This window comes from Pseudomonas sp. NPDC088444 (assembly GCF_044900175.1).
GTDB lineage: Bacteria > Pseudomonadota > Gammaproteobacteria > Pseudomonadales > Pseudomonadaceae > Aquipseudomonas.
Genome location: NZ_JBJDNK010000004.1, coordinates 283,320 through 339,966 on the forward strand (window position 1 = coordinate 283,320; position 56,647 = coordinate 339,966).

A 56,647-nucleotide genomic window follows, 5' to 3' on the forward strand; every position below is an offset into this window, starting at 1 on the left:
TCAATACGAACCCTATAAAGTGCTGATCATCGATGACTCCCGCGCACAGGCCACGCACACCGAGCGCTTGCTGAACAACGCCGGAATTGTCACGCGCACGCTGTTCGATCCGATCAAAACCATGTCCGAGCTGGCCGAATTCCAGCCGGACCTGATCATCCTCGACATGTACATGCCCGGCTGTACCGGCACCGAGCTGGCCAAAGTGATTCGCCATAACGACCGTTACGTCAGTGTGCCGATCATTTACCTGTCCGCCGAGGACGATCTCGACAAGCAACTGGATGCGATGAGTGAAGGCGGCGACGACTTCCTCACCAAGCCGATCAAACCACGACACTTGATCACGACCGTGCGCAACCGCGCCGCCCGCGCTCGTAACCTCAAGGCGCGAATGGTCCGCGACAGCCTGACCGGCCTGTATAACCACACACACATTCTGCAACTGCTCGAAGATTGCAGCTTCCGTGCGCGCCGCGAGAGCAAACCGCTGAGCTTTGCGATGCTCGACATCGACCACTTCAAGAAGGTGAACGACACCCACGGTCACCCGATGGGCGACCGCGTGATCAAGAGCCTGGCGCTGTTTCTCAAGCAGCGGTTACGCAAGACCGACTACATCGGCCGCTACGGTGGCGAAGAGTTCGCGGTGGTCATGCCTGACACCGACCTGAAGTCCGCCTATGGCGTACTCGACGAAATCCGTCGCCGCTTTGCCGAAATCCATTACCCGGCGCAGCCTGCGGATCTGTTCTGCACCTTCAGCGCCGGGGTTGTGGAGCTAGGCGAATACGACGATTCGTTGATGATGGCGTCTCATGCTGACGAAGCGTTGTATCGCGCGAAAAAGGCAGGGCGTAATCAGGTGTTTACGTTGCAAGATGATTTCGTGCAGTCCGGCAAGCATTACCCGGTGGACATCGTTTAGTCGCTGCGTCTCGCTTCGCGAGTTCCCCGCCATCCTTCTAGCAGTCCGGCTTGCCGACGGCAGCGATCTCGAGGACGCAACCCGTCGACAAGCCGGACTGCTACAGGGAGGTGTCCGGAACACACCTCCCACCTGCACATCGACAAAGATCCGTTATCATGCGCGCATCTTCGTGATGCGAGACCGCCATGCGCCGCCTGCTTTGTCTGATTTTGCTGACCCTTGCCCTCCCCGCCTTAGGCGCGAGCCTGCTGGACAGTCGGCCAGCGTCCGGCTTGGGAAGCCCTGCACTGGGTGGCTCGGCCATCGACAACAGCAAGGACTTTTTGCCGGTTCGTCAGGCCTTCCAACTGAACCTGATCGACACGACGCCCGAAGCGATCAAGCTGCAATTCGTCGCCACCGAGGGCTACTACCTCTACCGCCACCGCTTCCAGTTCCGCACCGAGCCCGCGGACATCGGCCTGGGCGCTGCGCAGTTGCCCGACGGCGAGAAAAAGCACGACGAATACTTCGGCGATGTTGAGGTGTATCACGGCATCCTCGACGTCAATCTGCCGCGCAAAGCCGGAGATAACCGACCGTTCACGCTGGTGGTCACGTATCAGGGCTGCGCCGACAAAGGTTTGTGCTACCCGCCAGAGACCGAACGGCTGAGCATCGGCGGTGCCGCACCTTCGCTCGATTACACGCCTGCGCTCAGCGAAAGCAAAGCACCGTTCAGTTGGAAACAGTTGGCATTGTTCTTTCTCGCGGGCATCGGTCTGACCTTCACGCCATGCGTCCTGCCCATGCTGCCAATCCTGTCGGGCGTGGTGCTGCGCGGACAGATTGGCGGTGTGCGCGGCTTCTCGCTGTCCCTCGCATACGTGCTGCCCATGGCGATCTGCTTTGCGATTCTCGGGGCGCTGATGGGGCTGTTCGGTGCGAGTCTCAATCTTCAGGCTCGGTTGCAATCGGCCTGGGTCCTGGTGCCGTTTTCACTGTTTTTCGTGGTGTTTGCCATCGCCATGTTCGGTGCTTTCGAACTGCGCCTGCCCCGCGCCCTGAATGACCGGCTGGATCGCATCGCCGGCAACACCCAAGGTGGCTCTTTGTGGGGCGCCGCAGTGCTGGGGGTGGTGTCGAGCCTGCTGGTTTCGCCCTGCGTTTCGGCCCCGTTGGCGGGTGCTCTTCTTTATATAAGCGCCAGTGGCGACGCTTGGGGCGGGGCGCTGAAACTGTTCGCGCTCGGTTTGGGCATGGGCACGCCGCTGGTACTGGTCGCCACGGGCGGCGCGGCATGGCTGCCGAAAAGCGGCCCGTGGCTGGTGACGGTTAAAAACGCCATTGGCGTTCTGCTGCTGGCACTGGCCATCGGGCTGCTCAGTCGAGTCATTCCAGGCCAGGCCACATTGCTGCTGATCGGCTTGCTGTGGGCCGGTGTGGCGGTGTTTCTCGGCGCGCTGGAGTTCACGGAAAAAACCACGCGGGGCCGTCTTGCTCAATTAGTCGGTCTGTTTTTACTGGTCTACGCTCTGTCCTGCTGGTACGGCGCGTTCAATGGGCAGACCGATCCACTTCGCCCACTCGGCCGCATATCGATGGCACCGGTTAGCGCGGAAACATCGTCTTACCAATGGCAGACAGTGAAACAGGTGAGCGAGCTGAAACAGATCCTCGCCGATTCGAAAAATAGCGAAAAACCCGTATTGGTGGACTGGTACGCCGACTGGTGCATCAGTTGCAAGGTGATTGAGCATGAAGTCCTGCCCGACCCGAACATTGTTAGCCAGCTCAAGGGGTTTCGGCTGATTCGCTTCGACATGACCGAGAGCAGTGCCGATCAGCGCGCGCTGCTGGATCAGTACAAATTATTTGGCCCTCCTGCCTTGCTGTTTTTCGGAAAAGACGGGAACGAGCTGGAAAATGTGCGTGTCGTCGGCGAAATCGACGTGGAAGGGTTCTCTGAGCGCCTTTCTAGAGCAAATGACCAAATTTAGCCCTATAGTCACAAACTTTGCGCGAACATCGGACATCGTGCTGAACATTGTCGATATCTGGGTCGGTAACTGGACAGTCCATTGCGCTTTCCGGCATAGTCGCTGCGCATCAACGGCTCATACCTATGTATGAGCGTCGACAACGCCCACAACAAGGAACACACGATGGCGACTTTTCTGGTTCTGCACGGACCTAACCTGAACTTGCTGGGCAGCCGCGAACCGGGAATCTATGGCTCGATCACGTTGGCCGACATCAATCAGGATCTGGAAAAGCGCGCGCGCGAAGCCGGCCACCATCTGATGTACCTGCAAAGCAACGCCGAGTACGAATTGATCGATCGCATTCACGCGGCACGGGATGAAGGCGTGGACTTCATTCTGATCAATCCGGCTGCTTTTACTCACACAAGTGTCGCAATACGTGACGCGTTGCTGGGAGTGAGCATCCCATTCATCGAAGTGCACCTCTCGAACGTGCACAAACGAGAACCTTTCCGCCATCACTCCTACTTTTCAGATGTTGCTGTAGGCGTGATCTGCGGCCTTGGCGCCAGCGGTTACCGACTGGCCCTGGAGGCCGCCCTGGAACAACTGGCCACCCGTTCGAAGGCGTGAACGGCGACGTTTCGCACTGAGCCACACAGCCCGAACCGGCTACTGAATTACCCCTGACCGTCCCCTGGGAGTTGATTAATGGATATCCGTAAAGTCAAGAAACTGATCGAACTGCTGGAAGAATCTGGCATCGACGAGCTGGAGATCAAGGAAGGCGAGGAGTCCGTCCGTATCAGCCGCCACAGCAAGGCTCCAGCGCAGCAGTTCTACGCGCCTGCCCCGGCTGCCGCTCCGGTCGCAGCGCCTGCACCCGCCGCTGCTCCTGTTGCCGCTGCCGCCGACGCGCCAGCCGCCGCTCCAAAACTGAACGGCACCATTGCCCGCTCGCCAATGGTCGGCACCTTCTACCGCAAGGCTTCGCCAACCTCGCCAGCTTTCGTTGAAGTCGGCCAGACCGTGAAGAAAGGCGACACCCTGTGCATCGTCGAAGCGATGAAAATGATGAACCACATCGAAGCCGAAACCAGCGGCGTGATCGAGTCCATCCTCGTCGAAGACGGCCAGCCGGTTGAGTTTGACCAGCCGCTGTTCACCATCGTTTGAACCGCGGAGTGTCTGTGATGACGAATCCTGCGAAGTTGGAAAAAGTACTGATCGCCAACCGCGGTGAAATCGCCCTGCGGATCCTGCGTGCCTGCAAAGAGCTGGGCATCAAGACCGTCGCCGTGTACTCCAAGGCCGACAAGGAGCTGATGCACCTGGGTCTGGCGGACGAGTCCGTGTGCATCGGTCCGGCATCGGCTGCTCAATCCTACCTGCACATTCCGGCGATCATCGCGGCGGCCGAAGTCACCGGCGCCACGGCGATTCACCCCGGCTACGGCTTCCTCGCGGAAAACGCCGACTTCGCCGAGCAGGTCGAAAAATCCGGTTTTGCCTTCATCGGCCCGAACGCTGACGTGATTCGCCTGATGGGCGACAAGGTCTCGGCGAAGGACGCCATGATCAAGGCCGGTGTTCCGACCGTTCCCGGTTCCGACGGCCCGCTGCCGGAAGACGAAGAAGAAGCCCTGCGCATCGGCCGTCAGGTCGGTTACCCGGTGATCATCAAGGCCGCTGGCGGCGGCGGTGGTCGCGGTATGCGCGTGGTGCACAAGGAAGAAGACCTGATCGCCTCGGCCAAACTGACCCGCTCCGAAGCAGGCGCGGCGTTCGGCAACCCGATGGTCTATCTGGAGAAGTTCCTGACCAACCCACGCCACGTGGAAGTTCAGGTGCTGTCCGACGGGCAGGGTCATGCGATTCACCTGGGCGACCGCGACTGCTCGCTGCAACGCCGTCACCAGAAGGTGCTGGAAGAAGCACCGGCGCCAGGCATCGACGAAAAGGCCCGCGCTGAAGTGCTGGCCCGCTGCGTCAAGGCGTGCATCGACATCGGTTACCGCGGTGCCGGTACGTTCGAATTCCTGTACGAAAACGGCGCGTTCTATTTCATCGAAATGAACACCCGCGTTCAGGTCGAGCACCCGGTGTCCGAAATGGTCACCGGTATCGACATCGTCAAGGAGATGCTGAGCATCGCCGCGGGCAACAAGCTGTCGTACACCCAGGACGACGTGAAGATCCACGGCCACGCCCTGGAATGCCGGATCAACGCAGAAGATCCGCGCACCTTCATGCCGAGCCCTGGCACGGTCAAGCATTTCCACGCACCAGGCGGCAACGGCGTTCGCGTCGATTCGCACCTGTACAGCGGTTATGCGGTGCCGCCGAACTACGATTCCCTGATCGGCAAGCTGATCACCTGGGGCGCGACCCGCGACGAGGCCATGGCCCGCATGCGCAACGCCCTGGACGAAATCATCGTGGATGGCATCAAGACCAACATCCCGCTGCACCGTGATCTGACCCGCGATGAAGGCTTCTGCAAAGGCGGCGTCAACATTCACTACCTGGAACACAAACTGGCCGGTGAGAAACACTGATCCGCCAGTAAGTGTTACAAAACAACAGAGCCGCTTTCGAGCGGCTTTGTTGTTTCTGGCGCCTTACGCGCTTTTCTGTGGGAGATTCCATGCTGCCTGGTCAACAGCATTCGCCACCAAGGCAGCTCCCACAGAAATCGCGCCGAATCCGGATCTTGTGACCAACACCGAACCTTGTGGGAGCCGGCTTGCTGGCGAACGCGGTGGACCATTCAACATTGTGGCGTCGGACCTGACGCATTCACCAGCAAGCCGGCTCCCACAAAATCAAAACCCAATCCCGGCATCACCCTCTTTGTTGTTTCCCCCCGAACCCCGTAAACTTGCCGGTCTTTCGCGGCGTTGTGCCGCCTGTCATTTTTTCAATTCGAAGGTAATCCGCCATGCCTTGGCTGCAAGTCCGTCTCGCCATCAGCCCAGAACAAGCCGAAACCTACGAAGACGCGCTGCTTGAAGTCGGTGCCGTGTCCGTGACCTTCATGGACGCTGAAGACCAGCCGATCTTTGAACCGGAACTCAACACCACGCCGCTGTGGGCACACACCCACCTGCTGGCCCTGTTCGAAGCCGATACCGACGCCGAACTGGCGCTCGCGCACCTGAAATTGCTCACCGACGCCGAACTGCCCGAGCACACCCACGAAGTCATCGAAGATCAGGATTGGGAGCGCAGCTGGATGGACAACTTCCAGCCCATGCGTTTCGGCCAGCGTCTGTGGATCGTGCCAAGCTGGCACTCAGCGCCCGAGCCCGATGCCGTCAACTTGCTGCTGGACCCGGGCCTGGCCTTCGGCACCGGCACCCATCCGACCACCGCACTGTGCCTGGAATGGCTGGACGGTCAGGACCTGAGCGACGCCAACGTGCTGGATTTCGGCTGCGGGTCGGGCATCCTCGCCATCGCCGCATTGCTGTTGGGCGCGAAACATGCAGTGGGAACCGACATCGACGTGCAGGCCCTTGAGGCCTCTCGCGACAATGCCGGGCGCAACAACGTGCCTGCCGAGAAATTCCCGCTGTACCTGCCGGAAGACCTGCCCAAAGAGCCTGCCGACGTGCTGGTGGCAAATATTCTGGCCGGCCCTCTGGTTTCTCTGGCACCTCAGTTGGCCAGCCTGGTCAAACCCGGTGGACGCCTGGCGTTGTCCGGCATTCTGGCCGAACAAGGCGATGAAGTGGCAGCAGCCTACGCCGACGCATTCGACCTGGACCCGATCGCCAACCGCGACGGCTGGGTAAGAATCTCCGGACGTCGTCGCTGATACCCACTGACTGCAACCTTTTAGGCGCTCGTTAAGCCCGGATACCCGCATGACCGACAGTTTCGTCACCCAGTGCCCTCACTGCCAGACCAGTTTCCGCGTCAACCACGCCCAGTTGAGCGTGGCCCGAGGCATGGTGCGCTGCGGTTCCTGCCTGCAAGTGTTCAATGCCGCGAAACAACTGTTGGAAAAAAGCGCCCAGGCGCGGGCATCGACCACCACCCCACTCTCCGAGCCCGCTGCAGTCGAACCGCGCCCCGAGGTCATTGCACCGCAATCGGTCACCCTCGCCCAACCCGCACCTGTTCCTGTCAAACACGAAGACCGGACAGTCGACATGGACAGCCTCGACCTCGATGACCTCGACGTCGAACTCGCCCGCCTCGAACAACGGGAAATCCAGTTGCCGGAATCGTTCGGGCGCGCACGTCCGTCACGTGAGCACGATGAGGTCGAATCCTTCAGTGCTCGACGTGATGAACCGGATGTCGCCACTGACCCGTGGAATCAAGGCCTTAGCCATGATGATGTCAGCCATTTGCCGGAATTGCGGGCTGAAGTGATCGATGACCATAAAGACCACCATGAGCCTGACGCGCTGGACGAGCCGCTGACCGACAGCGATCTCGACCATGACGACGCACGCACCGAGCCTTCACTGTCGATGGCACCCGACGACCTGGACGACGAGCCTCGTCAGTCGGATCGAATCCACATCGACGAAGAGCCTCACGGCACACAGCCCTCCGAGCGTTTCTCGGCACTGGACGGCGACGACGAACGCTACGCCTCTCACGACAACGCCGAGGACGACGAGCCGCTCCCTAACGGCAAACGAGGACGTCATGAGCCGGGGCTACGCGATCAGGCCTTGCTCGACCTGATGGACGACCCCTTGCAACTGTCGTGGCAAAAACCCAAGCCACGCTGGGGGCGCCGCCTGCTTTGGCTGTTGCTCTCACTGATCGCACTGGGGGCGCTGGCAGGGCAATACGTGTGGTACCACTTCGACGAACTGGCACGTCAGGACCAATATCGCTCGTGGTTTCAGGACATCTGCCCCCAGGTCGGCTGCAAAGTGCCCTCCAGGGTCGACATCAAGCTGCTCAAGAGCAGCAACCTGGTGGTGCGCAGCCATCCCGAATTTCAGGGCGCGCTGGTCGTCGATGCGATCATCTATAACCGCGCCTCGTTCGCTCAACCGTTCCCGCTGCTGGAACTGCGCTTCGCCGATACCAATGGTCAGTTGATTGCCAGTCGTCGGTTCAAACCCGGCGAATACCTGAGCGGTGAGCTGGCCGGAAAGGACGAAATGCCGCCCCAGACGCCTATCCACATCGCTTTGGACATTCTTGACCCAGGTCCGAAGGCTGTGAATTACAGTTTGAGTTTTCGCTCGCCGGAGTAAACTTCTCCTCTGGCCGAGCGGATTTCACGCCGCCTGAGCGCTCTAAAATGCGGCACAGAGCCATCAGGATGCTGACGACAGTTTTATGACAATGCGAACGCCTTCCTAACCGTTCGCAATAAGAATGCAACTGTTCAGATTTTATCCAATTCAGCCTTTATCCGGTCATCGAGAGCGGGTATCATGCCCACCCTTTTTCATACTCTGGGTCCCGTCTGAATAGCTGCCAAAGCACTTTTCGGACCAGGCTTCGTGATACGGCCCCACAACAGGTCACCCTATGTCGGCGGTACGCATCGGCCCCTATACATTGCAGAACGGCTTGATCCTCGCCCCCATGGCGGGCGTCACCGACCAACCGTTCCGTCAGCTTTGCCGCCAACTTGGCGCGGGGCTGGTGGTCTCGGAAATGGTCACCAGTGACATGAGCCTGTGGAACAGCCGCAAGTCGCGGCTTCGCATGATTCATGAAGGCGATCCCGAGCCCCGCTCGGTCCAGATCGCTGGTGGTGATCCGCAGATGCTTGCGGATGCGGCACGCGCCAACGTCGAACTTGGCGCACAGATCATCGACATCAACATGGGCTGTCCTGCCAAGAAGGTCTGCAACAAGGCCGCGGGTTCCGCGTTGTTGAAAGATGAACAGTTGGTGACCGAAATCCTGCACGCGGTGGTCGCGGCAGTCGAGGTACCGGTCACCCTGAAGATTCGCACCGGCTGGGACCGGGCGAACAAGAATGGTCTGACGGTTGCCAGAATCGCCGAACAAGCAGGCATTCAGGCGTTGGCGGTACATGGACGCACCCGTGCGGATCTCTACACCGGCGAAGCCGAGTACGACACCATTGCCGCGATCAAGCAGGCGGTGTCGATTCCGGTGTTTGCCAATGGCGACATAGATTCACCGGAGAAAGCCCGGCACGTGCTGTACGCGACCGGTGCCGATGGACTGCTGATAGGCCGGGCCGCCCAAGGGCGCCCATGGATTTTTCGCGAGATAGAGCACTACCTGCGCACCGGGGAGAAACTCCCGGCGCTGGGGTTGAACGAAGTGGAACGCATTCTGCTAGAGCATCTGGCCGCGCTTCACACGTTCTATGGCGACGTGATGGGCGTGCGGATTGCCCGAAAACACGTCGGCTGGTATCTCGCAACCTTGCCGGGCGCCAGGGAGTTTCGCGCCCTTTTCAATCGTTTGGAAGATACGGAAGCACAGTGCGCCAACGTTCGGGACTTTTTTGCCGAACGCCAAAAAAGCCCGGAAGCAGGGAACGAACAAGAGGTGGCCGCATGACGATGATGACAGAGACTTTAGTGAGTGGAACAACACCCGTGAGCGACAACGTCAATTTGAAACAGCACCTCAACACGCCAAGCGAAGAGGGTCAGACCCTGCGCGGAAGCGTCGAAAAGGCGCTGCACAATTATTTCGCCCACCTGGAAGGTGCTGCCGTCACTGATGTCTACAACCTGGTGCTCTCGGAAGTCGAGGCGCCGTTGCTTGAGTGCGTGATGAACTACGTCAAGGGTAACCAGACCAAAGCCTCCGAGCTGCTGGGCCTGAACCGTGGCACCCTGCGCAAGAAACTCAAGCAGTACGATCTGCTGTAAGCATCCAAAACACAAAAAGCGACCTCATCCCCTGCGGTCGTTTTTTTTGCTGAATTGATAATGGAAGTTGAGATGACCGACCAGACTACCCGCCTGCCGATCCGCCGCGCCTTGATCAGCGTTTCCGACAAAACCGGAATCCTTGAATTCGCCCGTGAACTCGAAGCCCTGGGCGTCGAGATCCTGTCCACTGGCGGCACGTTCAAACTGCTCAAGGACAATGGCGTTGCAGCGGTCGAAGTCGCGGATTACACCGGCTTCGCAGAAATGATGGACGGCCGGGTCAAGACCCTGCACCCGAAAATCCACGGTGGCATTCTGGGCCGTCGCGGTACTGACGACGCCATCATGGCCGAGCATGGCATCAAGCCGATCGACCTGGTGGCCGTGAACCTGTACCCGTTCGAAGCCACCGTTTCCAAGCCAGGCTGCGACCTGCCGACCGCCATCGAAAACATCGACATCGGCGGCCCGACCATGGTCCGCTCTGCCGCGAAAAACCACAAAGACGTGGCCATCGTGGTCAATGCCAGCGACTACGGCCAAGTGCTGGAAAGCCTGAAAGCCGGTGGCCTGACCTACGCTCAGCGCTTCGACCTGATGCTCAAGGCGTTCGAACACACCGCCGCCTACGACGGCATGATCGCCAACTACCTGGGCAGCGTCGATCAGAGCGCCGAAACCCTGTCGACCGAAGGCCGCAGCGAATTTCCGCGCACCTTCAACACTCAGTTCATCAAAGCCCAGGAAATGCGCTACGGCGAGAACCCGCACCAGAGCGCGGCGTTCTACGTGGAAGCCAAACCGGCTGAAGTCGGTATCGCCACCGCGACCCAACTGCAAGGCAAAGAACTGTCGTACAACAACGTGGCCGACACCGACGCTGCGCTGGAATGCGTGAAGAGCTTCGTCAAACCGGCCTGCGTGATCGTCAAGCACGCCAACCCGTGCGGCGTTGCGGTCAGCCCGGAAGGCGGCATTCGTCAGGCCTACGAACTGGCTTACGCCACCGACAGCGAGTCGGCGTTCGGCGGCATCATCGCCTTCAACCGTGAACTGGACGCCGAGACCGCCAAAGCCATCGTCGAGCGTCAGTTCGTTGAAGTGATCATCGCCCCGAGCGTGAGCGCCGAAGCCCAGGCCATCGTCGCCAGCAAAGCCAACGTGCGCCTGCTGACCAGCGGCCAGTGGGCAGCTGACCGCGTCCCGGCCTGGGACTACAAGCGCGTCAATGGCGGCCTGCTGGTCCAGAGCCGTGACAACGGCATGATCAGCGCTGACGACCTGAAAGTCGTGACCAAACGCGCCCCGACCGAGCAGGAAGTCAACGACCTGATCTTCGCCTGGAAAGTGGCCAAATACGTCAAATCCAACGCCATCGTCTACGCCAAGAACCGCCAGACCATCGGCGTCGGCGCAGGCCAGATGAGCCGCGTGAACTCCGCACGTATCGCTGCCATTAAAGCCGAACACGCAGGCCTGCAGGTCGCCGGTTCCGTGATGGCATCGGATGCGTTCTTCCCGTTCCGCGACGGTCTGGACAACGCGGCCAAGGTTGGTATCACGGCTGTGATCCAGCCAGGCGGCTCGATGCGTGATGCGGAAGTGATTGCGGCGGCGGACGAAGCCGGTATCGCGATGGTGTTCACCGGCATGCGCCACTTCCGTCACTAACATGACAACGGCCGCACTGTAGCAGGCGTCTGCTGCGTTGGATGGGGCTCCGCTGATGCTCATTGTCAGGAGGCAACTCCGCTCAGCGAAGCCCCATCCGCCTTGCATACACCTACTCCATTGCGACCTCGTAATGCAGTTTTGAGAAGATCAAAAGCGTTACGAGCAACACCCACAGAATTAGCGTCATCGAGGTTTTGAAATGAACGTACTCATCATCGGCAGCGGTGGCCGCGAACACGCACTGGCCTGGAAGGTCGCGCAGGACGCCCGCGTGCAGAAGGTTTTCGTTGCACCAGGCAACGCCGGGACCGCCATCGAAGCCAAGTGCGAGAACGTCGCCATCGACGTGCTGGCCCTTGAGCAACTGGCGGATTTCGCCGAGAAGAACGTCTCCCTGACCATCGTCGGCCCGGAAGTCCCGCTGGTGGCCGGTGTCGTCGACCTGTTCCGCTCCCGTGGTCTGGACTGCTTCGGCCCAACCAAGGGCGCTGCGCAACTGGAAGGCTCGAAAGCGTTCACCAAGGATTTCCTGGCCCGTCACAAGATTCCGACAGCCGACTACCAGAACTTTACCGAGATCGAGCCTGCGCTGGCTTATCTGCGCGAAAAAGGCGCACCGATCGTGATCAAGGCCGACGGCCTGGCCGCTGGCAAGGGCGTGATCGTCGCGATGACGCTGACCGAGGCCGAAGAAGCCGTACGTGACATGCTCGCAGGCAACGCCTTCGGTGACGCCGGTTCTCGCGTTGTGATCGAAGAGTTCCTGGATGGCGAAGAAGCCAGCTTCATCGTCATGGTCGACGGCAAGAACGTATTGCCAATGGCCACCAGCCAGGACCACAAACGCGTTGGCGATGGCGACAGCGGCCCGAACACTGGCGGCATGGGTGCCTACTCCCCGGCGCCAGTGGTGACCGCTGACGTGCATCAGCGCGTCATGGACCAGGTGATCTGGCCGACCGTCCGAGGCATGGCCGAGGAAGGTAACGTTTACACCGGCTTCCTCTATGCTGGTCTCATGATCGACAAGGCCGGTAACCCGAAGGTCATCGAGTTCAACTGCCGCTTCGGCGACCCGGAAACCCAGCCGGTCATGCTGCGTCTGCAATCGAGCCTGGTCTTGCTGGTCGAGGCTGCTTTGGCGCAAGCTCTGGACAAAGTGGAAGCCCAGTGGGATCCGCGTCCAAGCCTGGGCATCGTGCTGGCCGCAGGCGGTTACCCTGGCGATTACGCCAAGGGCGCTGCAATCAAGGGTCTGGACGCTGCTGCGGCATTGCCGGGTAAAGTGTTTCATGCCGGTACTGCATTGAAGGATGGTCAGATCGTGACATCGGGTGGCCGTGTTCTGTGTGCCACCGCGCTGGGCGACAGCGTTGGTGACGCGCAGAAGCAGGCGTACGCACTGGCTGCAAAGATTGACTGGGAAGGCTGTTTCTACCGCAAGGACATTGGCTACCGCGCCATTGCCCGTGAACGCGGCGAACATCTGGAGTAAGTCTGGGAGTGGACGGTCGCTTGAAGTCAAGCGACCGTCCGATCATCCAGAGCCGCACCAGAGTAACTGGCTTCATTCACGAAGGGATTTCGCCGTGCGCTGGCTCAGGATTGCCACTTGTTCGATCATCGCCATGATGACCCTGCTCTGCATGCCCCCGACATTCGCGGAGGTCAGTGCAGGATGGTCGACCCTTGTCGACGATCAGGCCAATCTGCAGCTCAGCGACGTTCGCTCCCCTCACTACGACTCCCAGTTCAGCCCGGTCGAACTTGACCAGGTCCGCGCCATCAGCCGCGATTCCGCGCTCTGGCTGCATTATCGTCTTCCCCCGACCGATCACGAACAACTGGTGCGCATCTTCGCCCCGGACCTGGCCACCGTGGACATGTACGTCCTCAACGGCGAAACGCTGATCGATCATTCGCGCTCGGGCAATAAAGTCCCTCGGGCGCAGCAACCACTGCCTTCCGTCGACTTCCTGCTGCCAGTCCCGCAAAGCGGCACCCCGCTGGACCTCTACCTGCGCCTGAAATCCGAGCAGGAACTGCGACCGAACATTTCGCTGGAGTCCGCCGTTTCCAGTGCCGCCGATGAACGTCGCCCCTTGCTGCTGGGCCTGTTCTTTGGCTCGTTGATCATGCTGATCGTGCAGAACATCACCCGCTATGCCCAGTCCCGCTCGGTCAGCAGCCTGTGGCTCGCGGCCTGCGAGGCATTTCTGGGCCTCAGCGCGCTTTTGCTGCTGAACCTTCAAGCGTCGTGGCTGCCGAACTGGCACCTGGCTCAGACCCCGAGCGCTCACCTGGCGTTGCTGATGGCGGCGGCCACCGGCTTGATGTACACCCATTGCTTCTTCGTCCAGCGCGGCGCCGAAGTGCTCAACCGGCTGCTGATGAGCGCACTGTTGGTCGTCGGCTTCGGCGGCTTGCTGGTGCTGTTCGTCGACAACCTGCCACTGAACGTCATGACCTTCCTGCTGGTCGCGCTCACCACGCTGACCATCACGCTGGTGTCGATTTATCACCTGCAAAAAGGCTACACCCCGGCACGCCCATTCGTGATCGCGATGATAGCCTTCAACCTCGGCAATCTGGTGATCCTGCCTGCCATGCTGTGGCTGACCACCATCGCGGCACAGACCCTGATCATCGCTGTGATGGGCATGTTCTGCGTTTGCGGCCTGCTGATGAGCATCGCCTTGAGCGAGCGTCATCGCAGCATCACTGAAGACAACTTCAGCATCAGCCGCGAACTGGCCGCCAGCACCGCCGAAATCAACGCCAAGGCTGAATTTCTGGCCAAGATCAGCCACGAAATCCGCACCCCCATGAACGGTGTGCTGGGCATGACCGAATTGCTGCTGGGCACGCCTTTGTCAGTCAAACAGCGCGACTACGTGCAGACGATTCACAGCGCAGGTAATGAGCTGCTGACGCTGATCAACGAGATTCTCGACATCACCAAACTCGAATCCGGGCAAATCGAGCTGGACGATGTGCAATTCGACCTCAACGCGATGATCGAAGACTGCCTGAGTATTTTCCGGGCAAAGGCCGAGCAACAGCGTGTCGAACTGATCAGTTTCATTCAGCCGCAAGTGCCCAGGGTGATCAGCGGCGACCCGACCCGACTGCGCCAGACTCTGCTCAGCCTGCTGGAAAACGCCCTGAAAAAGACCGACGAAGGCGAAATCCTGTTGGTGGTCGCCCTCGACTCCCGTGGTGGCAAACCGCGTCTGCGCATCGCCGTTCAGGACAGCGGTACACCACTGACCGCCAAAGAGCGCGATGCCCTGCTCCACGCCGAACTGCACAGCAAGAACTTCCTCGCGGCCAGTAAAGTGGGTGGCCACCTGGGCCTGGTCATCGCGCGCCAGTTGATCCTGTTGATGAATGGCGAATTCGGCATTCAGAGCGGCAGCAATCAGGGCAGCACCCTGTGGCTCAGCCTTCCGCTGGATGCGGATCGGCTGGAACAGCCACCAGCCGATCTGGACAGCCCGCTGAAGGGGGCGCGGGTGCTGGTGGTGGACGATAACGACACCTGTCGCAAAGTGCTGGTTCAGCAATGCAGCGCGTGGGGTCTGAACGTCAGCGCCGTGCCATCGGGCAAGGAAGCGCTTGCCCTGCTGCGCACCAAGGCGCACCTGCGCGACTACTTCGATATTGTGCTGCTTGACCAGAACATGCCCGGCATGACCGGCATGCAACTGGCCGCCAAGATCAAGGAAGACCCAAGCCTCAACCACGACATTCTGCTGATCATGCTCACTGGCATCAGCAACGCCCCAAGTAAGGTCATCGCACGCAATGCCGGTGTCAAACGCATCCTCGCCAAACCGGTCGCAGGCTATACGCTGAAAACCACGCTGGCCGACGAGCTGAATCAGCGCAACAAAGGGCAGGCCTCTTATCTGCCTGCCCCGACGCCAATCACCGAAGTCGACGTGCCCAGCGATTTCCGGATTCTGGTGGCCGAGGACAACAGCATTTCGACCAAGGTCATCCGCGGCATGTTGGGCAAACTCAACCTGCAACCGGACACTGCCAGCAACGGCGAAGAAGCATTGCAGGCGATGAAAGCCCAGCGTTATGACCTAGTGCTGATGGACTGTGAAATGCCGATTCTCGACGGATTCTCGGCCACGCAGCAACTGCGCGCCTGGGAAGTCGGCAATCAGCGCACTCGCACCCCTGTGGTTGCCCTGACTGCGCACATCCTGGCTGAACACAAGGACCGCGCTCGACAGTCCGGTATGGACGGCCACATGTCCAAACCGGTCGAACTGTCGCAGTTGCGTGAACTGGTCGAATACTGGGTCGAGCAGCGGACGCGCGGCCTGGATAGCGACGAACCTGATGATCAGGATCGCTACCTGCAAAACTGACCCGCTCTGCGGTGCGGCGCCTGATAGACTTCCCGCGTCGAGTCTGCCGCTGCGAGTCCTCACCATGCTGCATGTGCTGTTCAGCGTTTATCTGAAGATGCTGGTGCTCTATAGCCCGTTCTTCGTCCTCTCCTGCTTCATCAGCCTGAGCCGAGGCTATTCACGCAAGGAACGCCGTCATCTGGCGTGGAAAGTGGCCTTCGCGACGCTGATCGCCAGCGTGCTGTTGTATCTGTTCGGACGAGTGATTTTCAGCGTGTTCGGCATCACCGCCGACGCCTTCAGAATCGGCGCGGGCAGCGTGCTGTTCATTTCGGCGCTGGGCATGGCGCAAGGCAAATCAGGCGTTCAGACCGACAATGTGCAGCAGGACGTAACCATCGTCCCGCTGACCATTCCCATCACCGTCGGCCCCGGCACCATCGGCGCCCTGTTGGTGATGGGCGTCAGCCAACCCCATTGGGACGACAAGCTGACCGCCATTGTCAGCATTGCGCTCGCCAGTTTCACCGTTGGCGTGGTGCTTTACCTGTCCAACAGCATCGAGCGGATTCTGGGCGAGCAAGGCTTGCAGATTGTTAGCCGCTTGATGGGGCTGTTCGTTTGTGCGCTGGCGGCTCAGATCATTTTCACCGGCATCAAGGGCTATCTGGTGCCGTGAAAAAGCCTGCGCGGCCAGCCCACGTCGTGGGTCAGACGGGGTATTTCTGCATGAACCGGTCGGCACGGGCGTCCAGTTGCTGCAGGATCTCCTCGCGGTATCGGGCGTAAATGGCGCGGTCGAAGCGGTACACTCCTCCGCTGATGCGCAGTAGCATTTCACGCTGAGTTACGCTCCAGAAATCGAAGTCTCGGGTGTCGACCTCCCCGGTTAGCCGAATGCAGCACGTCAGCAATGTAATGTCGCCGTTGGCGTCCAGCACGCAGGGTATCAACTGTATTCGCCCCAGCTCTCCGTTGCGATCACCACCGCTGAAAAAATCTTGCGCCACCCGGTTGGTCTTCAAGGAAGACCACGCTGCCTGCGCAAGCCTGGCCAGACGCCGGGATTTCACCGAATCGAAGATCGTATAGGTCACGGTTTCAAGCTCCGAAGCGTCGAAGATGACCTGCGGGGTGTGCTGTATCGGATTGATCAGCGTCCAGCCGCGCTGTTGCAATCGCGAGTGATACCGAAACAGCCAGTTCTGATATTCCGTCCTCGGATCAAAGTACCGACTCGCGAAGCCGTCAGCGTGAGCCAGGCAGCTCAGCACATCGTCACGATCAGAGCCGGCGGCGATTTCCTCGTGCAGCGCGATCACTGCGTTGCCGATAACCATGCCTGAGACCGCACTCATAGGCCCACCGTTGTCACCGGAAGCACCAAGCCGGGTTGTTTGGTCTTGAGGGCTTTGATGACCGGCGTTTTTAGCGGAGCGTATCGAATGCCGTCGAATTGAGTGATCACGCGTGAACACATGACGTTCCCGGTCAACTGATGGCGCGAGAAAACCTGATTGAACGGGTTGTCGGCCAGCGCCTCACGCGTCGCGAAGGCCAAAGAGAGCGCCACCCGTTTGCCTGTCGGCCCCACGAAGCCGAGCCGCATGACCACGGCGCAGAGGTCGCCGGACGAGGACGTGCGCAGCATGCCCTGTTTAAGCAGGCAAAACGCTTCGCCGTTGGCAGGCGCCGTGCAGAGCTGGGTAAACAACGAGCGAAGAGGGGCGCCTTGCCAATGCGCCAGTGAAGCGGGCAGTAAGGCGCCAATGGCTTCGGCCGGTGTCAGTGTCTCGGAGGTTGCCACGCGCTCCTGGGTGTTGGCCACATCGAGCCGCAGCCAGCCAAACTTGCTCGACGCGTTGAGCAGGATGTCTTGCCACTTGTTGAAGTCGTCAAACTTGCTGAATTGATGATCGGCAGCCAACTGCGTATACAACGTCGAGGCCATCATGTCGTCTCTCATCGCTTGATCGGGACACCCCCGCAACACCAGCAACTCAGAGCCATTGACACGCACCTCGAGCAATTCCTTCGCCATAGGTCAACTCCTGTAAAAAAGGGCCGCAGTACGCACTGCGGCCCTTGAAATCAATCGATCGGATACAGCTCTACCACTGCATCGGCAGACCTTTCCAGCGCATCGCGCACTTTCTGACGGCGACTTCGGGCATACAGGGACTGATTGAAGACGAAAACGTCCGAGTTACGCTGCACGTCCAGCGACACCGAGTTCCAGTTGAAGAACAGGACATTGCCAACGGTCAGGTCAGTCTTCAGTTCCACTGCGCCAACCGCGAGCACAATCACGCCATCGGCACTCTCTCGGCAGCCTCCGACCATGGCCCGACCGCCGCCCAGAGGCTTGGTGGAGTTGTAGTTGAACAGTTGTAGCGGCTCGTCTTTTTCGCTGAGTTTTTCGACCGCAGCACCTGCAATTTCCAGCAACTGAGGTGCTCCCACCGCACCGACACCGGCGGCATACAGCGACTTCGCCAGGATTTGCATGACGATCTGGTCCAACGTCAGTACACGTTCGCGACGGGAGTAACTGCTGTAGGCCGCGTCTTGCGACGTCCAATGCATGACGCGGGTCATGACCTCGCGAAAGACCTGATACCACTTGCCAGGCTCCTCGGTAGAGCTGTGACGCCGGTCTGCGGCAAGGGTGGCGTACGAGTAGCTGTCGAGTACATCGTCCTTCGCTTGCTGGCTCATGCCCTCCACGAAACCAATGATGCCCGCACCGGACACTGCGGCGCCTGCCGGGACGATGGCCTCGGACGCAGGCAGGTCGACCGAGCGAGCGTCGCGGATCGATTCCAGCGGCGGCACGTTCATCACATGCTGAATAAATGCATCGTTTTTCATTTCCAAATCCTTTTGGGGTAAATGTCCTCACTGGACGAGGAACACCTTAACGCACATCGGCAGGCACGTTTGGCGGTCATTCGGGGGCCGAGGCCGTTACGTTTGCTAATGAAAATAGGACGCGCCATTCAATCGCGGTTACGGCAGAGCAGAGCAAACGAGGCTTTGACCGGCACTCGGGACTTTGCCTACAACTCGAGGTAACGGTCGCGCGATGTTCAACGTGCCGAGGGGGATGTATCGCTTTGCGAGAGTGGACATTTCCGGAGTTTCTGAAGAACCTTCCTACCCGGACCGATGGAAACTCGGACAACGAGTTCCCAACGAGCCTACATGGCGATCACCGCGCGGGTTTGGCGCCATACCAGCGCGGGGTATACACCCACTGCCCTCCCTCCGCGCGAGGAAAGATCGTGGTCAGCGACGAACCAATCAGCACCATGGTGCGCATGTCCACCTGTTCTGGAGCCAGTTCGCCCAGGGTGATGACCTGCAAGGTCTGCCCCGGACGCCCGATATCCCGGCCCAGCGTGACCGGAGTTTCAGGTGTTCGATGCTGGCGGACGATTTTCAGCGCGCGCCCCAACTGCCAAGGACGAGAGCGAGAAATCGGGTTGTAGAACGCCAGCGCCAGATCGGCCTGGCAGGCCAGGTCCAGACGCTTTTCAATGATGTCCCAAGGCTTGAGATTGTCCGAAAGCGACATCACGCAGAAGTCATGACCCAGCGGAGCGCCCGCCTGCGCCGCTGTCGCCAGCGAAGCGGAAACCCCCGGCAGGATTTCAAGATCCACCGCATGCCACTGCGGATTGTCCGACTCGTGCAGCGCTTCGAGCACCGCAGCCGCCATGGCGAAGACGCCTGGATCGCCCGACGAAACGACGACGACCGAACGCCCTTGAGCGGCCAGTTCAAAAGCATGACGGGCACGCTGCATTTCTTCGCGGTTGTCAGTGCAGTGCAGCACTTGATCCGACCTGAAAGGCCCAGCCATGCGCACGTAGGTTTCATAACCCAGCACATCGTTGGCCCGCGCCAGTTCGGCTTTCACGGCAGGGATCATGAATTCGATAGCGCCCGGCCCTAGACCGATCACGGCCAGACGCCCGCGCCCTCGTCCTACCCGCTCGATATCCAGCGGCTGAGGCGCCACAGCGATGGCGATTCCCTCGACAGGCGTGATTGGGGGCAACGACTGCGGCAGGACCTGTTGCGCCATTTCGCTGGGTACAGCGTGCGTCGTGAAACGCACTGGCACGCCCAGCGCCTCAGCGGCGGCCTGCAGCGCAGGGCTGGCCATGTCGCGCTCACTGGCCAGCAAGCAGGCAAGCGCCTGTAGGGCGATGCGTGAATCATGCAGCGTGGCACGCACGACATCGGCCAGATTTTCCAGCGATGCATCCACTGCAACCAACACGTTGCGCGGGTAAATCAGCAACTCATTGGCAGAGGGTTCGCGTTCGGCGTAACCCACATGAATCGCCAGTTGCGCTTGATCGTCCTCAAGCAATTGCGCCTGAGCGAGCCAGGGCGCAGCCCCCTCGATACGTACAGGCTCGCCTGAAAGCAGATCGGATACGAAGCGCTTGCCCAGCTCCAGGTCGCCCAACGCATAACCGCTGGGCGGATTGAGCAGGCAGGTGCCAAAACGCAGCTCACCACTGGTCGTGATCGCCGCTGCGGTGTTCAAACCGGCAGCGATCTCTCGGGCCATGGTATTCACGCCACCCAGCCCCCCCAACAGCGGCACGACCGCGCTGCCGTCCTCAGCGACCGCGAGCACAGGCGGTTCGGCACCTTTTTCGAGCAGCACAGGTGCCAGCGTGCGAATGACGATACCCGCTGCACAAAGAGCAATGATCGGGGTGTCCTGTTGATAAAGCTGACGCAGTGTCGCGCCGAATTCGGAATAGCTGCGATCCGCCCCCTCAACACGCTCGGCCAGCCCATGAATCAGCGCATCCGGGTACAGGTGCTGAATTCGGCGAGCGGTACTCAGTGCGCCTTTGCCGAGGATAACGATGGCGGGCGTTTTGAAGTTCGAAGCGCCCATCAGCCTTGCCACCTTTCGCCTGGAACGATGATCAGAGAGAAGTACGGCGAAGACATCGGATCGACCTCCGCCAGCGGCACGATCTTCTGATTGGCCATGGTCGCCCGCTCGACGTACAGCGCGCGCTCGGCAAGGCCCGTTTCCACCAGCACCTGACGCACTTTCGGCAGGTTGCGCCCCAGCTTCATGATGACGGCCGCATCGGCATCCTCCAGCTTGCGCTTGAGTTCGTCCGCCGACAGCACACCCGACAGCACCGACAGGCTCTGATTGCGATACACCAGCGGCGCGCCCAGCACCGAGGCACCGCCCAACATCGAGCAAACGCCCGGCACCACTTCGGCCTCGTAACGTTCGGCGAGGCGGTCGTGCAGGTACATGTAGGAGCCGTAGAAGAACGGGTCCCCTTCGCAGATGACTGCCACATCGCGGCCTGCGTCCAGATGTGCCGCGACATCCAGGCTGGCGGTGTCATAGAAATCGCTGATGATCTGCTCGTAGGACATCGGCTCGGGCAGCACCTCGGTGGTGACCGGGTACACCAACGGCATCAGCGTTTGAGCATCTTGCAGGTGCGCCTCGATGATGCCGAAGGCGTTGCCCTTTTTGCCCTTGGCGACGAAATACGCCACCACAGGGGACTCGCGCAGCAGGCGCAAGGCTTTGACCGTAATCAGTTCGGGATCACCGGGACCGACACCAAGACCAATGAGACGACCGCGAACCTGCATCATTCGATCTCCGTGGCGAGAGCATTGACCGCTGCCGCAGCCATGGCACTGCCGCCACGACGGCCCTGCATGATCACGTACGGCACGCCACGGCTGTCAGCCGCGAGCATGTCCTTGGATTCAGCGGCGCCGACAAATCCCACCGGGAAGCCGAGAATCAGCGCAGGTTTGGGTGCACCCGCGTCGAGCATTTCCAAGAGATAGAACAACGCGGTCGGCGCATTGCCGATCACCACCACAGCGCCTTCCAGATGGGGTCGCCACAGCTCCAGCGCGGCCGCAGAGCGGGTGTTGCCCAACTCACGCGCGAGGTCCGGCACGCTTTCGTTTTTCAGGGTGCAAATAACCTGATTGTTGGCAGGCAAACGGGCGCGGGTCACGCCTTCAGCCACCATGTGCGCGTCACACAGGATCGGAGCCCCCTTGGCCAGCGCCTGACGCCCGGCAGTCCCGGCCCCCGGCGAGAAACGCAGCCCCTCGACCGCATCGACCATGCCGCAGGCGTGAATCACCCGTACAGCCAGTTTTTCCAGATCGGCAGGAATGGTGTCGAGCCGCGCTTCGGCGCGAATGATCGCGAAGGAGTTGCGATAGATTTCCTGGCCGTCGCGGATGTAATCAATCATCGGTGTTGCTCCGTGAGTCGGCGGTCAACAACGCACCGACTGCTTCAATAGTGAGGTCACGCTCACGCAACTCGCCGAAACCCGGCTGGTCTGCGCGGCGAAAATACAGGTCGTACTGGCCAGCGCTCACCGCCAGCAAGGTGATCGGCGCAGCGTGGGCGGCTGCGCAGGACCGATTACAGCCCGACAGGTGCACAGCTTGGGTTACACCCTGTTGTTGCAGGTACTCCGCCAGTTGCAGCGCGTCGGCCTTGGTGTCGGCCAGCCCTTTGCCACAGGCCGCCGAGCCGGTGCAGGCTATGATGTGCGATAGCGCCTGATCGGCATCGCACAACAGCCCGGCCGCTTGCAGACTGTCGAGGACGAGCGAGGCATTTTCACGGCTCACGTTGCGCAGCATCAGGCTTTGCCATGGCGTCATTACCAATGTGCCATCACCCCGCTCAACGGCAAGCCTCGCCGCGTTGCGCAACATGGACGGCGTCAAACGCCCCAAAGGCACGACACCGCCGATTGAAATCAGCGGGGGCTGACGTTGTGGATAAGTGCCGATGTGGGCGTTTGGCTTCGTCGGCTTGCGTCGTGAAGTGGTGATGGTTCGACCGATTCGCAGCGTGTGCGGCAGGCGCTGGACCAGGAGATCAAGCAGTGCTTCCAAAGGCAGGTTTTGCAGCAGATGACGCATGCGCGCCTGATCAGGCCGGGCGTGGTCAAGGAACAGCTCCAAGACCGCGACCATGAGATCGTGGCCTGCCTCCACCGGCACCGCCGCCAGTGGCGAATCAGTGCCAGGACATCCCGCCAGACCGAAACCCAGCCATGTCTGGCCCTCGATATCGAGGGCTGACAGCCATAGATCATGGGGATGATCGAGCATCGCCAAACCTTCACCGGCGTCCAGCGACAGGGCGAATTTGGGCGACAACTCATGGAAGCGAGGGTGGTTTTCCAGCGTGTCGAGCATCCGGGCCGCCAGCGGGCGAGCATCGAACAACTGCTGCGGATCGATGCCCGCTGTGGGGCTGAGCATCAGATTGCGCACGTCGTCGCTGGCCGGATTCCTCGGGCCTAGCCCTGCATCAAGCAGGGTCGCGATCAGGCCCTGATGATCCTGACCGATCCCTCGAATCTGCAGATTGCCGCGGTTGGTCGCCTCGATCACACCGCCCGCGAATTGCTCGGCCGCATCCGCGACTGCCAGCGCCTGCTGCGCCGTAATCACCCCGCCCGGCAGCTTGATCCGGCAAATCCCGCCATCCAGCGCCGGGACGATACGCAACAACCCCGGACAAGCCGAGGGACGTATGGGCGCAGCAGGGATTCGAGCGGACAGCGGCTCGGCCAAAGGGTCACCTGATGTGAGCGGAATGAAGGGGCAGAAGGCGGGTTCTGCGAGGCCGGTATTATGCCTGCTTTGGCCGGGGGCGGGAAAAGGCGGTTGGTCGGATGTGCTCGCAATGACTGCGCAAACACCCTGCTCGGTTTAACGCCTACCCCATACCGTGGCAGATATCCCACACCCTCGTCGGACTCAACCGGCGCCCCTTACTTCCTCTATCTGATCGATTGGCGCGGCCTTGAACCTTAAATTGCCGCTACGGCCGACACGCCCGTTTTTAATCCCACCTGAAACAAAAGGATTTTTATGGCTATTCCTGCATACCTCTGGCTCAAGGACGATGGCGGAGCAGAAATCAAAGGTTCAGTGGATATCAACCAAAGAGAAGGCAGCATTGAAATTCTGGGCTTCGGCCATGGCGTATTCCTGCCAACGGATTCCGCCACCGGAAAAGTCATGGGTAAGCGCAAGCACTCGGCACTCACCTTTGAGAAAGAGTTCGACATTTCCAGCCCCTATCTCTACAAGGCCGTTTCGACGGGCCAGACATTAAAATCGGCTGAGATCAAGTGGTACAACATCGACGATGCAGGGCAAGAAGTTGAGTACTTCAACATGCTGCTCGAAGGCGTAAAGGTCACCGCGGTTGCACCGATGATGCATGACTGTAAAAACCCAGTCACCGAGAAGCATAACCATCTTGAAGCTATTTCCCTGTGCTATGAAAAAATCACCTGGAAGCACTGCGACGGGAACATTATTTATTCTGATGCCTGGAATGAACGATGATCCGGTGTTTATTTCGGTTGAACGGCGAAGGGATGTCGACGCTGGTGTGTCCTGGGGTGGGATTTTTTCCTGCGTATTCGGGGCAGGCGGGGTCTACTCGGAATAATCCGGATGATATGGCTACCCCAAGTATCGGGCCGCTACCAACAGGTCGATATTACATAGTTAATAGACCCACTGGGAGGTTCTACTCAAAAATGCAGGATAAGGTCAAATCGCTCATCAGCGGCTCAGATCGCGATGTCTGGTTTGGGCTGTTCAAGGATGACGGAAGCATAGACGACAACACTTTCATTCAGGGTGTTCAGCGAGGAATGTTTCGTCTTCACCCTGCCGGTCATGAAGGAGTTTCCGAAGGCTGCATAACTCTACCCAGCCACTCTAATTACTCAATTTTGCGGGCCGCCTTGCTCAACATGCCTCGTTTTCAGGTAACCCCTACATTGACCGCTTACGGAGCTATCCAGGTATATTAATGAAAAACTCGACAATAGCTATTGGCTGGGCAGTCTCTTTCTTGATTTTTATTGCCATATCTTATGTAGTGGACTCATACACCTCTACTACATGGTTATGGGAAGCGCTTGGAGATACTCGAACCCGCCCTGGGGAAATCTCACGTTCCCTCGCTTTCGAAGCGGCCACTCTCGCCATATCGGCGAGCATAACCATCCTCCTTACACACCTATCATTATGCAAATTAAAGCGCAAACACCCTCAAAACTTCGACACCACACCAACACTAACAAAGTTAACAATCTCATGGTTAATCATACTTGCCGTATATGTCGTATTTCTGACAATGGCAACATTTCTAATTGACGAACTATGGCACCGAGAGGTAATACTCAACAAATACACCTTCTTAAGCATTGAAGCATGGAATCTCATCCGTGATTTATTGGCAATAACGCTACCGCTTCTTGCAACCACAGGCTTTCTCTATCTAGTCTTAAAGCTTACCACACACTTTACTTCCAGCAGGCGAGATAAAAAATGCCAAGCATAAATATCAAGCATTAAAACCATACAATTTTTTATCTCACCACGGTTCTCACGCTATCATGCCCACCTTATCCACAGGCCACCCAAACCGGCCTGTCGCAAGCATTGGGGTTGAGGGCAATACATGTCGCCGTGGCTGACAGTCGTGGGAATCGGTGAGGACGGCTTCAAGGGGCTGGGTCGCAATGCGCGGCATGCGCTGTTGCAGGCGCGTCAGGTGTTCGGCAGTTCGCGCCAACTGGATCTTTTGCCGCCGTGCATTCGCGCCGAACGTCGACAATGGCCGAGTCCGTTTTCCCTGCATTCGGTGCTTGAGCAACGCGGCGAACCCGTTTGTGTGATTGCCAGTGGCGACCCCATGCTGTTCGGCGTCGGGGTCAGCCTCTCGCGCCAAGTGCCGGTCGAACAGATGCGCGTCATTCCCGCGCCCTCCTCTTACTCGCTGGCCGCTGCGCGTCTGGGTTGGGCGTTGCAGGATGTGGTGACGCTGTCGGTGGTCGCGCGGCCCTTGGCAGCACTGAATGCACAGCTGCATCACGGCCTGCGGTTGTTGGTGCTGAGCAACGATGGCAGCAGTCCAGCGGCCATCGCTTCCTTGCTGCGCGAGCGTGGATTTGGGCCCAGCCATATGACCGTGCTGGAGCACCTCGGTGGCCCCTCCGAGCGTCGCGTGGATGGCGTTGCCAGCGAATGGTCGAATCCAGAAATTGCAGCCCTGAATCTGGTGGCCATCGACTGCCGCGCCGAGCCAGACACGTTGCGTCTGTCGCCCCTCGGCGGTCTGCCCGATGATGCGTTTCGCCACGACGGCCAACTGACCAAACGTGATGTACGCGCCATCACCCTCGCCCGCCTTGCCCCCGTGCCTGGCGAGTTACTGTGGGACGTCGGCGCCGGTTGCGGCTCAATCGGCATCGAATGGATGCGCGCCCATCCGACTTGTCGCGCGCTGGCCATCGAAGCCAACGAAGAGCGCCAACAAATGATCGAATTCAACCGCGATGCGCTGGGCGTGCCGGGCCTGCAACTGGTGCGCGGTCGAGCCCCCGATGCGCTGGAAGGGCTGGAGCAGCCCGATGCGATTTTCATTGGCGGCGGCGTGACGCGCAGTGGCGTGCTGGATCATTGCTGGGAGCAACTACGCCCGGGCGGCCGACTGGTGGCCAACGCCGTGACGCTGCAAAGTGAGGCCATGTTGGTGAACTGGCGCGAGCAGCACGGCGGCGAGCTGACGCGCATTCACATCGCGCACTCCAGACCTTTGGGCAAGTTCGACACGTGGCGTCAGGCCCTGCCCATCACCCTGCTCGAAGCGATCAAACCCTGATGCGCGAAGAAACCGCCGAGCAACCCGCCCCCCTGCGCAGCGGCCTGACCACAGGCAGTTGCGCCACCGCGACATCGCTTGCCGCCGCACGCCTGTTGTTGCGAGGCGAGGTGAACGATGCCATTCACATCACGCTACCCAAGGGCAAACAGGTGCAGATGCGGCTGGAGTTTTGTCGCTTGGTCGAAGGCGGTGCAGAGGCGGGAACGATCAAAGATGCTGGGGATGACCCGGACGTCACCCACGGCGCGCTGCTGTATTCACAGGTGGCTTTGATCGCCGAACCCGGCGTGCAGTTCGTTGCTGGAACGGGAGTGGGCACCGTCACCCGACCGGGACTGGTATTAGGCGTCGGTGAGCCTGCGATCAACCCCGTGCCACGACGCATGATGACCGAGCACCTTGCGCAACTGGCTGCCGAATGCGGCTACACGGGCGGCTTTGAAGTGAAAGTGTGCGTAGAGAACGGCAGCGAGTTGGCGCTCAAGACCATGAACCCGCGTCTGGGGATTCTCGGCGGGCTGTCGATTCTGGGGACCAGCGGCATCGTCCGGCCCTTCTCTTGCGCCGCGTACATTGCCTCGATTCATCAGGGCATCGATGTCGCGAAAACCAACGGTTACACCCACATCGCGGCCTGTACCGGCAATGCCAGCGAAGACACCATGCGCAGGGTCTACAACCTGCCCGACATCGCGTTGATCGAGATGGGGGATTTTGTCGGCGCCGTCCTCAAGCACCTGCGCAAAGTGCCTGTGGATAAACTCAGCCTGTGCGGTGGCTTCGGCAAGATCAGCAAACTCGCCGCCGGGCATATGGACCTGCACAGCCGCCACTCCAGTATCAATCTGGAACAGCTGGCGCAATGGGCCGCAGATGTCGGCGCCGATGCTGACCTGCAAGAAAAGATTCGCGGCGCCAACACCAGCCAGCAAGCTCTGGCGATGGCATCGGCAGTCGGTGTGGCGTTGGGCGATGCGGTCTGTCAGCACGCCCTGGATTTCGCCCGCAGCGTGGTGCCTGCTCAGGTGAAGGTCGAGGTCTTCGCCATTGACCGCCAAGGCGGAATCGTCGGCCACGCCGGAGCGTTCGAATGAAGCGGATTTTGTTGCTGGGCGGCGTTACCGAAGCGCTGGCCATCGCGCGCACACTTGGGCCTGAGCATATCTACAGCCTCGCGGGCGTGGGCCGGGTGCCGACTGATCTTCGTTGCCAGGTGCGGGTTGGCGGGTATGGCGGTGCGGAGGGGCTGGCGCAATTCGTGCGAGATGAAGGCATTGATCTGATCCTTGATGCGACTCACCCCTACGCCGCACAGATCAGCCAGAACGCCGCCACTGCCGCCAAACTCGCAGGCATCCCCTGCTGGGCCTTGCGTCGTCCTGCGTGGCAAGCCACCCCTGAAGACGATTGGCGCGAAGTGTCGGACTGGGCCGAACTCATCACCGCCTTGGCACCGTTCAAACGACCGCTGTTCACCTTGGGTCGCGAACCTTTGCAACACCTGCACGAAATCCCCGAACACCAGTTCTGGACGCTGCGCGCCCTCGACAGCTATCCCGGAAACGAACGATGTGAAGTCATCGGCGCCAGGGGGCCGTTTCAGCTTGAGGATGAACGGGCTTTGTTCGAACGCAAAAACATTGATGTGCTGATCAGCAAGAACAGCGGCAGTGGGGCGACTGAACCCAAGCTGGAGGTGGCTCGGGAGCGGGGGGTGCCGGTGTTGGTGTTGAAGCGGCCGGTGCTGGCGGGGGTGGATCGGGAGTTTTTCGCTATGAGAGACATTCTTGGTGCATTGCAGGATTCTTTCTCATAGCGCTGCCACATCAGGCTAAGTCGCCACCGCCCTGCAGAAAGTTCTGACCACATTGGCTTAGGCCGTCCGACTTCGGAAAAGTATCCTACGAGATACATTCTCCGTATGATTTTTCTCGAACGCTCCATTTCATTCTCAAGATGGCTGAAGTCCCTGAAAGACAAGACCGGACAACAACGAATCTTTGCGCGCCTTGACGCTGCCCAAGAAGGTCATTTTGGAGATTGCCAACCTGTTGGCGGCAGCGTTTTCGAGATGCGCATACACTATGGGCCGGGATATCGAATCTATTTCACCCGACGTGGCGACGTCACCTATCTACTGCTCATTGGCGGCGACAAGTCGACTCAGGCACGGGACATCGATCAGGCCAAGGAAATGGCGAAAAACCTCGGCAAGAGGACATAAGCATGAAAGTCAATGAAGAATTCAAACCCTACGACGTAGCTGAGTATCTGGAAACCCCTGAGGACATGGTGGGTTACCTGAACGCCTGCCTTGAAGAAGATCAGGGCGACGGCGTTCTCGTCAGCAAAGCGCTGGGAAATATCGCCCGCGCCTACGGCATGACCCAGATCGCTAACGAAACAGGGCTGGGAAGAGAAAGCCTATACAAAGCTCTAGGTGCCAACGGAAACCCGGAATTCGCGACGATAATGAAAGTGATCAAGGCGCTAGGCCTCAAGCTGCACGCCTCTACAGACTAATCAACTCTCGCCAGCCTACGTACTTGTGCCCTGTGAGGTGTAAATGGCCGCCACACGCTGCTGCAAAAAAACGATAAAAGAGAGAGCTCAAAAAGACCCTGAGTTTGTGCGGGGTTTGCTGAGCGAAGCGGCATTGTTATCTCAAAGCGGTGAATCCGAAGCTGCAAAAATCATCCTCCGGGACCTGTTCAACGCAAAGCGGACGAGCATCGACGAAATCACACCCGCAACATAACGCCGCACCAACACTTTTTACATCTCACGGCCATTCAGGCTAAATGGCCGACATGAAACCACAACAATCCTCCCTCATCAGTCACAAGCGGCGCCGGGCCTTCGCCTGGGTTGCCTGCTTTGCGCTGCTGTTCGGCATGCTGGCAATGCCCATGACGCCGACGATGCCGCGCACGCAGGGGGAGCAACTGGTGTGGGGAAGTTTTTGTACCGGCCAAGGCACGCAGTGGGTGGCGACGTCCATCGCGCCTGCCGATCAAGGCACGCCTGAGCGCAACGACCATGCGTTGATGCAACACTGCCCGTGCTGTTCCGGGGCGCTGTCGATGGTCGCCGTGCCATCGGGCAATCAGCTCGGTTTCCTGGTCTTCATTCAGCCCGTCCATCTACTGGACGCCGACCTGCTGTTCCACACACCACCACGGGTGCTGTGGCCCAATCTCAACCCCCGTGCCTCCCCACGGGTCTGATCGTTCGCTCACGCTGCACGCCGCGTATCTGAATGGATTGGAGACCCCCGTCGATGTTGAAAAAAGTTCTGTTGCTGGCAGCACTGCTGCTGCCTGCCTGCTATGTTGAAGCTCATGAGTATGCAAAAGGCCATCTAGCAATCGCCCACCCTTGGTCGATGGAGTTGCCGCCGAATGCGCCCACGGTTGCGGCGTATTTCGTGATCAGCAATGCAGGCCCTGATGCCGATCGCCTGACCGGTGTCGACAGCCCCATTGCAGGCACCGCTCAATTGCACGAGCACGTGAACAGAGACGGCCTGATGAAGATGCAGCAGGTGCAGACGGTGGACATTCCGGCTGGCGGCGCAGTGACGTTCGCGCCGATGGCTTACCACGTCATGCTGCTGGATCTGAAAGACCGCTCGAAGCTGACGGACGGCCAGATGTTCCCGCTGACCCTGCACTTCGAGAAAACCGGCGACGTGACGGTCCAGGTCATGGTGCAGAAGCAGGCACCGGACGCAGCCCCCGTACACGCTCATTGACTGGCCTCTGACCGTCGAAGCTGACCCCACGTGAAGCGCATGCCTGCGGTACACGCTCATTCTGCCAACGCACCTCGTACATCGTCGGGTGCGTGGCTGAGCCTGTTCGCCATGGTGATGATTTTCATCGGCCCGCTGGTTTCCCAGTCGATGCCGATGGAACATCACGCAGGCATGTCGATGTCTGCCCCTATGTCGAGCGAAATGGACATGTCCGCGCCCATGGACATGTCGGCAGCAGATCACAGCAACCACCACGCCGCATCGAACCAAGCGAGCAGCGACGCAGGCGGCATCGATCATGTGATCTGGGCCAAGTGCGGCTATTGCACCCTGCTGTTCAGTTGTCCCGCGCTGACGCAGACGCTAGCGGTCATTGCCCCCGTCCCGCCGAAGCCCGCAGACTTCTACAACGCAGCCCCGCAACAGGGCCACGCGCAACGCAACGTCTTCCCCAACGCCCGCAGTCGCGCTCCGCCGTTCGCTTCCGTCGCCTAATCCTTTAATAAAGATTCGTACCCGCTGATGACCCTTTCGTCGTCAGCGTGCTGCGCCGTGCTTACTTCCCTGACGGGAGCGTTTCATCATGTCCAAAACCAACGTGTCGTTCTACAACCTGGCGTGGCGCTGGCATTTCTATGCCGGGCTGTTCGTGGCGCCCTTCATGATCCTGTTGTCGCTGACCGGGATCGTTTACCTGTTCAAACCCCAGCTCGATTCGCTGATGTACCGCGATCTGCTGACCGTCAAACCCGCCCACCACCAGCTCAGCGCCGATGAACAACAGCAACGGGTGCTGGAGGCGTATCCGAAGGTCTTGATCAGCAAATACTTGCCGCCCGTGAATGCCGAGAGCAGCGCGCAATTCGTAGTGAAACAAGACGGGCGTGATGTGAACCTGTTCATCGATCCGTACAGCGGCAAAATCCTCGGCACCCAGGACGCCAAGAACAATTTGCAAGCCATGGCCCGCGCCCTGCACGGCGAGTTGATGATTGGCACCGTGGGCGACCGGCTGGTCGAACTGGCGGCGGGCTGGGGCATCGTGCTGGTGGTGTCAGGTCTTTATCTCTGGTGGCCACGGGGACGTTCCTCGGCAGGGGTGCTTTTTCCAAGAATCTCGGCGAAAGGCCGCGTGCTGTGGCGTGATCTGCATGCCGTGACCGGTTTCTGGGGCTCGGTGGCGCTGCTGTTCATGCTGCTCAGTGGCATGACCTGGACGGGCATGTGGGGCAAGGTCTACGCCGATGTCTGGAACACCTTTCCGGCGGCGATGTGGAATGACGTGCCCAAGTCCGACAAACAGGCCAGCGAACTGAACACGGCTGCCGTGCAAACCGTGCCTTGGGCGATGGAAAACACACCGATGCCGGTGTCGTCCGGCGATCACGCCGAACACATGAACCATGGCGCGATGTCCAGTGCGCCTGCCGCACCGACTGTCACGTTGCAGCGAGTGGTGGATATCGCCAGAGAGCGCAACATCGAACCTGGCTACAGCATCACGCAACCGAAAACGGCCGATGGCGTGTTCACGGTTTCAGTGTTTGCTGACGATCCGCGCGACGACGCGACGCTGCACGTCGATCAGTACAGCGGCAAGGTGCTGGCAGACGTGCGCTACACCGATTACAGCGCTGTGTCCAAGGCAACCGAGCTGGGCGTGATGCTGCATGAGGGCAAGATGTTCGGCTGGCTGAACCAGTTGATCATCCTGTTCATCTGCCTGATGGTGCTGCTCAGTTCAGTGAGCGGCATCGTGATCTGGTGGAAGCGTCGCCCACAAAATGGCTGGGGCGTTCCACCGCTGCGTCATGACCTTCCCCGCTGGAAAATCGCGACAGTTGTGATGCTGGCACTGGGCGTTGCCTTTCCGCTCGTCGGGATTTCCATGCTGGCAGTATGGTTGCTCGATCGGATAGCCCTTTCGCGCTTTGCCAAATCGGCGGCGACAGCTTAGATTGCGTCCTGCGGGGCCTGAAATCATTTTTGAGTGGTTTAGTGATGAATTCCTCCTCATTTCCGGTTTCAGGCCCCGTTCTTTCCTTTTTCTGAAAATACAGCTTTCCCGACGACACTCTTCCTTGTGGGAGCCGGCTTGCTGGCGAATGCGAGCTGCCTGCGACGAATGAGCTGACTGTCCCGCCGCTTTCGTCGGAACGCCGCCCGCACCAAGCCGGCTCCCACAGATGTCATGCATACGCCCTTTCATGTGAAAACCTGTCGGGCACGTCAGCTTTTCGCACCAGATCAGCGCGCAGCGCGCACCACTCAACCCACCCCACCCCATATTGGTGCACGCCCTCTTCGTAGCGCGACGCTTTCATTCGATTTTGCGACCCCTGCCGCCTTGGCCCAGCCTTTGCTAAAGCCTGAGTAGCCTCAACTTCTGCATCGCCAACCGCAGTCGTCTCAAAAAAATCAAAGAATGGAGCTAGCCAATGAAGCGTCGCAGTTTGATTAAAGCGTTCACCTTGTCCGCATCGATCGCCGCTATGGGTTTGACCTGGACCGTCCAGGCCGCCGAGACCATCAAGGTCGGCATTCTGCATTCTTTGTCCGGCACCATGGCCATCTCCGAGACCTCCCTCAAAGACATGGCGCTGATGACCATCGACGAAATCAACGCCAAGGGTGGCGTCAATGGCAAAAAGCTGGAAGCAGTGGTTGTCGACCCTGCCTCCAACTGGCCGCTGTTCGCCGAGAAGGCGCGCCAACTGCTGACCCAGGACAAGGTGTCTGTGGTGTTCGGCTGCTGGACGTCGGTATCGCGTAAATCGGTATTGCCAGTCTTCGAAGAGCTGAACGGCCTGCTGTTCTATCCCGTTCAGTATGAAGGCGAAGAGATGTCGCCGAACGTGTTCTACACAGGCGCGGCGCCTAACCAGCAGGCGATTCCTGCGGTCGAATACCTGATGAGCGAAGACGGCGGCGCGGCCAAGCGCTTCTTCCTGCTGGGCACCGACTACGTCTACCCGCGCACCACCAACAAGATTCTGCGCTCGTTCCTGCACTCCAAAGGCGTGAAGGACAGCGATATCGAAGAGGTGTACACCCCGTTCGGCCACAGCGACTACCAAACCATCGTGGCCAACATCAAGAAGTTCTCCGCTGGCGGCAAGACGGCTGTGATCTCCACCGTCAACGGCGACTCCAACGTGCCGTTCTACAAGGAACTGGGCAACCAGGGCCTGAAAGCCACCGACGTTCCGGTCGTGGCTTTCTCGGTGGGCGAAGAAGAACTGCGCGGCGTCGACACCAAGCCGCTGGTGGGCAACCTGGCCGCCTGGAACTACTTCGAGTCGGTGAAGAACCCGGTCAACACCAAGTTCGTCAATGACTGGAAAGCCTACGCCAAGGCGCACAACCTGCCGAACGCTGACAAGGCGGTGACCAACGACCCGATGGAAGCCACCTACGTGGGTATCCACATGTGGGCGCAGGCGGTCGAGAAAGCCAAGTCTACCGATGTGGATAAAGTCCGCGAGGCCATGGCCGGTCAGACCTTCGCTGCGCCGTCGGGCTTCACCCTGGAAATGGACAAGACCAACCACCACCTGCACAAGCCGGTGATGATCGGCGAGATCAAGGCCGACGGTCAGTTCAACGTGGTCTGGAAAACCAAGGAGCCGATCCGCGCCCAGCCGTGGAGTCCGTTCATTCCGGGCAACGACAAGAAGCCTGACTATGCGGTGAAGAGCAACTAAGCGAACACAGGCACACAGCCCCTGATGGTTCCCACGGTCCCCGTGGGAACCGCGCCTTGGACGCTCCGCGTGCGACACCGGATGACGCAGAGCGTCAGGGGATGCATTCCCACGCAGAGCATGGGAACGATCAGCAGGTTTCCTCGTATGGCGCGAGTCATGCGGGTGCTTCCAGGACCCCGATATGCCCAGATTGCTCTACCGCCTTTTTCTTGCCCTGAGCCTGTTGCTGCCCTTCGCAGCCCACGCCAGCGACGCCGGTGACTTTGTCGCGGCCGACTCTTCCGAACGCGCTGAATTGCTGGAAAACTGGGCAGCCAAGCCCGATCCGGCCCGCGTTCCCCTGCTCCTTGCGCTGCAAGATGGCCGAGTCGCTGCCGACAGCAGCAACCGCGCCTTCATCCAGAACAGCGACGACAGCTTCACCCCCGTCGATCCGAATGCCCCGGCATTGGCCGAAGCGCCCAATCCCGACGAACCGCAAACCATCAGCCTGAATAACCGCTTGCGCGGTCTGGTGGAAACCGCGCTGGCCAGTCATCGCCTGCTCGACCCTGATGCGAAATTGCGTCTGGCGGCGGCCCTGACCCTGCAAAAGAGCGCCCGACCCGCGCAGCTCCAATTGCTGATGCAACAAGTGGCCAGTGAAAAAGACGACACTGTTCACGCCGCTCTGAATCTGGCCCTCGCCAACCTGCAATTGGTGGACACCAGCCCGACCGTGCGTCTGGCAGCAGTGCGTTTGCTGGGCGAAACCGGCGACCCACTCGCCCGCACTCGTCTGGAGAACCTGCTCGAACCCAACGTCGAAACGGACGCGACCGTGCGTCTCGCCGCCGAAACCAGCCTGGCGCAAGTCAAACGCAAGCTGATGATTGGCGAAGTCATTGGCCAGGTGTTCAGTGGCATTTCCCTCGGCTCGATTCTGCTGCTCGCGGCACTGGGTCTGGCGATCACCTTCGGCTTGCTGGGCGTGATCAACATGGCCCATGGCGAGATGCTGATGCTCGGCGCCTACGCCACTTACGTCGTGCAGTTGATGTTTCAGCGCTACGCACCGGGCGCTATCGAGTTCTATCCGCTGGTGGCGCTGCCCGTGGCGTTCTTCGTCACGGCCTGCATCGGCATGGCGCTGGAGCGCACGGTGATTCGTCATCTGTATGGCCGCCCATTGGAAACCCTGCTCGCAACCTGGGGCATCAGCCTGATGCTGATTCAACTGATTCGTGTGGTGTTCGGTGCGCAGAACGTCGAAGTGGCCAACCCCGAATGGCTGTCCGGTGGCATTCAAGTGCTGCCGAATCTGGTGCTGCCGTACAACCGAATCATCATCATTGCCTTCGCCCTGTTCGTGGTCGTGCTGACCTGGCTGCTGCTGAACAAGACCCGTCTGGGCCTGAACGTGCGCGCCGTCACTCAGAACCGCAACATGGCCGCGTGCTGTGGGGTGCCGACCGGGCGCATCGACATGATGGCCTTCGGGCTGGGTTCGGGCATCGCGGGGCTGGGTGGCGTGGCGTTGAGTCAGATTGGCAACGTCGGCCCTGATCTGGGCCAGAGCTACATCATCGACTCCTTCCTCGTGGTGGTACTCGGCGGCGTCGGCCAACTGGCCGGTAGCGTGATGGCGGCCTTCGGGCTGGGCATCGCCAACAAGCTGCTTGAACCGCAAATCGGCGCAGTGCTGGGCAAGATTCTGATCCTGGCGCTGATCATTCTGTTTATCCAGAAACGTCCGCAAGGTCTGTTCGCACTCAAAGGACGGGTGATCGACTGATGAACCAGCCATTGATGGTTACCGCCGCGCAACGCGCTGGCACTAAAGTCACACTCACCGTGGGCGCGGTGATTCTCGCGATCCTGATTGCCCTGCCGCTGCTGTCGCTGTTGCCCGACGGCAACGGGCTGCAAGTGTCGGCTTACACGCTGACGCTGGTGGGCAAGATTCTCTGTTATGCCATTGTCGCCCTGGCGCTGGATCTGGTCTGGGGCTACGCGGGTCTGTTGTCACTGGGCCATGGACTGTTCTTCGCCCTGGGCGGTTATGCCATGGGCATGTACCTGATGCGCGAAGCGTCGGGGGATGGCCTACCTGCGTTCATGACCTTCCTGTCCTGGACCGAGCTGCCGTGGTATTGGGTCGGCACTCAGCACTTCCTCTGGGCCATGTGCCTGGTGGTGCTGGCGCCGGGCTTGCTGGCGCTGGTGTTCGGCTTCTTCGCCTTCCGTTCGCGGATCAAGGGCGTGTACTTCTCGATCATGACCCAGGCCCTGACCTTCGCCGGAATGCTGCTGTTCTTCCGCAACGAAACAGGCTTTGGCGGCAACAACGGCTTCACCAACTTCCGCAGCATTCTGGGCTTTGGCATCACGTCTCAGGGCACCCGCGCCGTGTTGTTTCTGCTGACGGTGGCATTGTTGGTGGGCAGTCTTTACGTGGGCTGGCGTCTGGCGCGCAGCAAGTTCGGTCGTGTACTGACCGCCGTGCGCGATGCTGAAAACCGCCTGATGTTCTGCGGCTATGACCCGCGCGGTTTCAAACTGTTTGTCTGGGTATTGAGCGCGGTGTTGTGCGGCCTCGCCGGGGCGCTGTACGTGCCTCAAGTGGGGATTATCAACCCCAGCGAAATGTCGCCGACCAACTCCATCGAAGCTGCGGTCTGGGTCGCTCTGGGCGGTCGCGGCACACTGATCGGGCCGCTGCTGGGCGCAGGCCTGGTCAACGGCATGAAGAGCTGGTTCACCGTGGCCTTCCCTGAATACTGGCTGTTCTTCCTTGGCGCGCTATTCATTGTGGTGACGCTGTACCTGCCCAAAGGCGTGATTGGCCTGATCAAAAAAAGGGGCGAGCAATGAAAAGCACACCCACTCCCGCGTTCGATCCAGTGCTGGACCCTAACAGCGACGCAGGCACCAGCCGCGACGCCATCGGCTTGGGCCAGGTCGCAGGCAAAGGCCTGAACACCCTGCACGGGACCATCCTCACCCTGGAAAACATCAGCGTCAGTTTCGACGGTTTCAAAGCGCTTAACGATCTGAATCTGTACATCGGTGTCGGTGAGCTGCGCTGCATCATCGGCCCCAACGGCGCGGGCAAGACCACTCTGATGGACGTGATCACCGGCAAGACCCGCCCCAGCCATGGCACGGCCTGGTTCGGCGAGACGCTGGACCTGACCAAGATGAGCGAAGTGCAAATCGCCCAGGCCGGGATCGGTCGCAAATTCCAGAAACCCACCGTGTTCGAAGCCTTGAGCGTGTTCGAGAATCTGGAGTTGGCGCAAAAAACCGACAAATCGGTGTGGGCCAGCTTGCGGGCCAGGCTCAATGGCGAACAGCGCGATCGCATCGACGAGGTGCTGGAAACCATTCGCCTGACCTCGTCGATGTCGCGCCCTGCAGGTTTGCTTTCACATGGTCAGAAGCAGTTTCTGGAGATCGGCATGTTACTGGTTCAGGACCCGCAATTGCTGCTGCTCGACGAGCCGGTAGCGGGCATGACCGACGCCGAAACCGAATTCACCGCCGAGCTGTTCAAGGGCCTGGCGGGCAAGCATTCGCTGATGGTGGTCGAGCATGATATGGGCTTCGTCGGCACCATCGCCGACCACGTGACGGTATTGCACCAGGGCAGTGTGCTGGCGGAAGGGTCGCTGGAAGAAGTGCAGGCGGATGAGCGGGTGATCGAAGTGTATTTGGGACGCTGATTCAGATTTTGATCGTTCCCACGCTCCGCGTGGGAATGCATCCGCCGACGCTCCGCGTCAGGCAGGGGACGCAGAGCGTCCATAGCGGCATTCCCACGCAGAGCGTGGGAACGATCACCGGGAGAGTTCGCACATGTTGCAAGTTGAAAAGCTTCACCAATACTACGGCGGCAGCCACATCCTGCGCGGCCTGTCCTTCGACGTGAAGATCGGCGAAGTCACCTGCCTGCTGGGTCGTAACGGCGTGGGCAAGACCACATTATTGAAAGTGCTGATGGGCCTGCTGCCCGCCAAAGAAGGCGTGGTGCAGTGGGAAGGCAAACCGATCACCGGTTTCAAGCCCCACCAACGCGTGCAGTCCGGGATCGCTTACGTGCCTCAAGGCCGTGAGATTTTCGGGCGCCTGACGGTGGAAGAAAACCTGTTGATGGGCCTGTCCCGTTTCCCCGGTTCCGAGGCCAAGGAAGTCCCCGCCTTCATCTACGAACTGTTTCCAGTGCTGCTGCAAATGAAGCATCGCCGAGGTGGCGACTTGTCCGGTGGTCAGCAGCAGCAATTGGCGATTGGCCGCGCATTGGCCAGCCGCCCTCGCCTGCTGATTCTCGATGAGCCGACCGAGGGCATTCAGCCATCGGTGATCAAGGAAATCGGCGCGGTGATCAAGAAGCTCGCGGCCCGTGGCGACATGGCGATTTTGCTGGTCGAGCAGTTCTACGACTTTGCCGCGGAGCTGGCCGATCAGTACATCGTCATGTCCCGTGGCGAAATCATTCAACAGGGCCGCGGCGAACACATGGAAGCCGAGGGCGTGCGTGGTCTGGTGACCATTTGACGCGCCGATCGGCTAAGGTAGACGCCTTCGAAAAACGATAACGACTCTATGAATCTTCCTGCCCCCACCGCCCTGTTCACGCCCAGCTGGCACGCCGAGCTGGACTTGGGCTATGGACGCTTCAACGACACCACGCGCCCGACCCAACGTCGCCACAAAGGCCCGTTGCGGGTGCAGAAACACCTGTACGCCGAAGGCCCTGAAGTCTGTCAGCACATCATCGTTCATCCACCGGGCGGGATCGCCGGGGGCGATCGCCTCGACATCAGCGCCAGCGTTGGTCCCGATGCCTGGGCGCAGTTGACCAGCCCGGGCGCCGCCAAGTGGTATCGCGCAGCGGGGCCTGCCTATCAACAGCTCGATTTGAAAGTGGCGGCTGGCGCTACGCTGGAATGGCTGCCGCAGGAAACGATAGTTTTCAGCGAGGCCAAGGCTGAACTGACCACGCGCATCGAGCTTGAAGGCAACGCACGGCTGCTCTATTGGGACGTTGTGGCGCTGGGGCGTCCAGCCAGTGGCGAGCGTTTCGATCAGGGGCATTTTCAGGCGCATCTGGACATTCGCCGCGACGGCAAGTTGCTGTGGCATGAACGCCAGCGCATCACGGGTAATGACGGTTTGCTGGATTCGCCGGTAGGGCTGAATGGCAAGCCGGTGTTCGCGACGCTGATCGTGACCGGGGAAATCGATGCCGAATTGATGGAGCGTTGCCGCGAACTGGCGGAGCATTCTCCCGTGCGTGGCGACTTGAGCCAATTGCCGGGGCTGATCGTTGCCCGCTGCCTGGCCGATGAAGCGCTGCATGCGCGGGCCTGGTTGACTGGATTGTGGAAGCTGCTGCGGCCTGCGTTATTAGGCAGAGAGGCGGTAGCGCCGAGGATTTGGAGTACATGATTTTTGGGGTGGCTGGACTGACGTCATCGTCGGCCCAATCAACAACGATTTAACAGGCAAACGCCCAACCGATTTGAAACGGAAAAACACATGGACCTGACTCCACGCGAAAAAGACAAGATGCTGATCTTCACCGCCGGACTGGTCGCCGAGCGGCGGCTGGCACGGGGTTTGAAGCTCAACTACCCGGAAGCCATGGCCTTCATTTCTGCTGCGTTGTTGGAAGGCGCACGGGACGGCCAGACGGTTGCCGAACTGATGCACTACGGCACCACCCTGCTGACCCGCGAACAAGTGATGGAAGGCATCCCGGAAATGATCCCGGAAATCCAGATCGAGGCCACCTTCCCGGATGGCACCAAGCTGGTCACCGTGCATCAACCGATTGCCTGAACACCCTTTGAGAACCAGTGAAAACGAACATGACCTATACGATTCGTGACGCACTCCTGACTGACATGCCTGCCGTGCTGGAGATTTACAACGACGCCGTCCTCAACACCACGGCGATCTGGAATGAACAACCCGTGGACCTGGCCAATCGTGAAGCCTGGTTCGCCGCGCGTCAGACCCAGGCCTACCCGATTCTGGTGGCCGTCGATGACGCCGACCAGGTGCTGGGCTATTCCTCGTTCGGCGACTGGCGCCCGTTCGAAGGTTTTCGCCACACCGTCGAGCATTCGGTGTACGTGCGCGCCGATCAACGCGGCAACGGCCTCGGTCCGTTGCTGATGAAAGTGCTGATCGAACGCGCAAAAGCCTGCGACAAACACATGATGGTGGCGGCCATCGAAAGCGGAAACGCCGCGTCGATTTATCTGCACGAGCGTCAGGGCTTCGTGACCACCGGGCAGATGCCGCAAGTGGGCACCAAGTTCGGCCGGTGGCTGGACCTGACCTTCATGCAACTGGACCTGTCACCCGGCGCCGACGCGCCGCCGTCCCAGGCCCCTGCCCGGTAAAAGACAAAACCCTGTGCCCTGATTTCTCTCGATGAAGGAAGCCGACTCATGAATGCTGCTCAGATACGACGTGTTACTGGCGAAAGCTTTGCGCACTACCGTCACGGGCTGGTGGCGCTGCTGATGGACGCCGTGCATCGCGGTGCATCGGTGGGGTTCATGGCGGATCTGAGCGCTGATCAGGCGTACAGCTGGTGGGAAAGCATCAAGGCCGAAGTCGAGCAGGGCAAAACACTGTTGTGGGTGGTGGTTCAGGAAGAGCAGGTGCTGGCCACCGTGCAGTTGGCGCTGTGTCAGAAAGCCAATGGCCTGAACCGCGCCGAAGTACAGAAACTGCTGGTGATGCACCACGCCCGTCGCCACGGGCTGGCCACGCAACTGATGCACGCAGTGGAACAGGCCGCCTATCAGCACCAGCGCGGCCTGTTGTACCTGGACACCCTTTCCGGCTCACCCGCCGAAGATTTCTATCGCTCTCTGGGTTATCAGCTGTGCGGCAAATTGCCGGATTACGCCTGCAACCCGGATGGCGAATATCACGCTACGGCCATTTACTACAAGTTACTGTCGAGGAAGAGCGCATGATTCCTGGTGAATACCAGATCCAGCCCGGCGAGATCGAACTCAATGTCGGGCGCCGGACGATCACACTGAGTGTCGCCAACAGCGGCGACCGTCCGATTCAGGTCGGCTCGCATTTCCATTTTTTCGAAACCAACGACGCCCTCACCTTCGACCGCGCCGCCAGCCGGGGTATGCGTTTGAACATCCCCGCCGGAACCGCCGTGCGGTTCGAACCAGGTCAGGCGCGGGAAGTTGAATTGGTCGATCTGGCGGGACATCGCCGAGTGTTCGGGTTTGCCGGGCGCGTGATGGGCGATCTGTAACCCGCTTTTGATCGTTCCCACGCTCCGCGTGGGAACGCCAGACTGGACGCTGTGCGTCCGTTTTGTGACGCACAGCGTCACGGGATGCATTCCCACGTGAAGCGTGGGAACGATCAACGATCATTGGATCTCAAGGCATGCGCATGAAAATTTCCAGACAAGCCTACGCCGACATGTTCGGCCCCACTGTCGGCGACCGCGTTCGTCTGGCCGACACTGACCTCTGGATCGAAGTCGAAAAGGACTACACGGTCTATGGCGAAGAAGTGAAGTTCGGTGGCGGCAAGGTCATCCGAGACGGCATGGGCCAAGGCCAGTTGCCTGCCGATGAAGTGGTCGACACGCTGATCACCAACGCCCTGATCATCGACCACTGGGGCATCGTCAAAGCCGATGTGGGCCTCAAGGACGGTCGCATCGCCGCCATCGGCAAAGCAGGCAACCCGGACATCCAGCCCGACGTGACCATCGCCATTGGCGCGGCCACCGAAATTATCGCGGGCGAGGGCATGATTCTCACGGCAGGCGGCGTCGACACCCACATTCACTTCATCTGCCCGCAACAGATCGAAGAAGCCCTCATGAGTGGCGTGACCACCATGATCGGCGGCGGCACCGGCCCTGCGACCGGCACCAACGCGACCACCGTCACTCCCGGCAAATGGCACATGATGCGCATGTTGCAGGCTGCTGAAGCCTTCCCGATGAACATCGGCTTCACCGGCAAAGGCAACGTCAGCGTGCCAGAGCCGCTGATCGAGCAGGTCAAAGCAGGCGCCATCGGCCTGAAACTGCACGAAGACTGGGGCACCACGCCTGCGGCTATCGACAATTGCCTGAGCGTAGCCGATCAGTACGACGTGCAGGTGGCGATCCACACCGACACGCTGAACGAATCCGGCTTCGTCGAAACCACCCTCGGCGCGTTCAAGAACCGCACCATTCACACCTATCACACCGAAGGTGCCGGTGGCGGTCATGCGCCGGACATCATCAAGGCCTGCGGCTTCCCGAATGTGCTGCCGAGTTCGACCAACCCCACCCGGCCTTTCACCCGCAACACCATCGACGAACACCTGGACATGCTGATGGTCTGCCATCACCTGGATCCGAGCATCGCCGAGGACGTGGCCTTCGCTGAAAGCCGCATCCGTCGCGAAACCATCGCCGCCGAAGACATCCTTCACGACCTGGGCGCATTCTCCATGCTCAGCTCCGACAGTCAGGCCATGGGCCGCGTGGGCGAAGTGATCATGCGCACTTGGCAGACCGCCGACAAAATGAAGCGTCAACGCGGCCCATTGCCGGGCGACGGCGAAGGCAACGACAACTTCCGCGCCAAACGCTACATCGCCAAATACACCATCAACCCGGCGATCACCCACGGCATCAGCCACGAAGTGGGCTCGGTCGAAGTGGGCAAATGGGCGGATCTGGTGCTGTGGCGCCCGGCGTTCTTCGGCGTCAAACCGACGCTGATTCTGAAAGGAGGCTCCATCGCCGCCAGCCTGATGGGCGACGCCAACGCCTCGATCCCGACGCCGCAACCGGTGCACTACCGCCCGATGTTCGCCAGCTACGGCAGCTCGCTGCACGCCAGCAGCCTGACCTTCATCAGCCAGGCGGCGTTCGACGCAGGCGTCCCGGAGCAGTTGGGGCTGAAGAAACAGATCGGCGTGGTCAAAGGCTGCCGCAGCGTGACCAAAGCCGACCTGATCCACAACGACTATCTGCCGAAAATCGACGTCGATCCGCAGACCTACCAGGTCAAGGCCGACGGCGTGTTGTTGTGGTGCGAGCCAGCGGAAGAACTGCCGATGGCGCAGCGGTATTTCCTCTTCTGACGCAATACTCTTGTAGGAGTGAGCTTGCTCGCGATTGTGCTCTGTCAGCCACCTCCGGTGTCACAGGTCAACCGCTATCGCGAGCAAGCTCACTCCTACAGAGGCTGCGGTACTCCTGATAAATCCCCTGTACTCCCCGCCACAACATGGCGCTAAGATGGCCCCACTTCCTCCCGAGCCATGCCAGCAAGGTCGTGCCCCCATGCGTCTATCCGACTTCATCGTTCAGCACGTTGATCGCATCGTCGACGAATGGGAAAAGTTCGCCGCGACGCTGACGCCCGCGGCTGATTCGATGAACAGGGTGGAGCTGCGGGACCACGCGAAGTCGATTTTGCTGGCCGCCGCGCGGGACATGAACACCGCGCAGACCAAGGCCGAACAGATCGCAAAATCCCAAGGCGAGGAAACCGGCAAGACACCTACTCTGGATCAGGCCGCAGCCAGTCATGGCGAGCTGCGTCACACGGTGGGGTTCGACCTGGTGCAGATGACCTCTGAATTTCGACACCTGCGGGCGACGGTGATCCGGTTCTGGGTCGAAAGCCTGACATCGCCGGAGATCACCTACTTTACGGACATGATTCGCTTCAATGAGGCCATTGATGAGGCGCTCGCTGAATCCACGGCGGCTTATGCCGAACGGGTGACCCGCTCGCGAGACATTTTTCTGGCCATCCTGGGTCACGACCTGCGCGCGCCGATTCAGGCCATCGGCATGTCGTCCGAAATCCTGCTGCGCAGAGCGGGCATGAGCGACGCCGATCTCGGCTACATCAAACGCATCAAGAGCAGCAGTCGGCATATGGCGACGATGGTCAGCGACCTGCTGGAGTTCGTTCGCAGCCGCTTGGGTGTGACGCTGCCCGTGGTACGCAAGCCGATGGAAATGACCCTGGCCTGCCGCGAAGCCATTGAAGCCGCCAGCGCCGGAAGTCCGGATTGCGACCCGGTGTTCATTACGACGGGCGATACCCAAGGCGAATGGGATCGTGCGCGCATCGATCAGATGTTGCAAAACCTGATCGGCAATGCCCTGCAACACGGGGCTGCGACGCACAAAATCAGCGTGACGCTAACAGGCGGTGATCAGTATGTCAGCCTTGCGGTGCACAACGACGGCGAACCCATCGCTCAGGAAGCCATTGGCAGCATCTTCGATCCGCTGGTGCGCTCGATCAACGAAGAGGCCGGCACCCACAATCCGTCCACCAGCCTCGGATTGGGGTTATTCATCGTCAAGGAAGTGGTCAACGCCCACGGCGGGAGTATTACGGTGACGTCGAATTTCGGGGATGGGACGACGTTCACCGTGGTGTTGCCGAAAAAAGGCTAAGCCGCGCTATTCACTGCCTGCGGGAGTCGGCTTGCCGATGAAGACGGCTCCCGCGAAGGTCTAGCGATCAAACGTACGTATCGTCGTCATCACCGCCGAAAAAGCCGCCATCATCGCTGCTGTAATCGGTGTCCGCGAATCCGCCGGAATCATTGCCCCAGTTATCGTTACTGGTGACGCGTTGCTGATCGTCCCCCCACCCGCCATTGCCAAAATCGTTGTTGCTGGCAGGCTGTGCAGGTTGCTCTTCGATGATTTCGACGATTTCCTGCGGTTGACTGTTGTGGTGGAACAGGCTGCTGATGCCTTCAGCCAGCATCACACCACCGGCCACACCGGCTGCGGTCTTCAGCGCGCCGCCGAGGAAACCACTGCCGAACGGCGCGGCAGGTGCCTGTTGTTGCGGCTGAGCCCAATTACCTTGTGAGCCGCCCTGCTGTGGTGGTGGGTTGTACGGCGGCGTGCTGGCCGGGCCGTCGCGCCAACCATTGCCACTCGGCGGAGGGCTGGACGGTCGGGAGAATGACGACGCTGGCTGTTGCGGCTGCGCATCACGCGAGCCGCCGCCAAAGATGCTCGACAGGAAACCACCGCTCTGTTGCGGCGCGGCCTGGGCTTTGGCGCGTTGCAGCTCGGCCTGCAACTGCTGAATCTGTTCGTCACGCTGACGGTTCTGGGCCTCCATCTGCTTGAGCGCGACGTCCTGCACCAGAATCGCCTGCGCCATGTAGTAAGGCGCAGCGGGCTGCCGGGTCAGGTGCTCCTTGATCAGCGCCTCGGCCTGGGCGTCTCGGGGGGCCGAATCGGTTTCTGCCTGCTTGAGTTTGCCAAACAAGCCATCGATCAGGGTTTGCTCTTCGGTATTCATGGCGACCTCGTTAGATTGCCGTAGGAATTCTGCGACTGACGAATGTGTCAGACACAAACAGTAATGGGGCGTTTCAAAAGCGTTTCAACAGGGTGTAGAAAAATTTAAGAATAGCCGTCACTGCCATTCGGTTGGCCCGCTCACAGCCTCTACGTTACAGTGTCCGCTTGCTTTGGCCTGTGATCCTTTCATGAACCCGCTGACCATTATTCAAGACTCGCTTTACTTTTTCCGGCGCCACTTCGCCAGTATTCTCACGCTGTGCCTCCCGCTGGTGATTCTTGAGGCATTGAGCAAACAACTGCTGGCCACCGCTGTCGGGCCGGACAGTTCCGCCAGTTGGCAGTTGTTGACCGGCCTGTTGTTCTACCCGCTCTATACCGGCGCGCTGATCCTGTTCCTCGACGCGAAAACCCGAGGTGATACCCCCGCCAAACGCGACTTGCTGGCCGCCACCCTGCGCCTGTGGCCGACCTTCGCGGTGCTCACCGCTCTGAGCACGTTGTTAATCATGGCAGGTCTGTCGTTGTTCATCGTTCCGGGCGTGTGGGTGATGATCAAGCTGGTGTTTTCCGAGTACTTGTTGGTGCTGCGCGGCTTGAGGCCACTGGATGCCATGCGCGAGAGTTTCAAGATGACCCGAGGTCATCTGGTGCGGATTCTCGTCTGCGTATTATTCGTCTACGTCCCACTGTCGGTGCTTGAAGGGCTGAGCCTCTACGTGCTGCCCGAACAGCAAAGTCCGATGCTGTCACTGACCGTCGACAGTATTTCCAGCTTCCTGCAACTGTTCATCAGCGTGGTGATGTTCCGTCTGTTCATGCTGATCGACGAGTCACCACGGCCGGTCTGAGGAGCGTCGATGCAACGTTTAGTGCGTCTTGGCGTTGCTGTCGCGCTGTTGATGGTTTTAATGGCGGGCCTTGTCTACGACATCACCTGGCACCCGGCCAGGCGCGAGCAAATGCCCGTCACCTGCAACGCCAGGGACGCCACGCCGCCAACCCTTGTCCCCGGACAGGCGCTGAAAGTCATGACCTGGAACATCCAGTACCTGGCAGGCAAGCGCTACGTGTTCTGGTACGACATGGCCGACGGCAGCGGCCCGGATGAACGTCCGACGCCAGAGGACGTCGCCTACAACCTCGATGAGGTGGCGCGAGTGATTCGCGACGAACAGCCGGACATCGTGCTGCTTCAGGAAGTCGACGATGGCGCCAAAAACACCGATTACACCAATCAACTGGCACTGTTGCAGGCGCGGATCACCGACCTTTACCCGTGCAGCACCGAAGCGTTTTATTGGAAATCGGATTTCGTCCCCAATCCGCACATCTACGGCAGTGTCGGCACCAAACTGGCCACACTCAGCCGCTATCGCATGGACAAGGCCGAACGCCTGCAACTGCCGTCGCCCAAAGGCAACCTGATCGGCCGCCAGTTCGAACCCAAACATGCGCTGTTGGTGAGTTACCTGCCCCTGCACGACGGCGGGCAATTGGCCGTGGTCAACACGCACCTGGGAGATGCTCGACCGGGCGACAACACCTTGCAGCGCCAAATGGCGGCCACGTCGGCCCAGCTGGATGCCTTTGAAAAAGCAGAAACGCTCTGGATCAGTGGCGGCGATTTCAATGTGCTGCCAAGCGGGCAATATCAGCGACTCCCGGCTGAACAGCAGGAACGCTACGCACCCGATAGCGCGATGCACGCGCTGTGGGACAAATACCCGATGATCCCCAGTAACGACGACACCAACGGTGAGGATCGTCGCAAGTGGTACACCCGCTTTCCCAACGACCCTCGCGTGAACGGCCCGGATCGCACACAGGATTACCTGTTCTACAGCCCGGCGCTGAAGCGGATTGATGCGCGAGTGAGGCAGGCGGATACGTTGCTGATTTCCGATCACTTGCCGGTGATTGGGCGGTTTCTGATTCCCGCATCAGCCCAGTAGATACTCTGTTGGCGGGTCAGCAGCGCCCGCCAGCAAGCCGGCTCCCACAAGAGTCGCGCCGAACCCAAATCTTGTGTTAGACGATGAACCTATGGGAGCCGCCTTGGTGACGGAAGCGGTGTGTCATTCAGTTTTGATGTGCCTGACCGGACGCATTCGCCTGCATTCACTTCCTCGGTTTGGCCCTCGCCGTCGGTTCTGCAATCAACGGGTCATCCGGCCAGTAATGCTTGGGGTAACGACCTTTCAAATCCTTCTTCACCTCGGCATAGGTGCTGCGCCAGAAGTTGGCCAGATCCTGCGTCACCTGCACGGGCCTGCGAGCCGGAGACAGCAGGTGTAATTTGACGATCTGCCGACCACCCGCAATACGCGGCGTATCGGACAGGCCGAACAACTCCTGCAAGCGCACCGCCAGAATCGGTGGATACTCGCTGTAATCCAGACGCACCGACGACCCGGACGGCACACTCAGATGATGAGGCGCCTGTTCGTCCAGACGTTGTGGCAATGGCCAAGGCAGCAAGTTGTGCAAGATTGACGACAAATCCAGGTTGCTGAAATGGCTCAGCCGGATGACTTTGCTCAGATAAGGCAGCAACCAATGCTCAAGGCTGACCAGAAGCGCGTCATTGCTGACATCCGGCCACTCGGTGCTGTCTTGTTTCTCCAGATCCAACTGGCGCAATAGCCCGACCCGCGCCTGCCACTGCCGCAACTCCGGCGTCCACGGCAACAGCTCAAGCCCTTTACGACGTACCAGCGCCAGCAGCGCATGCCCTCGGGCGGCTTCGTCCAGCCCGGTCAATGGCTCGCGGCTGATGATCAATTCCCCAGCCTTGCGCTGTCGCTCTGCGCGGAACACGCCTTCGCGTTCGTCCCAGTCCAGGTGATCGAACGTCACCACCTGTTCGGCGAGGATCGAGTCGAACAGAGCCGGATCGAACTCGGCGGCCAGATAAATGCGCTCTTCACGCTGGCCCTGGCGGCTGCCCAAGTCCGCAATCACCAGCCAAGGCTCTTTCATCAACGCATCCGGCTCGGCGAACAACGCGGCGCGGCCGTTGGCCAAGCGATATTCCGCACCGCCGGATTTGCGCTGTTGTGCAACGCGATCCGGGTACGCCAGCGCCAGCAACGCGCCGAGCCAGCGAGGATGATCGGGATCAGGGACCGGTTGGTTCGGCGTGCCCCTGAGATAGCCACGGTACTGCCGAGCGAGCTGCTTCGCACGCTGCACTCCACCTTGAGCCACTCGCCCAGCCCGTTCGGTGCCCGCCAACAACGTCAGGCGACTGTAAAGATCGGCTCCCGCCCCCCGCAAAATATCGCGCTCGCCCAGCAACGCCGCCACATCGCAAGCGAGCGCGCCAAGCCCCAGCTCCTGCCCGCGCAGCAGCAAATGGGCGATTCGGGGGTGAGCAGGCACTTCGGCCATGGCCTGCCCATGAGCCGTGAGTTTCCACTCTTCGCCGGGTGAACGACCCAACGCCCCCAGCCGACCGAGCAGATCCTGCGCCTGCGCATAAGCAGCAGCTGGAGGCGCATCGAGCCAGACCAGTTGCGCAGGCTCGACACCCCAACGCGCCAGTTGCAGAGCCAGCCCGGCAAGGTCCGCCTGCAGAATTTCCGCAGCACCGTACGCGGCCAGTTGCTCATGCTGTGCCTCGGACCACAGCCGATAACACACACCCGGCTCCAGACGCCCCGCCCGCCCCGCCCGCTGCGTGGCGCTGGCGCGTGAGATGCGCTGGGTGTCGAGCCGGGTCATGCCGCTGCCCGGATCGAAACGCGGCACCCGCGCCAACCCGGCATCGACCACCACACGCACGCCGTCGATGGTCAGACTGGTTTCGGCAATGTTGGTCGCCAGCACCACCTTGCGCTTGCCCGCTGGCGCGGGCTCGATGGCCGCGCGCTGAGCGTTCAGGTCCAGCTCGCCGTGCAGCGGGCAGAGCATCACATCGCTGCGCTCGCCCAAGGCATCGGCCAGTTGTTGATTGACCCGACGGATTTCCGCCTGCCCCGGCAGAAACACCAACAGACTGCCCGTTTCGTTACCCAGCGCATCGAGCACGGTTTGCACCACGCGCGGCTCGATGAACTCACCCGGCTGAAATGGTCGTCCCCACTGTATTGCGACCGGGAACATGCGCCCTTCGCTACTGATGACCGGTGCATCGTCAAGCAGGCTCGACAGACGCTCACCTTCCAGCGTTGCTGACATCAACAGGATTTTCAGGGGTTGATCGTCGCGAAACAGCGCTCGACCGTTAAGGCTCAACGCCAGTGCCAGATCCGCGTCCAGGCTGCGCTCATGGTATTCGTCGAAGATGAGCAGGCCGACACCTTCCAGCGACGGGTCTTCCTGCAACCGCCGGGTCAGGATGCCCTCCGTCACCACTTCGATACGGGTGGAGGGACCGACTTTGCTGTCCAGCCGAATCCGGTAACCCACCGTCTCGCCAACCTTCTCGCCCAACTCCGACGCCAGCCGCTCCGCAGCCGCCCGCGCGGCCAGGCGCCGAGGCTCCAGCATCAGAATCGTCTGCCCGGCGAGCCACGGCTCCTGCAACAACGCCAGCGGCACCCGCGTGGTCTTGCCCGCACCGGGCGGCGCTTCGAGCACCGCTTCATCACGTTCGACAAGCGCCTGGCGCAACGCAGGCAGGACGGCATCAATGGGCAGAGAAATCATGGAGGCTCCAAAACTGATGGCCGATTATACGGGGCCACAGCGCGCCTTTGTTTCTCTCAATGCAGAACCCTCTTACAGGTTGGATAGTCTTATTGATTAGGCATTTGCCTTGTATAGTTGCGACTTCCTCTGAGGAGATCTCCATGCGTATTCATTCCCGTTTGATTGGCGGTGCCCTGGTCGTCAGCCTGCTGGCTCAACTGACCGCGTGCGGCAGCATTTTCTACCCTGACCGTCGCGGTCAGATTCAAGGCAGCGGTCGTATGGACCCGGCAATCGTGGTTCTCGACGCCATCGGTTTGCTGTTCTACATCATCCCCGGCGTGATCGCCTTCGGCGTCGACTTTGCCACTGGTGCGATTTATCTGCCTGAAGGCAAGCAGGCGCAAATCGACCCTCAAACACTAAAGCCCGCCGTGCGCGCCGATGGTACGGTGGACAACGCCAAATTGCAGGCCATTCTTCAGACCGAGCTGGGCCGTAGCCTGCCGCTGGACGATCCGCGTCTGATTCAGCACAAGGGCAGCGTGGAGCAACTGGCCTCGCTGGGTCTGGTGCCGTCGGCCTGATGTTTTCGCCGTTTTGACGAAAGGAAGTGCCATGAGCAGCAGTCCTGAACATGCCCGGTTATTGCGTCTGGCGACGCGGGCTTCGCTGGTCGTCGCCAGCATCCTGGTTGTCACCAAAGCGGTGGCCTGGTGGGTCAGCGGTTCTGTCAGCCTGTTGGCAGGCCTGACGGACTCGCTGCTTGATGGGGCGGCGTCTTTCCTCAATTTGCTGGCGGTGCATTACGCGCTCCGCCCTGCCGATGACGACCACCGTTATGGCCACGGCAAGGCCGAAGCCTTGTCTGGCATGGCGCAATCGCTGTTCATCGCCGTCAGTGCATTTCTTATCGGTTTTCAGGCCATCGAGCGCATTCAGCATCCCGAACCCTTGAACGCGCCAGGTTTGGGCGTGTTAGTCATGTTGCTGTCGATTGCACTGACGGTGGCGCTGCTGACGCTGCAGAACAAGGTGGTGAAGGAAACAGGCTCGGCGGCCATCCGTGCAGACTCGCTGCACTATCGCTCTGACCTGCTGCTCAATCTCAGCATCATGGTGGCGCTGGGTCTTGCCTGGTTCGGCTATGGCCAACTGGACGCGTGGTTCGGCCTCGCCATCGCGTTTTACATCCTGTGGAGCGCGATTTCGATCGCGCGGGAGACGGTGTCGGTGCTGATGGACACGGAGCTTGATCCGCAAGTCAGCACCCGCATGCTGGAACTGGCGCAGAACGTCCCCGGCGTGCTCGGCGCTCATGATCTGCGCACGCGCGTTTCGGGCAACCACTGGTTTGTGCAACTGCATCTGGAATTGCCCGGCGCGCTGACCCTGTCGGTGGCGCATGACCTGTGCGTTCAGGTGGAACGGGCGATCATGGCCGAATACCCGAAGGCCGAAGTGCTGGTGCACGCCGACCCTCAGGAAGTGGTGAAGCAGGCGAATAGTCCGGTGTTGAACTGAACTTCAGACTCATGTGAGAGATTCTAGGTTGCATGGTCAACCGCCTTCGTCGGAACGCCGCCCGCACCAAGGCGGCTCCCACAAGGATCACGCCGAATCCAGATCTGATGTTCGACGCTAAATCTGTGGGAGCCGGCTTGCTGGCGAATACAGTGGGTCAGTGACTGATGAGTCGACTGACAGACCGCTTTCGCCAGCAAGCCGGCTCCCACAATCTTTCACCTTCACTGCTGAACGCTATACCCCCGACTCGCATAGCATCCCGCCATCGCCTGCCGGAACAGTCCAATGACCTCCGGAGCAGGCTGGTAGGTCGCCGCCGATGGATCGAAATTGCTCTGCTGCACCGCATACTGGTAGCAGTCGTAGCGGTCCTGGGCGATCTGTTGCTCGGACTGACCATTGGCCGGGTACGCCGTCACTTCATAGGGGCTGGCCTGCTGAACGGGCTGCTCAGGGCTGTACACCGGCTCCACGCCTTGCGGTGGTTCGGCTACGACGTATTCCTGCGTGCTTTGCTCATAGGTGTAATACGTGCCCGCCGCCAGGAAGAACAGCGCGCTGCCCAGCCAGACCTGTTGCGCGTAGTCCGGCAGATAACGCACCCGTACTCCGCGCGGCGGCGCAACGACGACGTAACGCGGCCCCTGTGGGCGATACCAGTAACCACCTGAATAGAAATAGTCGCTGCCGTGATACGGCACACGCGAATAGCCGCCCGGCATCCGGTCAATCTCATAGCCAGGGCGATAGCGTGGCCCTGAACCCCAGCCATCGCCATGACCACCCGGACGACCCGCCACAGGCGGGCGATTGTCGCCGCCGCGCCATGGATTATCGCGAGGCTGATCACGGTAGAAGCCCTGACGCGGTGGTTGTGTTTGAACGGCGGTGTCCGGGCGACTCTGAATCGGCAGGTTGCTCTGACGGTCCTGCAACTGACGCTGTTGCAGTTGTTGTTGCTGCTGGCGTTGTTGCTGCTGGAGCTGCTCCTGACGCTGCTGATTGCGTTCGAAGTCCTGCTGCTGACGTTGCTGATCGAAACGCTGCTGCTGTTGTTGCTGAATCTGGCGCTGCTGGTTGATCTGCTCCTGCTGGCGCTGTTGCTGGTACTGCTGTTGTTGTTGCTGACGTTGTTGCTGCTGTTGCTGCTGTTGTTCGCGTTGGCGATCCTCATTGAAGCTGCGTTGCTCGCGCTGGCGGTCTTCATTGAAGGTGCGTTGCTGATTCTGTTGTTGCTGACGCTGCTGCTCAAAGCCCCGCTGCTGTTGCTGGCGCTGCTCGTTACGCTGCTGCTGTTGCTGTTGATTGTTATCGTCGGCCAACACCTGAGCACTGATACTCAAGGCCAGAAGACTGACACCTGCCAAACGCCAGATGCGCGTGTTCATGCTTTCCTCACTGCGGCGCGGATACCTGATGATAGGACTGCATATTGGGTGCGCCGTTCGCCGCACTCTATCAGTGAGGGTCCTGATCCGCACTCTGTAGCAGCACGGCTTGCCGGTGGTGGCGATCTCGGGGACGCCACCGCTGGCAAGCGGAACGCCGCCCGACAGTGCCGCTACAGGAAACAGTCCTGCGCAGGCCTAAATCGCAGGCATAAAAAAAGAGGGCTCGTCAGCCCTCTCTTGGATACTTCGTCCTGGCTCGACGCTTTTGACGTCGGCTCACCTCACATCGTCTTCTGGACAGTGCGTAGCCCGGTGGCCTGGTCAACCCTGTCGGGTTGGAGGCCGCGGCTGGCCTGATTGGGCGGGCCGCGCTGGACGCTATGTCCGGGCAGTGATTCTGTTAAAAAGAATAGGCTTAGGACGCAGGCAGAGGATTGCGAATGTTGCTGACGAAAACACCACTTGCGCAATTTTTCCCTTCGGATGAATAATTCGGCGCAATTGATCGAATAAAGGAGCCAGTCGTGAGCAAGCTCGACAGATATGACCTGAGTATTTTGGCCGAACTGCAACGCGATGCTCGCATTTCCAACCAGGAACTGGCCGAGCGCATCGGGCTGTCGCCGTCCCCCTGCTCGCGACGGGTCAAGCAACTGGAAGACGATGGCTACATCGTGCGTCAGGTGGCCCTGCTGGACCGCAAGCTGCTGGGCCTGAGCCTGACCGCTTACGTGCTGATCGGTATGGATCGCCATACCCCGGACCGTTTCGAGAACTTCGAACAGCAGATCCGCAATCTGCCTCAAGTGCTTGAGTGCAGTCTGGTCACGGGCGTCGACGCCGATTACCAGTTGAAGGTCGTGGTGCCGGACATGGAGCACTACCAGAAATTCCTGCTCGGCCACCTGACCCGCATCGACGGCGTCACCAGCGTGCGCTCAAGCTTCGTGCTCAACCAGGTACTGGCCAGTACCGAATTGCCACTGGTTCATCTGCGCAGTTGATTGACCGGGCGCGTTCTATACTCGCAACCCCGCCTGACTGGAGATGATCATGGAACCCGAACTGTTCGAAGAATGGATGATGACCATTCTGGTGACCGTGCTGATCGGTTTCATGGGGTTCATCGTCTGGGACCTGGCAAAGAAATCCAAGGCCGGGCGCTTCGGCACGATCATTCTGTTCGGGGTGTTGGGCTTGGGTGTGTTGGCGTTTGTGATCAAGAGCGTGGTCATCGCCTATCTTGAGCAGCACAAATAGGTCAGCTCAACACGGCTTTTCTGTGGGAGCCGGCTTGCTGGCGAAAGCGGTGTGTCAGGCAACATTGATGTTCAGGGTCTGGCGCTTTCGCCAGCAAGCCGGCTCTCACAAATTAAAGCCTCGCAGGCACTTCCCGCCACTGCCCCTGATCCAGCCCCTCGATACTCCAGTCGCCAATCCGCACTCGCACCAGCCGCAACGTCGGCAAACCGACCGCTGCGGTCATCCGGCGCACCTGGCGGTTGCGGCCTTCCTTGATGATCAACTCCAGCCAACTCGTCGGCACGCTTTTACGAAAACGCACCGGAGGATTGCGTGGCCACAACTCCGGCTCATCCAGTTGGCGAGCCTGCGCAGGCAATGTCGGGCCATCATTCAACTCAACGCCATCGCGCAGCGTTTGCAATTGCTCCTCGGAAGGCTCGCCCTCGACCTGCACCCAATATGTCTTGGCCAACTTGTGTTTGGGATCGGCAATGCGCGCTTGCAACTGCCCGTCGTTGGTGAGCAGCAACAGGCCTTCGCTGTCCCGGTCCAGCCGACCTGCGGGATAAATCCCGGGGATCTCGATGAAGTCCTTGAGCGTCGCGCGCCCTTCTCCATCGCTGAACTGAGTCAGCACATCGAATGGTTTGTTGAACAGGATCAGCCGAGGCTCGGCGGGCGGGGCCTTGGCAACACGGCGAGGCGCGCCGGCAGTCTTCGACGCAGGTCGGCGGGAAACGGGAGGTTGATGACGGGGCATGACGACTCAAAACGCATAAACAGAAAGGGCCACTTTAGTGGCCCTTGCGCAAAATGCCTAACGAATCAACGGAACGGCGGCTCATCGAAGCTGCGCAGTTTGCGCGAGTGCAGCGAGTTGAGCTGGGTGCGCATCAGGTCAAGGGCAGCGATGCCGATCTTCAAATGCTGGGTCACCGCACGTTCGTAGAACGCGTTGGCCGACCCCGGCAGTTTGATTTCGCTGTGCAACGGCTTGTCCGACACGCAGAGCAGCGTCCCGTACGGCACCCGCAGACGATAGCCCTGCGCGGCGATGGTACCGCTTTCCATGTCCACGGCCACGGCACGGGACAAGTTGATCAATGGCCGCTCCTGCGCCCAGCGCAGTTCCCAGTTACGGTCGTCATAGGTCAACACGGTGCCGGTGCGCAGACGTTTTTTCAGGTCATCGCCACGCTCGCCCGTGACTTGCGCAGCCGACTCCTGCAAAGCCAGTTGCACTTCGGCCAGCGCGGGAATCGGGATGTTCGGCGGCAGCACGCGGTCAAGAATTCCGTCACGGCGCATGTAGGCGTGGGCGAGCACATAGTCGCCAATGGTCTGCGACTGACGCAGGCCGCCGCAGTGACCAATCATCAGCCAGCAATGCGGACGCAGCACCGCCAGGTGGTCGGTGATGTTCTTGGCGTTGGACGGGCCGACGCCAATGTTGACCAACGTCACGCCATGGCCATCTTCAGCGATCAAATGGTAGGCCGGCATCTGATAGCGGTGCCAGACCACGCTGGACACGATGGCCTGTGCTTCGCCGTGGTCCATGCTCTTGTCGACGACGACGTTGCCCGGCAACACCATCTTCACGAAGCGGGGGTCGTCACGCAGTTTTTCCAGACCATGGACGATGAACTGGTCGACGTAGCGGTGGTAGTTGGTCAGCAAAATCCACGGCTGCACATGGCGCCAGTCGCTGCCGGTGTAATGCACCAGGCGACGCAGCGAGAAATCCACACGCGCGGCATCGAACAGTGCCAACGGCAGCGGGTCGGTGTTGGCCCAATCGTACAGGCCGTCGGCAATGCCATCGGTTGCAGCGGACAGATCGGTGCTCGGGAAGACTCGGGCCAGTGTCGCGGCCGTCACGCCAGTGCCTGCCAGTTCGTCGCCCTGTTCAACCACATACGGATATGGAATGTTCTGCTCGCTGACGCCCACTTCGACCGTGACGGTGAAGTCGTTCATCAGCGGTGTGAGCTGTTCGATCAGGTATTTGCGAAAGGCTGCCGGATGGGTGACGGTGACGCTGTAAGTGCCCGGCAGTTGAACCTTGGCGTAGGCGCGAGTGGTCAGCGGCACTTCACCCTGGCAGTGATAGGTCAGACGTAATTCGGGGTAGCGGAACAGCAGGCGCTCGGCGGCGTCGGGTTCGATGCGGTCTTTCAGATAACGCTTGAGCGCCTGACTCAAGGCGGTGGTCGCACGACCGTGCAATTCGGCAAGCCGGTCCACGGCTTGTTCGGCGGTTTTTACGACGATAAAAGCTTCAGTCACGATGCGCATCCTTCTGATCTTGCAAGGCTCCATCTTGCCTGCAACAGCGGGCGAAGGCACGAACTGATGCGACCAGCACCGCATATCCTTGTAGGTGCGTGCGTTAATCAGACAAATGTGGTGAAGATCTGGCCACCAACGCCTCGACGTCCACCCCACGCGGCAGCGCACCATACACCCGCCCCGGCTGTTCGATGCGCCCGGCGATGAATCCGTCACTGACCACCGAATTCCCCGCCTCCAGC

At 60.1% G+C, this 56,647-nt stretch carries 56 protein-coding genes (2 of these 56 only partly in view); 43 read left to right on the forward strand and 13 right to left on the reverse strand.

Annotated elements, in window-relative coordinates; translation table 11 throughout:
* From ACI2KB_RS10395 to ACI2KB_RS10455, 13 genes are all read left to right on the forward strand, one after another.
* Nucleotides 1–928, forward strand: partial view of a diguanylate cyclase gene (locus ACI2KB_RS10395; protein WP_404634080.1) — the 3' portion only. It extends 731 nt beyond the left edge of the window; 928 of the gene's 1,659 nt are visible here — the last part of the coding sequence; the start codon falls outside the window, past its left edge; its stop codon occupies nt 926–928.
* A gap of 188 nt (nt 929–1,116) precedes the next feature.
* Entirely contained in the window at nt 1,117–2,910 is a 1,794-nt protein-coding gene (locus ACI2KB_RS10400; RefSeq protein WP_404634082.1) for a protein-disulfide reductase DsbD, read from the forward strand.
* 165 nt (nt 2,911–3,075) lie between these two features.
* A complete protein-coding gene (gene aroQ, locus ACI2KB_RS10405) occupies nt 3,076–3,528 on the forward strand; it encodes a type II 3-dehydroquinate dehydratase (RefSeq protein ID WP_404634084.1) in 453 nt (150 codons plus the stop codon).
* 78 nt (nt 3,529–3,606) lie between these two features.
* Nucleotides 3,607–4,071: an acetyl-CoA carboxylase biotin carboxyl carrier protein gene (accB, locus tag ACI2KB_RS10410; RefSeq protein ID WP_404634086.1), complete on the forward strand. Its 465-nt coding sequence runs from the start codon at nt 3,607–3,609 to the stop codon at nt 4,069–4,071.
* A 17-nt stretch (nt 4,072–4,088) separates the two neighbouring features.
* Complete coding sequence (accC, locus tag ACI2KB_RS10415; RefSeq protein ID WP_404634088.1) at nt 4,089–5,453, forward strand: acetyl-CoA carboxylase biotin carboxylase subunit; 1,365 nt, start codon at nt 4,089–4,091, stop codon at nt 5,451–5,453.
* 383 nt (nt 5,454–5,836) lie between these two features.
* On the forward strand, nt 5,837–6,715 hold the full coding sequence (prmA, locus tag ACI2KB_RS10420) for a 50S ribosomal protein L11 methyltransferase (RefSeq protein ID WP_404634090.1): 879 nt from the start codon (nt 5,837–5,839) through the stop codon (nt 6,713–6,715).
* A 49-nt stretch (nt 6,716–6,764) separates the two neighbouring features.
* Nucleotides 6,765–8,123, forward strand: a complete 1,359-nt coding sequence (locus ACI2KB_RS10425) for a DUF3426 domain-containing protein (RefSeq protein WP_404634092.1) — start codon at nt 6,765–6,767, stop codon at nt 8,121–8,123.
* 280 nt (nt 8,124–8,403) lie between these two features.
* The gene (dusB, locus tag ACI2KB_RS10430) at nt 8,404–9,417 is read left to right on the forward strand and encodes a tRNA dihydrouridine synthase DusB (protein WP_404634094.1); all 1,014 of its coding nucleotides are present in this window, start codon (nt 8,404–8,406) and stop codon (nt 9,415–9,417) included.
* Nucleotides 9,414–9,734, forward strand: a complete 321-nt coding sequence (gene fis, locus ACI2KB_RS10435; protein WP_007907419.1) for a DNA-binding transcriptional regulator Fis — start codon at nt 9,414–9,416, stop codon at nt 9,732–9,734. Before dusB ends, fis begins: the two co-directional genes overlap by 4 nt.
* A gap of 72 nt (nt 9,735–9,806) precedes the next feature.
* Nucleotides 9,807–11,408, forward strand: a complete 1,602-nt coding sequence (gene purH, locus ACI2KB_RS10440; protein WP_404634096.1) for a bifunctional phosphoribosylaminoimidazolecarboxamide formyltransferase/IMP cyclohydrolase — start codon at nt 9,807–9,809, stop codon at nt 11,406–11,408.
* Between the two features lie 202 nt (nt 11,409–11,610).
* Nucleotides 11,611–12,906: a phosphoribosylamine--glycine ligase gene (purD, locus tag ACI2KB_RS10445; protein ID WP_404634098.1), complete on the forward strand. Its 1,296-nt coding sequence runs from the start codon at nt 11,611–11,613 to the stop codon at nt 12,904–12,906.
* A gap of 94 nt (nt 12,907–13,000) precedes the next feature.
* The gene (locus ACI2KB_RS10450) at nt 13,001–15,796 is read left to right on the forward strand and encodes a response regulator (protein WP_404634100.1); all 2,796 of its coding nucleotides are present in this window, start codon (nt 13,001–13,003) and stop codon (nt 15,794–15,796) included.
* 67 nt (nt 15,797–15,863) lie between these two features.
* Entirely contained in the window at nt 15,864–16,457 is a 594-nt protein-coding gene (locus tag ACI2KB_RS10455) for a MarC family protein (RefSeq protein ID WP_404634363.1), read from the forward strand.
* A 31-nt stretch (nt 16,458–16,488) separates the two neighbouring features.
* Here the strand turns inward: ACI2KB_RS10455 and ACI2KB_RS10460 are convergent, their stop codons facing one another.
* The 7 genes from ACI2KB_RS10460 to cobG all read right to left on the reverse strand — a co-directional run bounded on the left by ACI2KB_RS10460 (nt 16,489) and on the right by cobG (nt 23,404).
* Complete coding sequence (locus ACI2KB_RS10460) at nt 16,489–17,136, reverse strand: hypothetical protein (RefSeq protein ID WP_404634102.1); 648 nt, start codon at nt 17,134–17,136, stop codon at nt 16,489–16,491.
* Nucleotides 17,133–17,819: a hypothetical protein gene (locus tag ACI2KB_RS10465; RefSeq protein WP_404634104.1), complete on the reverse strand. Its 687-nt coding sequence runs from the start codon at nt 17,817–17,819 to the stop codon at nt 17,133–17,135. Before ACI2KB_RS10465 ends, ACI2KB_RS10460 begins: the two co-directional genes overlap by 4 nt.
* A gap of 50 nt (nt 17,820–17,869) precedes the next feature.
* Nucleotides 17,870–18,649 (reverse strand): hypothetical protein, encoded by a 780-nt coding sequence (locus tag ACI2KB_RS10470; RefSeq protein ID WP_404634106.1) that lies wholly within the window; start codon nt 18,647–18,649, stop codon nt 17,870–17,872.
* Between the two features lie 340 nt (nt 18,650–18,989).
* Nucleotides 18,990–20,702, reverse strand: coding sequence for a precorrin-3B C(17)-methyltransferase (gene cobJ / locus ACI2KB_RS10475; protein ID WP_404634108.1), 1,713 nt, complete (start codon nt 20,700–20,702; stop codon nt 18,990–18,992).
* Nucleotides 20,702–21,436: a precorrin-2 C(20)-methyltransferase gene (locus tag ACI2KB_RS10480; protein WP_404634110.1), complete on the reverse strand. Its 735-nt coding sequence runs from the start codon at nt 21,434–21,436 to the stop codon at nt 20,702–20,704. Before ACI2KB_RS10480 ends, cobJ begins: the two co-directional genes overlap by 1 nt.
* Complete coding sequence (locus ACI2KB_RS10485) at nt 21,433–22,059, reverse strand: precorrin-8X methylmutase (RefSeq protein ID WP_404634112.1); 627 nt, start codon at nt 22,057–22,059, stop codon at nt 21,433–21,435. The genes ACI2KB_RS10480 and ACI2KB_RS10485 overlap by 4 nt, the downstream gene beginning before the upstream one ends.
* Nucleotides 22,052–23,404: a precorrin-3B synthase gene (cobG, locus tag ACI2KB_RS10490; RefSeq protein ID WP_404634114.1), complete on the reverse strand. Its 1,353-nt coding sequence runs from the start codon at nt 23,402–23,404 to the stop codon at nt 22,052–22,054. Before cobG ends, ACI2KB_RS10485 begins: the two co-directional genes overlap by 8 nt.
* Nucleotides 23,405–23,704: 300 nt before the next feature.
* On the opposite strand from cobG, the gene ACI2KB_RS10495 reads away from it, so the two are divergent.
* The 24 genes from ACI2KB_RS10495 to ACI2KB_RS10610 all read left to right on the forward strand — a co-directional run bounded on the left by ACI2KB_RS10495 (nt 23,705) and on the right by ACI2KB_RS10610 (nt 44,445).
* On the forward strand, nt 23,705–24,187 hold the full coding sequence (locus ACI2KB_RS10495) for an Hcp family type VI secretion system effector (protein ID WP_404634116.1): 483 nt from the start codon (nt 23,705–23,707) through the stop codon (nt 24,185–24,187).
* 32 nt (nt 24,188–24,219) lie between these two features.
* Nucleotides 24,220–24,663, forward strand: coding sequence for a DUF2778 domain-containing protein (locus ACI2KB_RS10500; protein ID WP_404634118.1), 444 nt, complete (start codon nt 24,220–24,222; stop codon nt 24,661–24,663).
* A 653-nt stretch (nt 24,664–25,316) separates the two neighbouring features.
* On the forward strand, nt 25,317–26,519 hold the full coding sequence (cbiE, locus tag ACI2KB_RS10505) for a precorrin-6y C5,15-methyltransferase (decarboxylating) subunit CbiE (RefSeq protein WP_404634120.1): 1,203 nt from the start codon (nt 25,317–25,319) through the stop codon (nt 26,517–26,519).
* Complete coding sequence (locus ACI2KB_RS10510) at nt 26,519–27,616, forward strand: cobalt-precorrin-5B (C(1))-methyltransferase (protein ID WP_404634122.1); 1,098 nt, start codon at nt 26,519–26,521, stop codon at nt 27,614–27,616. Before cbiE ends, ACI2KB_RS10510 begins: the two co-directional genes overlap by 1 nt.
* Nucleotides 27,613–28,338, forward strand: a complete 726-nt coding sequence (locus tag ACI2KB_RS10515) for a cobalt-precorrin-6A reductase (protein ID WP_404634124.1) — start codon at nt 27,613–27,615, stop codon at nt 28,336–28,338. Before ACI2KB_RS10510 ends, ACI2KB_RS10515 begins: the two co-directional genes overlap by 4 nt.
* Before the next feature lie 105 nt (nt 28,339–28,443).
* Nucleotides 28,444–28,746 (forward strand): type II toxin-antitoxin system RelE/ParE family toxin, encoded by a 303-nt coding sequence (locus ACI2KB_RS10520; RefSeq protein ID WP_404634126.1) that lies wholly within the window; start codon nt 28,444–28,446, stop codon nt 28,744–28,746.
* Nucleotides 28,747–28,748: 2 nt separating this feature from the next.
* A complete protein-coding gene (locus ACI2KB_RS10525) occupies nt 28,749–29,045 on the forward strand; it encodes an addiction module antidote protein (RefSeq protein WP_404634128.1) in 297 nt (98 codons plus the stop codon).
* Between the two features lie 43 nt (nt 29,046–29,088).
* Entirely contained in the window at nt 29,089–29,280 is a 192-nt protein-coding gene (locus ACI2KB_RS10530) for a hypothetical protein (RefSeq protein WP_404634130.1), read from the forward strand.
* Nucleotides 29,281–29,332: 52 nt separating this feature from the next.
* Nucleotides 29,333–29,749, forward strand: a complete 417-nt coding sequence (locus ACI2KB_RS10535) for a DUF2946 domain-containing protein (protein ID WP_404634132.1) — start codon at nt 29,333–29,335, stop codon at nt 29,747–29,749.
* Between the two features lie 53 nt (nt 29,750–29,802).
* Complete coding sequence (locus ACI2KB_RS10540; protein WP_404634134.1) at nt 29,803–30,276, forward strand: copper chaperone PCu(A)C; 474 nt, start codon at nt 29,803–29,805, stop codon at nt 30,274–30,276.
* 39 nt (nt 30,277–30,315) lie between these two features.
* Nucleotides 30,316–30,774: a DUF2946 domain-containing protein gene (locus ACI2KB_RS10545; protein WP_404634136.1), complete on the forward strand. Its 459-nt coding sequence runs from the start codon at nt 30,316–30,318 to the stop codon at nt 30,772–30,774.
* A gap of 88 nt (nt 30,775–30,862) precedes the next feature.
* A complete protein-coding gene (locus ACI2KB_RS10550; protein ID WP_404634138.1) occupies nt 30,863–32,236 on the forward strand; it encodes a PepSY-associated TM helix domain-containing protein in 1,374 nt (457 codons plus the stop codon).
* A 481-nt stretch (nt 32,237–32,717) separates the two neighbouring features.
* Nucleotides 32,718–33,983, forward strand: coding sequence for an urea ABC transporter substrate-binding protein (urtA, locus tag ACI2KB_RS10555; protein ID WP_404634140.1), 1,266 nt, complete (start codon nt 32,718–32,720; stop codon nt 33,981–33,983).
* Between the two features lie 184 nt (nt 33,984–34,167).
* A complete protein-coding gene (urtB, locus tag ACI2KB_RS10560; protein WP_404634142.1) occupies nt 34,168–35,760 on the forward strand; it encodes an urea ABC transporter permease subunit UrtB in 1,593 nt (530 codons plus the stop codon).
* Nucleotides 35,760–36,839 carry an urea ABC transporter permease subunit UrtC gene (gene urtC / locus ACI2KB_RS10565; RefSeq protein ID WP_404634144.1) on the forward strand — a complete coding sequence of 360 codons (1,080 nt, stop codon included), beginning with the start codon at nt 35,760–35,762 and terminating at the stop codon, nt 36,837–36,839. Before urtB ends, urtC begins: the two co-directional genes overlap by 1 nt.
* Nucleotides 36,836–37,690 (forward strand): urea ABC transporter ATP-binding protein UrtD, encoded by an 855-nt coding sequence (urtD, locus tag ACI2KB_RS10570; RefSeq protein ID WP_404634146.1) that lies wholly within the window; start codon nt 36,836–36,838, stop codon nt 37,688–37,690. The genes urtC and urtD overlap by 4 nt, the downstream gene beginning before the upstream one ends.
* 133 nt (nt 37,691–37,823) lie before the next feature.
* Nucleotides 37,824–38,522 carry an urea ABC transporter ATP-binding subunit UrtE gene (gene urtE / locus ACI2KB_RS10575; RefSeq protein ID WP_404634147.1) on the forward strand — a complete coding sequence of 233 codons (699 nt, stop codon included), beginning with the start codon at nt 37,824–37,826 and terminating at the stop codon, nt 38,520–38,522.
* A 48-nt stretch (nt 38,523–38,570) separates the two neighbouring features.
* Entirely contained in the window at nt 38,571–39,416 is an 846-nt protein-coding gene (locus ACI2KB_RS10580) for an urease accessory protein UreD (protein ID WP_404634149.1), read from the forward strand.
* Nucleotides 39,417–39,506: 90 nt separating this feature from the next.
* A complete protein-coding gene (locus tag ACI2KB_RS10585; RefSeq protein WP_404634151.1) occupies nt 39,507–39,809 on the forward strand; it encodes an urease subunit gamma in 303 nt (100 codons plus the stop codon).
* Between the two features lie 29 nt (nt 39,810–39,838).
* Entirely contained in the window at nt 39,839–40,378 is a 540-nt protein-coding gene (locus ACI2KB_RS10590; protein ID WP_404634153.1) for a GNAT family N-acetyltransferase, read from the forward strand.
* Nucleotides 40,379–40,426: 48 nt separating this feature from the next.
* On the forward strand, nt 40,427–40,963 hold the full coding sequence (locus ACI2KB_RS10595; protein WP_404634155.1) for a GNAT family N-acetyltransferase: 537 nt from the start codon (nt 40,427–40,429) through the stop codon (nt 40,961–40,963).
* Nucleotides 40,960–41,265, forward strand: a complete 306-nt coding sequence (locus ACI2KB_RS10600; protein WP_108239485.1) for an urease subunit beta — start codon at nt 40,960–40,962, stop codon at nt 41,263–41,265. Before ACI2KB_RS10595 ends, ACI2KB_RS10600 begins: the two co-directional genes overlap by 4 nt.
* A 143-nt stretch (nt 41,266–41,408) precedes the next feature.
* Nucleotides 41,409–43,109 carry an urease subunit alpha gene (ureC, locus tag ACI2KB_RS10605; RefSeq protein ID WP_404634157.1) on the forward strand — a complete coding sequence of 567 codons (1,701 nt, stop codon included), beginning with the start codon at nt 41,409–41,411 and terminating at the stop codon, nt 43,107–43,109.
* A gap of 202 nt (nt 43,110–43,311) precedes the next feature.
* Entirely contained in the window at nt 43,312–44,445 is a 1,134-nt protein-coding gene (locus tag ACI2KB_RS10610) for a sensor histidine kinase (RefSeq protein ID WP_404634159.1), read from the forward strand.
* 67 nt (nt 44,446–44,512) lie between these two features.
* On the opposite strand, the gene ACI2KB_RS10615 is transcribed toward ACI2KB_RS10610, so the two are convergent.
* Entirely contained in the window at nt 44,513–45,313 is an 801-nt protein-coding gene (locus tag ACI2KB_RS10615; protein WP_404634161.1) for a DUF2076 domain-containing protein, read from the reverse strand.
* Nucleotides 45,314–45,503: 190 nt separating this feature from the next.
* Here ACI2KB_RS10615 and ACI2KB_RS10620 point away from each other — a divergent pair, with 190 nt between their 5' ends.
* Nucleotides 45,504–46,166, forward strand: coding sequence for a YciC family protein (locus ACI2KB_RS10620; protein WP_404634163.1), 663 nt, complete (start codon nt 45,504–45,506; stop codon nt 46,164–46,166).
* A gap of 9 nt (nt 46,167–46,175) precedes the next feature.
* Complete coding sequence (locus ACI2KB_RS10625) at nt 46,176–47,270, forward strand: endonuclease/exonuclease/phosphatase family protein (RefSeq protein ID WP_404634165.1); 1,095 nt, start codon at nt 46,176–46,178, stop codon at nt 47,268–47,270.
* A 166-nt stretch (nt 47,271–47,436) separates the two neighbouring features.
* Here ACI2KB_RS10625 and hrpB read toward each other — a convergent pair whose 3' ends face one another.
* Entirely contained in the window at nt 47,437–49,968 is a 2,532-nt protein-coding gene (gene hrpB / locus ACI2KB_RS10630) for an ATP-dependent helicase HrpB (protein ID WP_404634167.1), read from the reverse strand.
* Between the two features lie 143 nt (nt 49,969–50,111).
* Here hrpB and ACI2KB_RS10635 point away from each other — a divergent pair, with 143 nt between their 5' ends.
* Together ACI2KB_RS10635 and ACI2KB_RS10640 are read left to right on the forward strand one after the other, a co-directional pair.
* Nucleotides 50,112–50,537 carry a polyribonucleotide nucleotidyltransferase gene (locus tag ACI2KB_RS10635; RefSeq protein WP_404634169.1) on the forward strand — a complete coding sequence of 142 codons (426 nt, stop codon included), beginning with the start codon at nt 50,112–50,114 and terminating at the stop codon, nt 50,535–50,537.
* A gap of 31 nt (nt 50,538–50,568) precedes the next feature.
* Nucleotides 50,569–51,474, forward strand: coding sequence for a cation diffusion facilitator family transporter (locus tag ACI2KB_RS10640; protein ID WP_404634171.1), 906 nt, complete (start codon nt 50,569–50,571; stop codon nt 51,472–51,474).
* A gap of 224 nt (nt 51,475–51,698) precedes the next feature.
* Here ACI2KB_RS10640 and ACI2KB_RS10645 read toward each other — a convergent pair whose 3' ends face one another.
* Entirely contained in the window at nt 51,699–52,865 is a 1,167-nt protein-coding gene (locus tag ACI2KB_RS10645; protein WP_404634173.1) for a DUF6515 family protein, read from the reverse strand.
* Nucleotides 52,866–53,392: 527 nt separating this feature from the next.
* On the opposite strand from ACI2KB_RS10645, the gene ACI2KB_RS10650 reads away from it, so the two are divergent.
* Together ACI2KB_RS10650 and ACI2KB_RS10655 are read left to right on the forward strand one after the other, a co-directional pair.
* Nucleotides 53,393–53,872 carry an Lrp/AsnC family transcriptional regulator gene (locus tag ACI2KB_RS10650; RefSeq protein WP_404634175.1) on the forward strand — a complete coding sequence of 160 codons (480 nt, stop codon included), beginning with the start codon at nt 53,393–53,395 and terminating at the stop codon, nt 53,870–53,872.
* A 49-nt stretch (nt 53,873–53,921) separates the two neighbouring features.
* On the forward strand, nt 53,922–54,128 hold the full coding sequence (locus ACI2KB_RS10655) for a DUF2788 domain-containing protein (protein ID WP_404634177.1): 207 nt from the start codon (nt 53,922–53,924) through the stop codon (nt 54,126–54,128).
* Nucleotides 54,129–54,240: 112 nt separating this feature from the next.
* On the opposite strand, the gene ACI2KB_RS10660 is transcribed toward ACI2KB_RS10655, so the two are convergent.
* The 3 genes from ACI2KB_RS10660 to ACI2KB_RS10670 form a co-directional block, all read right to left on the reverse strand.
* The gene (locus ACI2KB_RS10660; protein ID WP_404634179.1) at nt 54,241–54,873 is read right to left on the reverse strand and encodes a pseudouridine synthase; all 633 of its coding nucleotides are present in this window, start codon (nt 54,871–54,873) and stop codon (nt 54,241–54,243) included.
* Nucleotides 54,874–54,938: 65 nt separating this feature from the next.
* Nucleotides 54,939–56,435, reverse strand: a complete 1,497-nt coding sequence (amn, locus tag ACI2KB_RS10665) for an AMP nucleosidase (protein ID WP_404634365.1) — start codon at nt 56,433–56,435, stop codon at nt 54,939–54,941.
* A 70-nt stretch (nt 56,436–56,505) separates the two neighbouring features.
* On the reverse strand, nt 56,506–56,647 hold the 3' end of the coding sequence (locus ACI2KB_RS10670) for an acyl-CoA dehydrogenase family protein (RefSeq protein WP_404634181.1). 1,511 nt of this gene lie beyond the right edge of the window; only the last 142 of its 1,653 coding nucleotides appear in the window; the start codon falls outside the window, past its right edge; the stop codon is at nt 56,506–56,508.

Bases quoted from the DNA above. Each gene is read 5' to 3' on its own strand.
- ACI2KB_RS10585 (WP_404634151.1), top strand. From the start codon at position 39,507: ATGGACCTGACTCCACGCGAAAAAGACAAGATGCTGATCTTCACCGCC.
- ACI2KB_RS10485 (WP_404634112.1), bottom strand. From the start codon at position 22,059: ATGATTGATTACATCCGCGACGGCCAGGAAATCTATCGCAACTCCTTC.
- accC (WP_404634088.1), top strand. From the start codon at position 4,089: ATGACGAATCCTGCGAAGTTGGAAAAAGTACTGATCGCCAACCGCGGT.
- ACI2KB_RS10400 (WP_404634082.1), top strand. From the start codon at position 1,117: ATGCGCCGCCTGCTTTGTCTGATTTTGCTGACCCTTGCCCTCCCCGCC.
- ACI2KB_RS10495 (WP_404634116.1), top strand. From the start codon at position 23,705: ATGGCTATTCCTGCATACCTCTGGCTCAAGGACGATGGCGGAGCAGAA.
- ACI2KB_RS10635 (WP_404634169.1), top strand. From the start codon at position 50,112: ATGCGTATTCATTCCCGTTTGATTGGCGGTGCCCTGGTCGTCAGCCTG.
- ACI2KB_RS10470 (WP_404634106.1), bottom strand. From the start codon at position 18,649: ATGAAAAACGATGCATTTATTCAGCATGTGATGAACGTGCCGCCGCTG.
- ACI2KB_RS10480 (WP_404634110.1), bottom strand. From the start codon at position 21,436: ATGATGCAGGTTCGCGGTCGTCTCATTGGTCTTGGTGTCGGTCCCGGT.
- cobJ (WP_404634108.1), bottom strand. From the start codon at position 20,702: ATGGGCGCTTCGAACTTCAAAACGCCCGCCATCGTTATCCTCGGCAAA.
- ACI2KB_RS10425 (WP_404634092.1), top strand. From the start codon at position 6,765: ATGACCGACAGTTTCGTCACCCAGTGCCCTCACTGCCAGACCAGTTTC.
- ACI2KB_RS10640 (WP_404634171.1), top strand. From the start codon at position 50,569: ATGAGCAGCAGTCCTGAACATGCCCGGTTATTGCGTCTGGCGACGCGG.
- dusB (WP_404634094.1), top strand. From the start codon at position 8,404: ATGTCGGCGGTACGCATCGGCCCCTATACATTGCAGAACGGCTTGATC.
- accB (WP_404634086.1), top strand. From the start codon at position 3,607: ATGGATATCCGTAAAGTCAAGAAACTGATCGAACTGCTGGAAGAATCT.
- ACI2KB_RS10615 (WP_404634161.1), bottom strand. From the start codon at position 45,313: ATGAATACCGAAGAGCAAACCCTGATCGATGGCTTGTTTGGCAAACTC.
- amn (WP_404634365.1), bottom strand. From the start codon at position 56,435: ATGGAGCCTTGCAAGATCAGAAGGATGCGCATCGTGACTGAAGCTTTT.
- ACI2KB_RS10525 (WP_404634128.1), top strand. From the start codon at position 28,749: ATGAAAGTCAATGAAGAATTCAAACCCTACGACGTAGCTGAGTATCTG.
- urtC (WP_404634144.1), top strand. From the start codon at position 35,760: ATGAACCAGCCATTGATGGTTACCGCCGCGCAACGCGCTGGCACTAAA.
- ACI2KB_RS10645 (WP_404634173.1), bottom strand. From the start codon at position 52,865: ATGAACACGCGCATCTGGCGTTTGGCAGGTGTCAGTCTTCTGGCCTTG.
- ACI2KB_RS10550 (WP_404634138.1), top strand. From the start codon at position 30,863: ATGTCCAAAACCAACGTGTCGTTCTACAACCTGGCGTGGCGCTGGCAT.
- ACI2KB_RS10460 (WP_404634102.1), bottom strand. From the start codon at position 17,136: ATGAGTGCGGTCTCAGGCATGGTTATCGGCAACGCAGTGATCGCGCTG.
- urtE (WP_404634147.1), top strand. From the start codon at position 37,824: ATGTTGCAAGTTGAAAAGCTTCACCAATACTACGGCGGCAGCCACATC.
- ACI2KB_RS10590 (WP_404634153.1), top strand. From the start codon at position 39,839: ATGACCTATACGATTCGTGACGCACTCCTGACTGACATGCCTGCCGTG.
- ureC (WP_404634157.1), top strand. From the start codon at position 41,409: ATGAAAATTTCCAGACAAGCCTACGCCGACATGTTCGGCCCCACTGTC.
- urtD (WP_404634146.1), top strand. From the start codon at position 36,836: ATGAAAAGCACACCCACTCCCGCGTTCGATCCAGTGCTGGACCCTAAC.
- fis (WP_007907419.1), top strand. From the start codon at position 9,414: ATGACGATGATGACAGAGACTTTAGTGAGTGGAACAACACCCGTGAGC.
- ACI2KB_RS10535 (WP_404634132.1), top strand. From the start codon at position 29,333: ATGAAACCACAACAATCCTCCCTCATCAGTCACAAGCGGCGCCGGGCC.
- ACI2KB_RS10515 (WP_404634124.1), top strand. From the start codon at position 27,613: ATGAAGCGGATTTTGTTGCTGGGCGGCGTTACCGAAGCGCTGGCCATC.
- ACI2KB_RS10660 (WP_404634179.1), bottom strand. From the start codon at position 54,873: ATGCCCCGTCATCAACCTCCCGTTTCCCGCCGACCTGCGTCGAAGACT.
- ACI2KB_RS10465 (WP_404634104.1), bottom strand. From the start codon at position 17,819: ATGGCGAAGGAATTGCTCGAGGTGCGTGTCAATGGCTCTGAGTTGCTG.
- ACI2KB_RS10655 (WP_404634177.1), top strand. From the start codon at position 53,922: ATGGAACCCGAACTGTTCGAAGAATGGATGATGACCATTCTGGTGACC.
- ACI2KB_RS10625 (WP_404634165.1), top strand. From the start codon at position 46,176: ATGCAACGTTTAGTGCGTCTTGGCGTTGCTGTCGCGCTGTTGATGGTT.
- ACI2KB_RS10580 (WP_404634149.1), top strand. From the start codon at position 38,571: ATGAATCTTCCTGCCCCCACCGCCCTGTTCACGCCCAGCTGGCACGCC.
- ACI2KB_RS10610 (WP_404634159.1), top strand. From the start codon at position 43,312: ATGCGTCTATCCGACTTCATCGTTCAGCACGTTGATCGCATCGTCGAC.
- urtA (WP_404634140.1), top strand. From the start codon at position 32,718: ATGAAGCGTCGCAGTTTGATTAAAGCGTTCACCTTGTCCGCATCGATC.
- hrpB (WP_404634167.1), bottom strand. From the start codon at position 49,968: ATGATTTCTCTGCCCATTGATGCCGTCCTGCCTGCGTTGCGCCAGGCG.
- ACI2KB_RS10545 (WP_404634136.1), top strand. From the start codon at position 30,316: ATGCCTGCGGTACACGCTCATTCTGCCAACGCACCTCGTACATCGTCG.
- ACI2KB_RS10540 (WP_404634134.1), top strand. From the start codon at position 29,803: ATGTTGAAAAAAGTTCTGTTGCTGGCAGCACTGCTGCTGCCTGCCTGC.
- ACI2KB_RS10620 (WP_404634163.1), top strand. From the start codon at position 45,504: ATGAACCCGCTGACCATTATTCAAGACTCGCTTTACTTTTTCCGGCGC.
- ACI2KB_RS10500 (WP_404634118.1), top strand. From the start codon at position 24,220: ATGTCGACGCTGGTGTGTCCTGGGGTGGGATTTTTTCCTGCGTATTCG.
- ACI2KB_RS10600 (WP_108239485.1), top strand. From the start codon at position 40,960: ATGATTCCTGGTGAATACCAGATCCAGCCCGGCGAGATCGAACTCAAT.
- urtB (WP_404634142.1), top strand. From the start codon at position 34,168: ATGCCCAGATTGCTCTACCGCCTTTTTCTTGCCCTGAGCCTGTTGCTG.
- purD (WP_404634098.1), top strand. From the start codon at position 11,611: ATGAACGTACTCATCATCGGCAGCGGTGGCCGCGAACACGCACTGGCC.
- cbiE (WP_404634120.1), top strand. From the start codon at position 25,317: ATGTCGCCGTGGCTGACAGTCGTGGGAATCGGTGAGGACGGCTTCAAG.
- ACI2KB_RS10520 (WP_404634126.1), top strand. From the start codon at position 28,444: ATGATTTTTCTCGAACGCTCCATTTCATTCTCAAGATGGCTGAAGTCC.
- ACI2KB_RS10595 (WP_404634155.1), top strand. From the start codon at position 40,427: ATGAATGCTGCTCAGATACGACGTGTTACTGGCGAAAGCTTTGCGCAC.
- aroQ (WP_404634084.1), top strand. From the start codon at position 3,076: ATGGCGACTTTTCTGGTTCTGCACGGACCTAACCTGAACTTGCTGGGC.
- ACI2KB_RS10510 (WP_404634122.1), top strand. From the start codon at position 26,519: ATGCGCGAAGAAACCGCCGAGCAACCCGCCCCCCTGCGCAGCGGCCTG.
- prmA (WP_404634090.1), top strand. From the start codon at position 5,837: ATGCCTTGGCTGCAAGTCCGTCTCGCCATCAGCCCAGAACAAGCCGAA.
- ACI2KB_RS10530 (WP_404634130.1), top strand. From the start codon at position 29,089: ATGGCCGCCACACGCTGCTGCAAAAAAACGATAAAAGAGAGAGCTCAA.
- purH (WP_404634096.1), top strand. From the start codon at position 9,807: ATGACCGACCAGACTACCCGCCTGCCGATCCGCCGCGCCTTGATCAGC.